This is a genomic window from Streptomyces sp. NPDC051907, assembly GCF_040681075.1.
In the GTDB taxonomy this organism is placed as follows: domain Bacteria; phylum Actinomycetota; class Actinomycetes; order Streptomycetales; family Streptomycetaceae; genus Streptomyces.
Map to the genome: position 1 here is coordinate 56801 of NZ_JBFAYB010000015.1, position 55939 is coordinate 112739.

General features: G+C 70.4%; 50 protein-coding genes and 3 pseudogenes (2 of these 53 cut by a window edge). 16 read left to right on the plus strand and 37 right to left on the minus strand.

Going from position 1 to position 55939, the window contains the following annotated elements; translation table 11 throughout:
* The 7 genes from kdpA to AB0M39_RS11935 form a co-directional block, all read right to left on the minus strand.
* Nucleotides 1–713, minus strand: partial view of a potassium-transporting ATPase subunit KdpA gene (gene kdpA / locus AB0M39_RS11905; RefSeq protein ID WP_365362903.1) — the start only. 937 nt of this gene lie to the left of the window's left edge; only the first 713 of its 1650 coding nucleotides appear in the window; it begins with the start codon at nt 711–713; the stop codon falls past the left edge of the window.
* Nucleotides 714–715: 2 nt separating this feature from the next.
* Nucleotides 716–1585, minus strand: coding sequence for a potassium-transporting ATPase subunit C (locus AB0M39_RS11910; protein WP_365362905.1), 870 nt, complete (start codon nt 1583–1585; stop codon nt 716–718).
* A gap of 2 nt (nt 1586–1587) precedes the next feature.
* Entirely contained in the window at nt 1588–3675 is a 2088-nt protein-coding gene (gene kdpB / locus AB0M39_RS11915; protein ID WP_365363009.1) for a potassium-transporting ATPase subunit KdpB, read from the minus strand.
* Between the two features lie 86 nt (nt 3676–3761).
* On the minus strand, nt 3762–3851 hold the full coding sequence (gene kdpF, locus AB0M39_RS11920) for a K(+)-transporting ATPase subunit F (protein ID WP_365362907.1): 90 nt from the start codon (nt 3849–3851) through the stop codon (nt 3762–3764).
* A gap of 164 nt (nt 3852–4015) precedes the next feature.
* Nucleotides 4016–5344, minus strand: a complete 1329-nt coding sequence (gene lysA, locus AB0M39_RS11925; protein WP_365363011.1) for a diaminopimelate decarboxylase — start codon at nt 5342–5344, stop codon at nt 4016–4018.
* A 45-nt stretch (nt 5345–5389) separates the two neighbouring features.
* Complete coding sequence (locus tag AB0M39_RS11930; RefSeq protein ID WP_365362909.1) at nt 5390–5794, minus strand: SAV_915 family protein; 405 nt, start codon at nt 5792–5794, stop codon at nt 5390–5392.
* Nucleotides 5795–5980: 186 nt separating this feature from the next.
* The gene (locus tag AB0M39_RS11935; RefSeq protein ID WP_365362911.1) at nt 5981–6514 is read right to left on the minus strand and encodes a universal stress protein; all 534 of its coding nucleotides are present in this window, start codon (nt 6512–6514) and stop codon (nt 5981–5983) included.
* A 360-nt stretch (nt 6515–6874) separates the two neighbouring features.
* Here AB0M39_RS11935 and AB0M39_RS11940 point away from each other — a divergent pair, with 360 nt between their 5' ends.
* Both AB0M39_RS11940 and AB0M39_RS11945 read left to right on the plus strand, forming a co-directional pair.
* Complete coding sequence (locus AB0M39_RS11940; protein WP_365362913.1) at nt 6875–7402, plus strand: peptidoglycan DD-metalloendopeptidase family protein; 528 nt, start codon at nt 6875–6877, stop codon at nt 7400–7402.
* Between the two features lie 186 nt (nt 7403–7588).
* Nucleotides 7589–7906: a hypothetical protein gene (locus AB0M39_RS11945; RefSeq protein WP_365362915.1), complete on the plus strand. Its 318-nt coding sequence runs from the start codon at nt 7589–7591 to the stop codon at nt 7904–7906.
* A 180-nt stretch (nt 7907–8086) separates the two neighbouring features.
* On the opposite strand, the gene AB0M39_RS11950 is transcribed toward AB0M39_RS11945, so the two are convergent.
* Complete coding sequence (locus AB0M39_RS11950) at nt 8087–8680, minus strand: NAD(P)H-dependent oxidoreductase (protein WP_365362917.1); 594 nt, start codon at nt 8678–8680, stop codon at nt 8087–8089.
* Nucleotides 8681–9001: 321 nt separating this feature from the next.
* On the opposite strand from AB0M39_RS11950, the gene AB0M39_RS11955 reads away from it, so the two are divergent.
* Nucleotides 9002–10255 carry a hypothetical protein gene (locus AB0M39_RS11955; protein WP_365362919.1) on the plus strand — a complete coding sequence of 418 codons (1254 nt, stop codon included), beginning with the start codon at nt 9002–9004 and terminating at the stop codon, nt 10253–10255.
* A gap of 50 nt (nt 10256–10305) precedes the next feature.
* On the opposite strand, the gene AB0M39_RS11960 is transcribed toward AB0M39_RS11955, so the two are convergent.
* The gene (locus AB0M39_RS11960) at nt 10306–12258 is read right to left on the minus strand and encodes a transglycosylase domain-containing protein (RefSeq protein WP_365363013.1); all 1953 of its coding nucleotides are present in this window, start codon (nt 12256–12258) and stop codon (nt 10306–10308) included.
* A 427-nt stretch (nt 12259–12685) separates the two neighbouring features.
* Between AB0M39_RS11960 and AB0M39_RS11965 the strand changes: the two genes are divergently transcribed.
* The 3 genes and pseudogenes from AB0M39_RS11965 to AB0M39_RS11975 all read left to right on the plus strand — a co-directional run.
* A complete protein-coding gene (locus AB0M39_RS11965) occupies nt 12686–12910 on the plus strand; it encodes a helix-turn-helix domain-containing protein (protein ID WP_365362921.1) in 225 nt (74 codons plus the stop codon).
* A gap of 138 nt (nt 12911–13048) precedes the next feature.
* A complete protein-coding gene (locus tag AB0M39_RS11970; protein ID WP_365362923.1) occupies nt 13049–14611 on the plus strand; it encodes a carbohydrate-binding protein in 1563 nt (520 codons plus the stop codon).
* A gap of 429 nt (nt 14612–15040) precedes the next feature.
* Nucleotides 15041–15427, plus strand: a pseudogene (locus tag AB0M39_RS11975) (glutamine synthetase); the annotation flags it as partial.
* A gap of 92 nt (nt 15428–15519) precedes the next feature.
* On the opposite strand, the gene AB0M39_RS11980 reads toward AB0M39_RS11975, so the two are convergent.
* From AB0M39_RS11980 to AB0M39_RS12000, 5 genes are all read right to left on the minus strand, one after another.
* Nucleotides 15520–15957 carry a hypothetical protein gene (locus AB0M39_RS11980; RefSeq protein ID WP_365362925.1) on the minus strand — a complete coding sequence of 146 codons (438 nt, stop codon included), beginning with the start codon at nt 15955–15957 and terminating at the stop codon, nt 15520–15522.
* Nucleotides 15954–16388 carry a MarR family transcriptional regulator gene (locus tag AB0M39_RS11985; RefSeq protein WP_365362927.1) on the minus strand — a complete coding sequence of 145 codons (435 nt, stop codon included), beginning with the start codon at nt 16386–16388 and terminating at the stop codon, nt 15954–15956. The genes AB0M39_RS11980 and AB0M39_RS11985 overlap by 4 nt, the downstream gene beginning before the upstream one ends.
* A 174-nt stretch (nt 16389–16562) precedes the next feature.
* Nucleotides 16563–17642 carry a lytic polysaccharide monooxygenase gene (locus AB0M39_RS11990; RefSeq protein ID WP_365362929.1) on the minus strand — a complete coding sequence of 360 codons (1080 nt, stop codon included), beginning with the start codon at nt 17640–17642 and terminating at the stop codon, nt 16563–16565.
* A gap of 233 nt (nt 17643–17875) precedes the next feature.
* Nucleotides 17876–18040 (minus strand): hypothetical protein, encoded by a 165-nt coding sequence (locus AB0M39_RS11995; protein WP_365362931.1) that lies wholly within the window; start codon nt 18038–18040, stop codon nt 17876–17878.
* A 189-nt stretch (nt 18041–18229) separates the two neighbouring features.
* Complete coding sequence (locus tag AB0M39_RS12000) at nt 18230–19351, minus strand: glycoside hydrolase family 6 protein (protein WP_365363015.1); 1122 nt, start codon at nt 19349–19351, stop codon at nt 18230–18232.
* A gap of 789 nt (nt 19352–20140) precedes the next feature.
* Between AB0M39_RS12000 and AB0M39_RS12005 the strand changes: the two genes are divergently transcribed.
* On the plus strand, nt 20141–21493 hold the full coding sequence (locus AB0M39_RS12005) for an alpha/beta hydrolase-fold protein (RefSeq protein WP_365362933.1): 1353 nt from the start codon (nt 20141–20143) through the stop codon (nt 21491–21493).
* Between the two features lie 321 nt (nt 21494–21814).
* Nucleotides 21815–23167: an aromatic acid/H+ symport family MFS transporter gene (locus AB0M39_RS12010; protein ID WP_365362935.1), complete on the plus strand. Its 1353-nt coding sequence runs from the start codon at nt 21815–21817 to the stop codon at nt 23165–23167.
* Nucleotides 23168–23242: 75 nt separating this feature from the next.
* Here the strand turns inward: AB0M39_RS12010 and AB0M39_RS12015 are convergent, their stop codons facing one another.
* The 5 genes from AB0M39_RS12015 to AB0M39_RS12035 form a co-directional block, all read right to left on the minus strand.
* Nucleotides 23243–24730, minus strand: a complete 1488-nt coding sequence (locus tag AB0M39_RS12015; RefSeq protein ID WP_365362937.1) for a UDP-N-acetylmuramoyl-L-alanyl-D-glutamate--2,6-diaminopimelate ligase — start codon at nt 24728–24730, stop codon at nt 23243–23245.
* A gap of 594 nt (nt 24731–25324) precedes the next feature.
* Complete coding sequence (locus tag AB0M39_RS12020) at nt 25325–26392, minus strand: WD40 repeat domain-containing protein (protein WP_365362939.1); 1068 nt, start codon at nt 26390–26392, stop codon at nt 25325–25327.
* Between the two features lie 360 nt (nt 26393–26752).
* Complete coding sequence (locus AB0M39_RS12025; protein WP_365363017.1) at nt 26753–28117, minus strand: PepSY domain-containing protein; 1365 nt, start codon at nt 28115–28117, stop codon at nt 26753–26755.
* A gap of 474 nt (nt 28118–28591) precedes the next feature.
* Nucleotides 28592–29266 (minus strand): hypothetical protein, encoded by a 675-nt coding sequence (locus AB0M39_RS12030; protein ID WP_365362941.1) that lies wholly within the window; start codon nt 29264–29266, stop codon nt 28592–28594.
* A 168-nt stretch (nt 29267–29434) separates the two neighbouring features.
* Nucleotides 29435–30685, minus strand: coding sequence for a serine hydrolase domain-containing protein (locus AB0M39_RS12035; protein ID WP_365362943.1), 1251 nt, complete (start codon nt 30683–30685; stop codon nt 29435–29437).
* Nucleotides 30686–30796: 111 nt separating this feature from the next.
* Between AB0M39_RS12035 and AB0M39_RS12040 the strand changes: the two genes are divergently transcribed.
* Together AB0M39_RS12040 and AB0M39_RS12045 are read left to right on the plus strand one after the other, a co-directional pair.
* Nucleotides 30797–31900, plus strand: a complete 1104-nt coding sequence (locus tag AB0M39_RS12040) for a sensor histidine kinase (RefSeq protein WP_365362945.1) — start codon at nt 30797–30799, stop codon at nt 31898–31900.
* The gene (locus tag AB0M39_RS12045) at nt 31888–32535 is read left to right on the plus strand and encodes a response regulator transcription factor (protein WP_365362947.1); all 648 of its coding nucleotides are present in this window, start codon (nt 31888–31890) and stop codon (nt 32533–32535) included. Before AB0M39_RS12040 ends, AB0M39_RS12045 begins: the two co-directional genes overlap by 13 nt.
* Before the next feature lie 31 nt (nt 32536–32566).
* Here the strand turns inward: AB0M39_RS12045 and AB0M39_RS12050 are convergent, their stop codons facing one another.
* A complete protein-coding gene (locus tag AB0M39_RS12050; protein WP_365362949.1) occupies nt 32567–33097 on the minus strand; it encodes an ankyrin repeat domain-containing protein in 531 nt (176 codons plus the stop codon).
* 191 nt (nt 33098–33288) lie between these two features.
* Complete coding sequence (locus AB0M39_RS12055) at nt 33289–33933, minus strand: SRPBCC family protein (RefSeq protein ID WP_365362951.1); 645 nt, start codon at nt 33931–33933, stop codon at nt 33289–33291.
* 191 nt (nt 33934–34124) lie between these two features.
* Here AB0M39_RS12055 and AB0M39_RS12060 point away from each other — a divergent pair, with 191 nt between their 5' ends.
* Complete coding sequence (locus AB0M39_RS12060; RefSeq protein ID WP_365362953.1) at nt 34125–34778, plus strand: TetR/AcrR family transcriptional regulator; 654 nt, start codon at nt 34125–34127, stop codon at nt 34776–34778.
* Nucleotides 34779–34900: 122 nt separating this feature from the next.
* On the opposite strand, the gene AB0M39_RS12065 is transcribed toward AB0M39_RS12060, so the two are convergent.
* The 6 genes from AB0M39_RS12065 to AB0M39_RS12090 form a co-directional block, all read right to left on the minus strand.
* A complete protein-coding gene (locus AB0M39_RS12065; protein WP_365362955.1) occupies nt 34901–35560 on the minus strand; it encodes an MSMEG_1061 family FMN-dependent PPOX-type flavoprotein in 660 nt (219 codons plus the stop codon).
* A gap of 75 nt (nt 35561–35635) precedes the next feature.
* Nucleotides 35636–36292, minus strand: coding sequence for a hypothetical protein (locus tag AB0M39_RS12070; protein WP_365362957.1), 657 nt, complete (start codon nt 36290–36292; stop codon nt 35636–35638).
* Between the two features lie 74 nt (nt 36293–36366).
* Nucleotides 36367–37134, minus strand: a complete 768-nt coding sequence (locus tag AB0M39_RS12075) for an MBL fold metallo-hydrolase (protein ID WP_365362959.1) — start codon at nt 37132–37134, stop codon at nt 36367–36369.
* Nucleotides 37135–37231: 97 nt separating this feature from the next.
* Complete coding sequence (locus AB0M39_RS12080) at nt 37232–37753, minus strand: RICIN domain-containing protein (protein WP_365362961.1); 522 nt, start codon at nt 37751–37753, stop codon at nt 37232–37234.
* Between the two features lie 333 nt (nt 37754–38086).
* Nucleotides 38087–40600, minus strand: a complete 2514-nt coding sequence (locus tag AB0M39_RS12085) for a SpoIIE family protein phosphatase (protein WP_365362963.1) — start codon at nt 40598–40600, stop codon at nt 38087–38089.
* A gap of 534 nt (nt 40601–41134) precedes the next feature.
* Nucleotides 41135–42085, minus strand: a complete 951-nt coding sequence (locus AB0M39_RS12090) for an SGNH/GDSL hydrolase family protein (protein WP_365362965.1) — start codon at nt 42083–42085, stop codon at nt 41135–41137.
* A 495-nt stretch (nt 42086–42580) separates the two neighbouring features.
* Here AB0M39_RS12090 and AB0M39_RS12095 point away from each other — a divergent pair, with 495 nt between their 5' ends.
* Nucleotides 42581–44791, plus strand: a complete 2211-nt coding sequence (locus AB0M39_RS12095) for a serine/threonine-protein kinase (RefSeq protein WP_365362967.1) — start codon at nt 42581–42583, stop codon at nt 44789–44791.
* Nucleotides 44792–44950: 159 nt separating this feature from the next.
* Here the strand turns inward: AB0M39_RS12095 and AB0M39_RS12100 are convergent.
* Nucleotides 44951–45115, minus strand: a pseudogene (locus AB0M39_RS12100) (dehydrogenase); the annotation flags it as partial.
* Between the two features lie 95 nt (nt 45116–45210).
* Nucleotides 45211–45600: a hypothetical protein gene (locus AB0M39_RS12105; RefSeq protein WP_365362969.1), complete on the minus strand. Its 390-nt coding sequence runs from the start codon at nt 45598–45600 to the stop codon at nt 45211–45213.
* Between the two features lie 220 nt (nt 45601–45820).
* Here AB0M39_RS12105 and AB0M39_RS12110 point away from each other — a divergent pair, with 220 nt between their 5' ends.
* Nucleotides 45821–45994: a hypothetical protein gene (locus AB0M39_RS12110; protein WP_365362971.1), complete on the plus strand. Its 174-nt coding sequence runs from the start codon at nt 45821–45823 to the stop codon at nt 45992–45994.
* Nucleotides 45995–46388: 394 nt separating this feature from the next.
* A complete protein-coding gene (locus tag AB0M39_RS12115) occupies nt 46389–47219 on the plus strand; it encodes a class I SAM-dependent methyltransferase (RefSeq protein WP_365362973.1) in 831 nt (276 codons plus the stop codon).
* 102 nt (nt 47220–47321) lie between these two features.
* Here the strand turns inward: AB0M39_RS12115 and AB0M39_RS12120 are convergent, their stop codons facing one another.
* Entirely contained in the window at nt 47322–47906 is a 585-nt protein-coding gene (locus AB0M39_RS12120; protein WP_365362975.1) for an SUKH-4 family immunity protein, read from the minus strand.
* 120 nt (nt 47907–48026) lie between these two features.
* Complete coding sequence (locus AB0M39_RS12125; protein ID WP_365362977.1) at nt 48027–48854, minus strand: MOSC N-terminal beta barrel domain-containing protein; 828 nt, start codon at nt 48852–48854, stop codon at nt 48027–48029.
* Nucleotides 48855–49213: 359 nt separating this feature from the next.
* On the opposite strand from AB0M39_RS12125, the gene AB0M39_RS12130 reads away from it, so the two are divergent.
* Nucleotides 49214–49492 carry a hypothetical protein gene (locus AB0M39_RS12130; RefSeq protein WP_365362979.1) on the plus strand — a complete coding sequence of 93 codons (279 nt, stop codon included), beginning with the start codon at nt 49214–49216 and terminating at the stop codon, nt 49490–49492.
* Between the two features lie 88 nt (nt 49493–49580).
* Here the strand turns inward: AB0M39_RS12130 and AB0M39_RS12135 are convergent, their stop codons facing one another.
* The 3 genes from AB0M39_RS12135 to AB0M39_RS12145 form a co-directional block, all read right to left on the minus strand.
* A complete protein-coding gene (locus tag AB0M39_RS12135) occupies nt 49581–50753 on the minus strand; it encodes a hypothetical protein (RefSeq protein ID WP_365362981.1) in 1173 nt (390 codons plus the stop codon).
* 147 nt (nt 50754–50900) lie between these two features.
* Nucleotides 50901–52076, minus strand: a complete 1176-nt coding sequence (locus tag AB0M39_RS12140; protein ID WP_365362983.1) for an epoxide hydrolase family protein — start codon at nt 52074–52076, stop codon at nt 50901–50903.
* Between the two features lie 94 nt (nt 52077–52170).
* Nucleotides 52171–52794 (minus strand): helix-turn-helix domain-containing protein, encoded by a 624-nt coding sequence (locus AB0M39_RS12145; protein WP_365362985.1) that lies wholly within the window; start codon nt 52792–52794, stop codon nt 52171–52173.
* A 139-nt stretch (nt 52795–52933) separates the two neighbouring features.
* On the opposite strand from AB0M39_RS12145, the gene AB0M39_RS12150 reads away from it, so the two are divergent.
* Entirely contained in the window at nt 52934–54385 is a 1452-nt protein-coding gene (locus AB0M39_RS12150; RefSeq protein WP_365362987.1) for an amidase, read from the plus strand.
* 87 nt (nt 54386–54472) lie between these two features.
* Here AB0M39_RS12150 and AB0M39_RS12155 read toward each other — a convergent pair.
* The 3 genes and pseudogenes from AB0M39_RS12155 to AB0M39_RS12165 form a co-directional block, all read right to left on the minus strand.
* Nucleotides 54473–54779, minus strand: a pseudogene (locus AB0M39_RS12155) (hypothetical protein); the annotation flags it as partial.
* Nucleotides 54776–55249: a carboxymuconolactone decarboxylase family protein gene (locus AB0M39_RS12160; RefSeq protein WP_365362989.1), complete on the minus strand. Its 474-nt coding sequence runs from the start codon at nt 55247–55249 to the stop codon at nt 54776–54778. The gene AB0M39_RS12160 and the pseudogene AB0M39_RS12155, both read right to left, overlap by 4 nt.
* Before the next feature lie 128 nt (nt 55250–55377).
* A protein-coding gene (locus tag AB0M39_RS12165) for a helix-turn-helix domain-containing protein (RefSeq protein ID WP_365362991.1) crosses the window boundary here: on the minus strand, nt 55378–55939 show its 3' portion. Its footprint extends 473 nt past the window's final position; the window shows 562 of its 1035 coding nt (coding positions 474–1035); the start codon falls outside the window, past its right edge; the stop codon is at nt 55378–55380.

Sequence of the window (55939 nt, forward strand, 5' to 3'; positions counted from 1 at the left end):
GGGTGCGCGCTGTTGGCGTTGAAGACGCCGCCGCCGTCGCCCGAGAACAGCTTGAGCGCCTCCCACGAGGCGGCGGGTCCGCCGAGCAGGGTCTGCTGTCCGCCCGCGACCGTGTCGACGCTCTGTCCGCCGCCCAGGCTCTGGACCACACCGCCGGCCATCAGAACCAGGCCGCCGAGCACCGCGATCGGCAGCAGGACGCGGAAGATCGTGCGGGACAGGTCGACCCAGAAGTTGCCGAGGCCGTCCGTCGAGCGCCGGACGAGGCCCCGGACGAGGACGAGGGCCACGCAGATGCCAACCGCCGCGGACGCGAACGCCTGGACGCCGAGGCCGGCCATGACGGCGAGGTGCCCGGCAGTGGACTCGCCCGCGTAGTTCTGCCAGCTGGTGTTGGTGGTGAAGGAGACCGCGGTGTGCAGCGCGAGCCGCCACGGCATGCCCTCGTGGCCCGTGGACCAGGGCAGCTTGTCCTGGAGGGTGAAGAGGGCGAAGAGCGCCGCGACGCTCATGACGGTGAAGGCGAGCAGGGCGGTGAGGTAGTGCCGCCAGGTCTGCTCCCGGTTCGGGTCGACGCCGCAGACCCGGTACAGCGCCTTCTCCGGTCGGCTGTGTCTGCCGCCGTCGAGGACGCGCGCCATGTAGTCGCCGAGCGGGACGTGCAGTCCCACGACCACGGCGAGGATGATCGATGCCGGGATCCAGGCCGCCATGATCAGGCTCCCTGCTTCGGGTAGGTGCGGTCGAGCGCGATGTTCAGCTCGACGACGTTGACGACGGGCTCGCCGAGCACGCCCAGCGTGCGGCCGGTGGTGTACTTCTCGATCAGCTTGCGGACCTCGCCCTCACCGGTGGACCGCTCGCGTGCGACGCGCGGCGCCTGCAGGGCGGCGTAGGCCGGGCTGATGTGCGGGTCGAGGCCGCTGGCGCTCGCGGTCACCGCGTCGCCGGGGACCTTCGGCTCGGCCGGAGCGTCGCCGCGGACGGGAACGGCCATGGCGTGGCTGTAGTCCTCGCCCTCCTTGGCGCATTCGACCTGGACTCCTTCGTACTCGGCGCGGAACGGCTTCGCCGGGCACGCCTGGTTGAGGCTGACGACCCGGGTGACGCGGCCGCTGGTGCCCCCGTCGCGGAAGACGCCGAGGACCGCGCCGACACCGTCGTCCGTGCAGTACGGACGCGCGCCGTCGACTCCTTCGAGGTCGCCGACCGCCTTGCTGCGCCCGCACACCACAGTGAGCAGGCTCGGCTTGTCCTCGGTGTCCACGATGGACTCGGGGCCCTGGTTTCCGGCGCCCGAGGCCGTGGCGTCGTAGCCCGTGCCTGCGTTGGACGGCCGGGACTGGAAGTAGTGCTCGATCGGGTTGCCCTTGGCGTCGGCGAAGGACTGGCCGATCAGGGACGAGCCGGCCGTCCTGCCGTCGGCGCCCTTGACCGTGGACCCCTCCGCCTTGGACTTCAGGCCTGGGACGTGCGCGGCGGCCGTCAGGGCCAGGGGGTAGAGCAGGCCGGTGAGAAGGGTGAGGACGAGGACCACCCGGAGAGCGGCGACGTGCTGGGCGAGCCAGTGCGGGATGCGTGTCATGGTCAGATCCCCGGAATGAACTGGACGAGGGCGAAGTCGATGAACTTGATGGCCAGGAACGGGGCGACGACGCCGCCGAGTCCGTAGATCCACAGGTTGCGGGTGAGCAGCGCGGACGCTGACGAGGGCCGGTAGCGCACTCCGCGCAGCGCGAGCGGGATCAGGGCGACGATGACCACCGCGTTGAAGACGACCGCGGACAGGATCGCGGACAGCGGCGAGTGCAGGTCCATGATGTTGAGCCTGCCGAGGCCCGGGTACACGGCGGCGAACATCGCGGGCAGGATCGCGAAGTACTTGGCGATGTCGTTGGCGATCGAGAAGGTGGTCAACGCCCCTCGTGTGATGAGGAGTTGCTTGCCGATCTCGACGATCTCGATGATCTTCGTGGGGTCGGAGTCGAGGTCGACCATGTTGCCGGCCTCCTTCGCGGCCGATGTGCCCGTGTTCATCGCCACGCCGACGTCCGCCTGCGCGAGGGCGGGTGCGTCGTTGGTGCCGTCGCCGGTCATCGCGATGAGCTTGCCGTCGGCCTGCTCCCGCTTGATCAGGGCGAGCTTGTCCTCGGGGGTGGCCTCGGCGAGGAAGTCGTCGACGCCGGCCTCCTCGGCGATGGCCTTGGCGGTCACCGGGTTGTCGCCGGTGATCATCACCGTGCGGATGCCCATCCGGCGCAGCTCGTCGAAGCGCTCCCGCAGTCCGGGTTTGACGACGTCCTTGAGGTGGACGACGCCGAGCACGACGGCCGTGCCGTCGCCCGTCGACTCCGCGACGGCGAGCGGCGTGCCGCCCGACGCGGAGACCCGCTCCACCGTCGCCTCCAGCTCGGCCGGCACATCGCCGCCCTGCTCGCGCACCCAGGCCGCGACCGCGGCGGCCGCTCCCTTGCGCAGCAGCCCGCCTCCGCCGGCCTCCGGCAGGTCGACCCCGGACATCCGGGTGGCGGCGGTGAACGGCGCCCACACGGCGCCGTCGACGACCCGCTCGGTCAACTGGTGCTTCTCGTAGGCGTACTCGACGATGGACCGGCCCTCGGGCGTCTCGTCGGCCAGCGAGGACAGGAGCGCGGCCCGGGCGAGCCGCTCCACCGGCACGTCGCCGACCGGCAGGAACGCGCTCGCCCGGCGGTTGCCGAAGGTGATGGTTCCGGTCTTGTCGAGCAGCAGCGTGTTGACGTCGCCGGCGGCTTCGACCGCCCTTCCGGACATGGCCAGGACATTGCGCTGGACGAGGCGGTCCATACCCGCGATGCCGATCGCCGACAGGAGCGCGCCGATCGTGGTCGGGATCAGACAGACCAGCAGCGAGACGAGGACGATGCCGGTGACGCCGTCCGCGGTGAGGGCGGCGGTGTCCTGCGCGGCCGCCATAGCGTCCTTGGAGAAGATCGCCATCGGCTGCAGGGTCACCACCGCGACCAGGAAGACGAAGGTCAGCATGACCAGAAGCAGGTTGAGGGCCAGCTCGTTGGGGGTCTTCTGCCGGTTGGCGCCCTCGACCAGGGAGATCATCCGGTCGAGGAAGCTCGCTCCGGGCTCCTGGGTGATCCGTACGACGAGCCGGTCGGACAGCACCCGGGTGCCGCCGGTGACCGCGCTGCGGTCGCCTCCGGACTCACGGATCACCGGCGCGGACTCGCCGGTGATCGCGGACTCGTCGACGCTCGCCGCGCCCTCGATGACGTCGCCGTCGCCGGGAATCAGCTCGCCGGCGGGCACGGAGACGATGTCGCCGCGTCTCAGCTCCGAGGCGGCGACCTCTTCCTCCACCCAGGCGCCGTCCGCGGCTCCGGGCTCCCAGCCGGCGAGTCGGCGTGCGACGGTCTGCTGACGGGTCCTGCGCAGCGAGTCCGCCTGGGCCTTGCCGCGGCTCTCGGCGACGGCTTCGGCGAGGTTGGCGAAGACGACCGTCAGCCACAGCCAGCCGGTGATCAGCCAGCCGAAGCCGGTGGGGTTGAACAGCGCGATGCCGGTGGTGAGCGCGGCGCCGACTTCCGTCACGAACATGACCGGGTTGCGGACCAGGGTCACCGGGTTCAGTTTGCGCAGGGCCTGCGGCAGGGCGCGCCACAGCTGCTTGGGGTCGAGCATTCCGGCGCCGACCCGGCGCGGACGCTCCGGTCCGGACGGCTGGTGGTCGGCCACGGGGGCGGGCCGTTCCCGCACAGGAGCGGACATCAGAATCGCTCCGGCTTGATCAGGGCTGCCACAAGGTAGCCGAGCAGCGCGACGGCCACGATCAGGCCGACGATGTTTTCCACGGTCATCGAGAAGACCTCGTACTCAGACAGGAAGAGGGGGGACGAAGGGGGTTGTTCTGTGAACTTCTGGGCTGCTCACGGCAACGGTGAGCAGCCCTCCGCCGAGGGGAGCCCGGCGGAGGACTGTGGGGGTGGCGCGGGCCCGGTCATGGGCGCCCGATGTCTCGGCCCTAGAGGCCGATGTCTCGGCGGTTCATGTCGTCGAGGGACTCCCGGCGTACGAGAGTGCGGGCGGCGCCGTCCTTCACGGCGACGACGGGCGGGCGGCCGACCAGGTTGTAGCCGGAGGCCATGGACAGGTGGTACGCGCCGGCCACCGGGACGGCGAGCAGGTCGCCGGGGCGGACGTCCTCGGGCAAGGGGACCTCGTTCGCCAGGACGTCTCCGGCCTCGCAGTGGCGGCCGACGACGGTGACGAGGCGGGGCGCGGCCGTGGAGTGCCGGCCGATCAGACGGGGCGAGTAGCGCACCCCGTAGAGCGCGGGCCGGGGGTTGTCGCTCATGCCGCCGTCGACGGCGACGAAGGTGTGCGACCCGGTCCGCTTGACCGCGAGGACTCGGTACACGCAGACGCCGGCGGGCCCGACGACCGCCCGACCCGGCTCGATGGTGAGCCGTGGCACGGCCAGCTTCACCTTGCCGCAGCCGTCCTCCAGCTCGGCCCGGACGCGGCCCGCGAGCACGGACACGTTGAGGCTCTCCTCGCCGGGCCGATAGGCGATGCCGTGTCCGCCGCCGATGTTCAGCTGCGGCAGCTCCACACCGTGCTGCTCCCTGATCCGCGCCATCAGGCCGATCATGCGCCGTACGGCGGCTATGTAGGGCTTGACGGCGGTGATCTGCGAGCCGATGTGGCAGTGCAGTCCGACGAGTTCCAGGCGCGGCTGGTCGAGCACCCTGGCGACCGCGTGCTGCGCGGAGCCGTCCGTGATGGACACGCCGAACTTCTGGTCCTCCGTGCCGGTCCGCACCTTGGCGTGCCCGCCGGCCGCGATGCCGGGCACGGCGCGCAGCATGACCTGCTGACGAGAGTCCTCCGGCACGATCGCGGCAAGGCGCGCGATCTCCGAGGTGCTGTCGACGACGATGCGCCCGACGCCCAGCCGCACGGCGGTGTCGAGGTCCTCGGGGCTCTTGGCGTTGCCGTGCAGCACGATCTTCTCCGGCGGGAAGCCGGTGGCGACGGCGAGCGTCAGCTCCCCGGCCGAGCACACATCCAGGCCGAGTCCTTCTTCCTGGACCCAGTGGGCCATGGCCCGGCACAGGAACGCCTTGGCGGCGTAGACGACGTCGGCTTCGGGGAACGCCGTGCGATACGTGCGGCAGCGCTCCCTGACCTCGTCCTCGTCCAGTACGTAGACGGGGGTGCCGAAGCGGCCCGCCGTCTCGGCGAGCGACACACCTCCGACGCTGACGTCCCCGCGGCGCTCGGCACGGGTGGAACGCGGCCAGATCGACAGGTCGTCGGTGTCGCTACGCGATGCGGGCGAGGGCACCAGGGGTGAGGTGAGGGATGACGTAAGGGATACGGACACGACGCCTCCTCAGCCGATCAAGAGGTGGAGACACGAGACGAGGGCGGCGGCGCCCGTCACTCGCAGGGCGCCCACGTGCTTCGGGTCCCGCTTCTGCCGGGAGCTCTCGTCGCCGCGGGCCTTCGAGACGCCGGGGGCGGAGAACTGCGGGTCGACGGTGAGGGAGGCGACGCCGAGGGGCGCGACGAGGGAGCGCAGCGCGGGCTCGGAGAGCCTGATGCAGGCGTGGTCCGGGCCGAGCGTGGCGGCGAGTCTGGCCTCGGAGGTGAATCCGACGGCTGTGCGGTCACCCAGAGGAGTACGGAAGAGACGGGCGCTGCAGCCCGCGGGTCCCGACCGGACGGGGACGAGGAGAGGTCCGGCCGGGACGCGTTCAGAAGGCTCGGGGTCCTCGGAGTGTTCGACTTCAGACATGGCAGTGCCCCTCGAAGAAGGTGAAGAGGATGTAGTCGCCCGGCCGGTCGGCCGTGCGTGCTCCGGAATGAAGCTATGCCCGCAGGGATGGGATTCGGCCACCTCGCTGACGGGCGCTTGACGGTATTCCCCGGACCCGTAACGCGCTCCTGACGCACAGCGGGCGGAAGAAGGCGGGGGGCTCGGTCAGGGCGTGCCCTCCGTCAGCCGGCGTGCGTCGAAAGGCAGCCACCGACTGAGCCGACGGTGCGCGGACACGAGGTCGCTCAGCAGGGGCGAGGGCGGTACGGCGAGGACCGGGCAGGCGGCATGAGCGACGCAGTACCGGACCACCGACGGAAAGATCAGCCGGCGCAGCCCGCTGCGCCGCCCGGCGCCGATCACCAGGAGATCACCGGCACGGTCCGCGGATGCCACCAGCGCGGGGCCAGGGCGGCCGCGCGCGATCACACCCTGCCAGGGTGCCGCGGGGCCGGCGCTGCCGAACGCGTCGTCGATGGTCTCGAGCAGCCGGGCCGCCGCCGCCCGGCGGAAGTCGATCGCCGGAGGAGACACCGGGCACCGCCGAGCCAGCTCACCGTCCGGTGGCAGCCAGGCCAGTACGGCCACCAGCTCGGCCCGGGTACGACGCGCCTCGTCCACGGCCCGGTGCAGCGCTGTCAGGCTGCCCATCGAACCGCTCACCCCGACCACGACGCGCCGGCCCTCGCCACCGCTCATCGCTCCATCACCTCTCGGCGTACGCACATACGGACATCGGCTCCCTGCATACGCCCGTGGACGGCGGCAGGCCATGGCGTCCATGTGCGCCTGTGACTTCTCTTACGCCGGGAGCCGAACGCCCCATCGCACTCCTCGTGCCGCAAGCACGGGCCCAGAACACCTGGTGCGAGACCTGCTGGGCGCCTACGCCGGTTCTGGCGGCATCCGGGGCGCGGCGGGCGGCGTCCGGGGCGCGGCGGGCGGCCCGGCATGCGCGGGCGAGGATCACCCGTACGGCTCGTGGGTTTCCCCTGCTTTCCCGGAAGGCTTCACTGTGTCGCGCGCCAGAGAGCGCTCGTTCCGCCGAAAGGGACCGCCGTGGCCGCATTCACCATCGATATGTCCAGCCCCCTGCGCGCCTCGGCTTTCACCAGTGACCTGGGCGGCCCGGGCGGGGGCACCCATGGGCCGGGTGAGTGGTACAACCATTTCGGCATGGACCTGGGAGCGCCCGCCGGCAGCGAGGTCCGCGCCGCGTTCGACGGCCACATCACACGGCTCAACCCGCACATCCCGTCCACCGACACCAGCGGGTCGTACGGCGCCGAGGTCTTCGTACGGGCGCACAACGACAGGATGGGCGGCTTCTACACGCACATCACCAACGTGCCGTCCGCTCTGGCCATCGGATCGACGGTGAGCAGGGGTGACCGGCTCGGCGATGTCATGGCCTTCCCCGGAGTCCCCACGCACGTCCACTGGGCCCTGGTCGAGATCATCGGCGGCCTTCCCGGCGGCACCTACAAGGGCGTGAACCTGCACGGGAGCTTCGTGGCGGCGACCCGATCGGACAGCACGCTGGCGGTGACGTTCCACCAGAACGGGTCGGCCCCGGCCGCCATCTGACCACGCTGCCCACTCGGCACGGGCGAGCCAGGACGGCCCCGCCTCAAAGTGACACCGCGACGCGTGGGCGTCCCTCGAGGATGCCGGCGCCCGCCGCCGCAGGGAGCCGCGCAGTGAGTACGACAGCGGTGCCGTCTGAGTACGTGGGCCCTCCTCACGCCCCTGCCGCCCTGATGTGATCGGCGCATGACGACGAACGAGACCACGCTCCCCCAGCCCGAATCCGCGTACGCCCCGCGTCTTGTCGCCGTCGGCGGCCTGGTGCTCCTGGCGCCCCTCGTCTTCGTCGTCGGCGCGATCGTCCTCGACGACTCCCTCTTCGGCGACGGCAGCATCGGCCTGGCCTCCGAGGCCTCCGGCCTCGCCCTGGCCCTCTCCGCGCTGACCGGACTCCTCGCCGCCGCCCTTCCGCGCGCCACGCTCGGACGACAGCTCCGAACCAAGGCCGTCATGGTGCAGTACGCCCTGGCTCTCATCGCCCCCCTCATCGCGGCGATGGACTAGGGCCTGCTGGGAGAGTGGGGTACGAACTCCCCGGTGGCCACGACCCGTCTCATCGCCGCCACGGGTCGATGCCGCCGAGTGCCGGGCCTGACACGGAAGTTGAGGAGCCGCAGAATGCTCCGACCCTCCGGGTAACAAGGAGTTGGCCCGGTCCTGAGCGGCCCGGATCCGCAGAGGCCGTCAGGCCAGCAGAGCGGCGGCTTCCTCACGCGCGTGGCGGAGCCAGGACGCGCGTGCCTCGTCGGTCGAGTCGGTGACCGTACGGAAGACGACCCGGCGCACGTCGGTAACCCCCACGTACGGCAGGACGCATGCCGACCAGATCCTGTCCAGCGGGTCCCCGAACTCGATCTCCTCGCGGTCGGCGGGAGTGTCCGAGGTGTTCAGGACGAGCGCCCGGCTGACCGTCAGAAGCCCCTCAGGCTCGCCGTCCGCCGTGCCGAGCTTGTAGGCGACGCCGGGCGCGAGCACGCGCTGCACCCAGCCGGTGAGGATCGCGGGCGGCATGCCCCACCAGTTCGGATGGACGAACACCAAGGCGTCGAGCTCGGCCAGCTCCTGACGGTGCATCGCCACCTGCGAGTCGACGGCAGCCGCGGCCGACTGGACCGTCTCCGTCTCGTCAGCGGCCAGTACCGGGGCGAATCCCTCGGCGCACAGGTCGTGCGCGAGCACCGTGCACCCGCGGCCGTGCAGTTCGTCCACGACGGCGTCGAAGACAGCGTGATTGAAGCTGCCCGGCCGTGGGTGTGCGAGGTAGACCCCTACGCGCATTGCTCATCCCCCGTAAACGTCGATCGCCGTCGGCCGACGATCTACGGGGAGCCTACGCACCCGAGAGGACCGGCCGCCACCCGGTTGACTCTCCGTCGAACTGCGGCTGCCACGCCGCCCGTTCAGGGACAGGAACGGGCTGTCGGCGACGAGCAGTTGGGCGAGGCGGAACTCGACGGTCCAGAAACCCGTTCTAACATTCACTTCGTCATGTCGTGCGAAAGTACGCCTTCCTTCCCTCCGAGAGACTCTGCGTCGATGACCCGAAGTGCCCGCAACCGTGCCCGGAAGAGGGCGCGCACACGCGAGCGCCCCCGCCGCATGGCCTTAATCGCTGCCTGCGCCGTGGTGCTCGCCTCGATCGCGCTCCTGCTGGGGGGCCTCATGAGAGACGACGACCCTCCGACGGCGGGCAGCGGTCGCGGCTCCGACGGCTCCGGGGGGAGCGGCGACCAGAAGGACTCACAGCCAGGAGAGGACCGCCGGGAGAAGGAGGAGCCCTGGGACGGCAAGGTGAAGGTGCTGGGCGACGGCTCGACGTCGTACACCGGACCACAGCCGGGCCAGCTCAAGGCCGAGCGCCTCAAACCCGGCGAGAAGCCACCGCAGTTCGTGGTGTTCTCCTGGGACGGCGCGCTGGAGGGCGACGACCGCCTCTTCTCCCACTTCCGACAGGTCGCGAAGGAGAGCGACGCCCATATGACGTTCTTCCTGACGGGCATCTACCTGCTGCCGTCCGCAAAGAAGAGCGTGTACGAACCGCCGCAGCACGGCCGCGGGTCCGCTGCCATCTCGTACCCCACGGAGGGGCACATCCGGACCACGCTGGCGCAGCTCGGCGGCGCGTGGAAGGACGGCCACGAGATCGGCTCCCACTTCAACGGTCACTTCTGCGGCAAGAAGGGCGGCGAGGACTGGAGTTCCGAGGAGTGGAAGAGCGAGATCCAGCAGACGTACGACATGGTCAAGAAGTGGAAGACGCATACGGGTTTCACGGATCTGCCGGCGCTGCCCTTCGACCCGGACCGTGAGTTCGCCGGGGGCCGCGCGCCGTGCCTGGAAGGCCAGAAGACTCTTCTGCCGGCCGCCAAGCAGTTCGGGTGGCGCTACGACGCCAGCTCGCCTGGCGACTTCCAGATATGGCCGCGCAAGAAGGACGGGATCTGGGACTTCCCACTGCAGATGCTGCCGTATCCCGACAAGGAGATCCAGGTGCTCTCCATGGACTTCAACTTCCTCTACAACCAGTCCAAGGGCCAGACCGAGGGAGATCCCGGGCAGTACCCCGCGTGGGCGGAGGCCACCCGCAAGGCATATATGAACGGCTTCAACCGGGTCTACAACGGCAGCAGGGCGCCGCTGTTCATCGGCAACCACTTCGAACAGTGGAACGGCGGCATCTATATGGACGCCGTGGAACACGTCATGCGGCAGGTCTGCCCGCGCAAGGACGTGAAGTGCGTGTCCTTCCGGGAGCTCGCCGACTGGATGGACGCCCAGGACCCGAGGGTGCTGGAGCAGCTCCGCTCCCTCGATCCGGGACAGGCGCCGGACTGGAAGGCCGTCGTCAAGTGACGGAGTGACCCAGAAGCCGGTATGACGGCCGCGGCTGCGGCACGCTCCCCTCAGGGGCGTGCCGCGACCGCCTTCGTGTAGTCGCGCCAGATGTCGACCGGCATCGCATGGCCGGGGTCCCCGCTCTTGGAGCTGGCGACGCCGTCGAGGGGCAGCAGATCGAGCTTGCGAAGGTCCATCCGGTAGAGGACGACCGCCGTGGCCTGCTTCCCTGTGTAGCCGACGAACCAGGCCGACTTGTTGTCCTGGCTCGTCCCGGTCTTCCCGGCCGACCGGACCCCGGGCACCTTCGCCGCCTTGCCGGTGCCTTCGTCCACGACCCCTTCGAGCGCTTCGGTCACCTTCTGGGAGACGTCAGCGGAGAACGCTCGCTGCGTGCGGGGCTTGGGCAGTTCGATCGACGAGCCGTTGCGGGTGACGCGGAGCACCGAGTACGGCTCGGAACGGACGCCCTCCGCGGCGAACGTGCCGTACGCCGTGGCCATCCGGATGGCGCTCGGCGTCGAGTTGCCGAGCGCGAAACCCGGAACCTGCGGGCCGAAGCTGGACGGCAGCAGCCCGGCATCCTGGGCGTGCTTGCGCACCCGGTCCAGTCCGACGTCCATGCCGAGCTGCAGGAAGGTGGAGTTGACGGAGTTGACCATGGCGGTGCGCAGCGTGATGCTGGAGCCCCAGTCGGTCTCGCCGTCGTTCTTCCCCTTCACCACCTTGCCGTTGCGGTCCCAGTAGGGACCCTCGGGGGTCATCAGAGACGCGTTGTGCTGACCGTTGTACGTGGTCGAAAGAGTGACGGGCCGGCGCGGCGCGTCCCGTTCGGATACGACCCCGTCGCTGAGGGCGGCGGCGTAGACGAAGGGGGCGAAGGAGGATCCCGCAGGCACGGTCACGGCGTTGGACTCGTTGAAGCCCTGTTTGAGGAATCCCGGCCCACCGTAGATCGCGAGTATCCGGCCGTCGGACGAGACGGTCGCAGCGCCGGTCCTCACATACTGATCGGATGGGCGCTTCTTCGGGTCGAGCTTGCCGCGGGCGTCGCGCACCGCCTTCTCCAGGGCGCCCGTTCTCGACCTGTCGAAGGTGGTGTAGATCTGATACCCGCCGAGGTCGAAGTCCTTCTCCGAGATCTTTCCGGTTCGCGTGGCGTACGACTTCGCGAGCTCCACGAGGTAGCCCTGCTGGCCGCTCAGGTCGGTGCGTCCGCCGGTCGCCTCGTTGGGCTCGGGAAAGTCGGTGAACTTGGCCCTCTCCTCCGGAGAGAGCTTCCCGATGGCGACCATACGGTCGAGGGTCCACCGCCAGCGTTCGACCGCGCGCTCGCGGTTCTGGGGGCCGAGCGTCGGGTCGTACAGCCCCGCTCCCTTCAGGAGAGACGCGAGGAACGCGCCCTCGCTCGCGTTGAGCTGCGAGACGTCCTTGCCGTAGTACGCCTGGGAGGCCCGCTGAATTCCGTATGTTCCGCGACCGAACCAGCTGGTGTTGAGATACGCCTCGAAGATCTCGTCCTTGGTGAACGCGTTCTCCATCTTCACGGAGAGCAGCATCTCCGTGAATTTGCGCGACAGCGTCTGGTCCTGGCTCAGGTACGCGTTCTTGACGTACTGCTGCGTGATCGTGGAGCCGCCCTGGGTCTCGCCTCCGCCGACCATGCGCGACAACGCGCGCACGATCCCGGAGGGAGACACACCGGGGTCGGAGTAGAAGCTCGCGTTCTCTGCCGCGAGAACCGCCCACCGGACGTCCTCGGGCACCTTGTCCAACGGCATCTCCTGCCGGCTGACCCAGCCGGTCGTGGCCATCTCGGTGCCGTCGGCCCAGTAGTAGACGTTGTCCTGCTGCATGGCGAACGAATTCGGGTTCTCCGGGATCTCCGTCCGCCAGTACGCGATCGCCACCACGAGCGCCAGCAGCCCGCCGCAGGTCAGGAAGGCGCCCAGGGTCTGGCGCCACGAGGGTATCCAGCGTCGGTAGCCGACCCGGCCCGGCCGCGGGTACTTGGGCCGCATGCGCTGGATGCGCCGCAGCAGCGGCAGCACCCGGGCCAGCGGGCTGTCGCGCGGGGCGCGCCGCGAACCGTTGCCCCTGGTCGCCTGGGTCGCCTTGGTCGCACGGGCTGCCTTGGTCGCCCGCCTGCCGCGCTGAGCAGGCTGGCCGCGCCTACCCACGCGCTGTCACCGCGACCCCGACAGCGCGTGAAGAAGCGATGTTTAACATGAAACCCCCCAGTGGTGCACAGTTCCGAGACTTCGCCCCGTCTCGATGACCACCCTAGGCAGGGACCGGTGCGGCCGCTTCCACCGCCCCCACTCTCAGGGCATGTCTCTTACAACCGTGCGTGCGGCATATGACGCCTGATCGCGCGTCACGGTTCCGCCCGCAGGCGGCAGTCACCGAAGCGCACCGTCGAAGCGCGCGGCGCCCTCCCCGGATGCGGTGCGACTGCGGGCCCAGTCGCCTCTCGCGGGGGTCGCCCCCAGTCGGGTCACAAGGGAAGGCTGGCTCGAGCACGGCGGCAACACCCCTGCGGCGGCCGCGAGCCTGCAGGTGCACGCCCAGACCGTCCGCTACCGGATGAAGCAGGTCGAGGCTCTGTTCGGCACCGCGCTGCACGACCGGCGTGACCGACGGAGGCAGGACGCGAGGCCCCGCGATCGGTAAAGGGATCGCAAAGCGGCGGGATGGAACCGGCGCGCCTTCCTCTTTGGGGTGCTCCGTGTCTCCGTGAAGAAGGGTGTTCAGATGTCGCGCGCCGTGCTCTCCCCGCCGACCCCTTCCGATGCATCGCTCGTCCGCACTGTGCGAAAGGGGCAGGCCGCTGCGCTGCGTCCCCTCTATCAGCGGCACTACGCGGCGGTCCACGCCTACGCGTCCAGCTGCACGCCCGCGCCGATGGACGCGCACGAGCTCACCTGCCGGGCCTTCGCTCAACTGCTGCAACGGCTGCTCGCCGGGGAGTTCTTCGCCGAGCGGCGTCATCCGGGCTGTGTGCGCAGGCAATTGCACGACATGGTGCGCGCGGGGGCGGTCGCCCGGGTGGCGAGCGATCCCGACTCGCTCTCTGCCGGCTTCCGTGCCTGGGTGGCCCATGGGTCGTCCTGGCCCATGGAGGAGGACGGCCAGCTGGCGCTGGCGTTCTCGTTCCTTCCCGCTCCCTCGCAGTGCCTTCTGTGGCACACGGTCGTGGAGCAGGACGACGCCGCCGACGTCTCACGGATCACCGGGATCGAGCTGGAGGATCTGAGCACGGTCCGCTCGCAGGCGATGGTCCTGCTCCGCCAGGCGCGCGCGGGTCTGTACCTGGACAGGCTGGGCATGCAGCAGTGCAGTGACATCCTCAGAGCCCTGGCCGCCGACCCGGAGGCCGAGTTGGACGCGGCCGGGGCCGACCACCTCCGTGTGTGCGCAGGCTGCCAGGGCGTCTATCGCGACCTGGCGCAGCTGGACTCGCGGCTGGACGCCCAGCTGCCCGGCCACCTGCTGGGGTGGTGGCCCGGCCAGGCCTATCTGCGTGCGAAGGAGTCCACGTCCACCCCGCTGGCAGACCCGCCGTTCCTCGCGCAGGCCGTGCAGCGGGCCGAGAGCGCCATGGGCTCGCCGCAGCCGGCCAAGCCCTTCGTGTCGAGGCCGAGCGGAAGGCGTCGGGCGCCCGGCCGCTTCAGGCTCCCGCCCGCTCCGACGGCCGCGACCGTCCTCGGCCTCCTCCTGAGCGGCGTCGCGGCGTTCTCGCTGGTGCGCTCCGGAGCCGACGACGACGCTTCCCCGAGCCGGCCGGACCCGTCCAGCCCTGTCGTCGTATCCCCGTCTCCCGATCCCTCCTCCAAACCCGAGCCCTCTCCCTCCCCCACCGTGCCTCCTGCCCTGTCCGCGCGGGCAGGCGTCGCCGCGACGGCCTATTCGTATGCGCAGGGCACCGTCCTCGAAGGCGCGGCGCCCGGCTCCCTGCGGCTGAGCTCCTCCTCCAAGCTCCGCTTCGACCACGTCGACTTCTCAGATCGGGCAGCTGCCTCGGCCGTGTTCCGGTTGGCCGCGGGGACGTCGTCCTACTCCGGCATGATCCTGATGCGACTGGACTCCCCGGATGCGACGCCGTTCGCATGGGTGAGCGCGCCGTCGACGAGCACGGCGGAGGACGTCTCCACGGCCGTCATTCCCGTCCGCGGGGTTCACACCGTCTACATCACCACGTCGTGCCCCGACGAGGAGCCCTGCCTCGAGTTCCACGAGTTCTCCGTCGTGGACGACGAGGCCGACAAAGACAACAAGGACGACAAGGGCGACGAGGCGCCGGACTCGCCCGGGGGCGAGGACCAGAGCCCGACGACCACCATCGTCGACGCCGTGAGGCGGAGCGGCCGATGACGAACACTTCGCAGGCCCGCAGTCCCCGTGATCCCCTCGCGCCCCTGCGGGAGGAACTCCCCTTGCTGATGGACGAGATGATCCGGGCTCTCGAGGACAGAGCCGCACTCACGACGGCCCACTGGTACGGACACCAGGGCCGCGGGGTGCGCGAGGAGATGACGCGCGCGCTGATACAGGCCGTCGACCGGGCGTTCCCCCCAAGGTCCGCGCACGCGCCCCGCGCACAAGCAGAGGCCGAAGCGCCTGGGGCCCCTCTGGACCTTCGCCGGTCGCGCCGGCAGCTCTTCGCCGCCCTCGTCGACGCCAGGGAGGCTGTCCCGGCGGCGGGGCTGAGCGAGCTGGCGCTGCGGGCACGGTGGCCGCTGCCCCGCACGACGCCAGGAGGCACCCGGGGCAGAACGAACGCCCCCTCTCACGGTCGACAGACTGCGCTCGCTCGTGAGCTCCGGAGAGATCGACACCGTCGTCCTGGTGATCACCGACATGCAGGGAAGGCTCCAGGGCAAGCGATTCGCCGCGCGCCACTTCCTCGACGAGGTGCTCGGCCACGGCACGGGGGGCTGCAACTCCCTCCTCGCCGTCGACACCGACATGAACACGGTCGACGGCTACGCCATGTCCTCGTGGGAGACCGGCTACGGCGACTTCGCCATGCACGGCGACACCAGCACCCTGCGCCGCGTCCCCTGGCACCCGGGGACGGCGATGATCACGGCAGGTCTGGCCTGGCCGATCGGGGCCCCGGTGGCAGCGTCCCCCCGACAGATCCTCAAGCGGCAGCTGGACCGCCTCGCCGACCGCGGCCTGACTGCGCTCAACATCGACAGCGGTAGCCAGACGGCCGAGAGCAGCGACAGCAGCAGTCCTGAGCCCTCATCCTGCTTCTCGCGCACCTGCCCGTGACCTCACTCGCCGGCGCGCCGCCAGGGGAACGGGGCGAGGTCAGGCTCGACCCAGCCGGTCCGGGCCGACGCACTCGCCAGTGTCGCGGGGCGGTAGAAACGGGTGAGCAGACGCTTGTCGAGCAGGGGAGGGTGGTGCTCGGCGAAGGCGGAGAAGGTCTGGGCGTCGTCCTCGGCCACATGGTGCCCCACGAGTTCCACCCAGGCCCGACTGACGGTCGCGTTGTACTTCTGGGGCGCTCCCGCGTAGCGCGCGGTGCGCTGGATGCCTTCGCTGACCATGCGGACCGCCGCGGGAACGCCGTGCCTCCGCACCGTCAGCCAAGTCAGGTGGATGTGCTGTCGGTGGCCGAAATGCTCGGCGGACGCCATCACCTCGGCCATCAGGTCGTCGAAAGCCGCTGTGCCCTTCCCGTGGGGCCCGGGGCTGGTCCGGTTCATTTGGACACCTCCGTCAGTGCCCGCAGAACCGCGTGGAAACCGGCGACGGCTTCGGCGGGAAGCCCGCCGAGTGCGCGGTGCTCCAGGTCGGTCAGGGTCTTTTGAATCGTGTCGGCCGCCAGGCGGCCGGTGGGCGTCAGCTCGATGAGCACGGCTCGGCGGTCGCCGGCGCGGGCGCCGCGAGTGATGTGACCGCGTCTCTCCAGCCGGTCCAGCACGCTGGTCAACGTGGTCGGCCGCGTGCCAGCGGCGGCGCCGAGTTCGGAGACTCGGCGGGGGCGGCCGTCGGCGAGGTTGGCCAGGGCATTGATCTCGGAGGCGGTCAGGTCCAGGTCGACGAGTTCTGCGGCGAGCACTTGCAGGGTGGCGTGGGTGGCCCGCTGCAAGGCAAGCAGGGCCGACCCCTCAGGTGGTACGTATTCGGACTTCATGTTTTCGGACTATACGATTTCGTAGTAGATGAGGCAAGGGCCAGCACCGACAGCCCGGCGCGCGGGCCCGGAACCACGAGGTCCCGCCCGATCGAAGTGATCGGACGGGACATCGTCGACCGCTCCCGAGCCGGCTCAGGAAACAGCCGGCCTCAGGCGGCAGCGCCCTTCAGGTCAGCGCAGCAGCACGTCGCAGGTCGATGCGAAGAACTCGCCCGTCTTGCCGCCGTTGCCGCCGTCCGGGGTGTCAGGGCCGCCGTGCCCGCCCCAGATGTGCACGACCGCTGCCCGGCCGGTCCGCCGGGGGAAGGTCGCGAACTCCCAGTTGTCGGACTCTTCTTCGCTGTGCGAGCCCTGGACCTCGACCAGGAAGGGGGTCGGCTCCAGGTCCTCCCAGCTCAGACCCCCGGTGGGAGCCCAGCCCTCGCGGGTGACGAACCAGCGGTGAGACCAGGACTCCGACGTGTGGTACGCCGTGTAGTCGTAGGTGAAGGTCTGGCTGGGGGCGGAGGTGTCCAGCTCCGTCAGGGGCCACTCCCCCAGCGTGGAGTCCGGGGCCAGGTCCAGTCCCCGGAAGGCCGAGTTGCCCGTGGACGGGACGGTGTCGCCCTGGAAGAACTTGCGGTACTCCAGGTACTTCAGGGCGTTGTTCCACGGGTAGTCGGCGAGCATCCGGTCGGCGCCGGGCACTACCTCCTGCCAGACGGTGCTGATGTTCAGGTTGCGGGCTTCGACGCAGATCTTCGCGGGATCCTCGTCCCGGATGGCGGCGGCCGCGCGGCTGCGCGGGTGGTTGACGGTGCCGTGCTGCGGTGCCGCATCCCTGCCCTTGGGAGCCTGCCGCGGCTCTTGCGGGGACGACCAGGGCCGGGAACTCGCCGAGCGCACGGTCACCTCATTGGTGAACGGCGTGAAATGGCCGTCCACCTTGGCGCGGATCTTCACCGTGTACTCGCTGTTCGGCTCCTCGCCCAGGTCCACCCAGTGGGAGTTGGACGGCGCCCAGTCCCAACTCGGCCAGTAGAGGAAGACGGTCTGCCGGGCCTCGCCGTCGATCCACACCTCGTAGACGTGCGGGTAGGGCGCCTCGCCGTTGTCCCAGTCCTCCGGGGGAGGCCATGTGCCGTGCTCGGGGCTGTTGCCGCCGATCTGCCACCGCAGGCTGATGCCGTGCATCGTGTGCGGGCCGTCAGCGCGGTGCCTGACGTCGGCGCGAAGGTCGGATGGGGCCGGGCTCTGGAGGCGGCCGCTCATGATGTCCCTACTTCCTGGAGAATGCGTCCCACGGGATATCACCGCGAGACGTGCATATGACGCACAGTTACATATTTCCAGATGTCGAACCGCCCGACGCTAGCGCCACGTTCGCCCATTCGTGTGACACTCTGTCGCCAACTCGCCTGCCTGGCAGGGCACCCGGTCTGCGAGGGGCCGCCTGGCAGGCCGCTCTCTTGCCGGCGGCCTCCCGAGGGCGACCTCGGAGGTGTTCATCCAGGGATGAGCGCTATGCCGTCGGCGTAGGCATCGCTGTCTCCGCCCGTGACGCGTGTGAACGCGAGGGTCAGGGCGACCGTCCGGGCGCCCGCCGGCACGAAGCCGGTGGCCGTCTCCTTGAGGAAGCCGGTGGCGCCTCCGCGACGCTCGGGGGACAAGGCGGGCAGTCGGGGCCGGGGGCCCTGATCGGCGAGATCCCGTGGGCGCCACGAGGGAGGCGGCGGCGGAGCGGGGTGCCGCCGGGAGCCCTGCGGCTGCGGGGGTGCCTCGCCGCCGGGCAGCCGCTCCCCCACGGCTTCGGGGCCCGCCCCACAGACCCGTGGCTGCGCGTGCGCTCGGGCTGCCGGTCAGCGCTGGGCGAGTTCGTAGGCGTACGAGGGTGTGAACGTGCCCGGCGCGCCCTTGCAGCCGTCGGACTCGCCCGGCAGCTTGACCCACAGATAGGCGTCGATCCGCGCCTGTTGGGTGGACGTGGTCGGAGGCTGCCCCAGGGCCCGCCCTGCCGGGTCGCACCACTGTCCCGCCGCCGGTGCGCCGTTTCCGTTCCTGCCGGTGTCGATGACCGCGCCGAGGCGGGCCGGACCGCCGAGCGCGTCCAGGACCCGGCGTGCGTAGGCGGCCTCGTCGGCGGTCCGATGGAAGTTGGCGACGTTGGTGAAGATGCCGTCACCGCTCGACGCGGCGCCGGCCTGGCGCAGTGCGGCCGCCTGTTCGGCGGCCGGGTGCCAGTTGGAGTGCCCTGCGTCGAAGTAGACCTTGGCCTGGGGGTTCGCCGCGTGCATGGCGCGGGCGGCGCGGGACAGCGAAGCGAACCGGCCGGCCCTCGTCTGCGCCGAGAGGCAGTCGGCGAGCGCGATCGAGTCGGGCTCCAGGATGACGATGACCGGGCGACTGCCGAGGCCGGCTGCGAAGCCGCGGATCCAGGCGTCGTACGCCGCGAGGTCGGGTGCGCCGCCCTGCGAGGCTCCGCCGCAGTCCCGGTCCGGGATGGCGTAGGGCACGAGCACGGGAATCCGGCCCGCTGCCGCGGCGCCGGAGGTCACGGCGCGCACGTCGCCGGTTATGGCGCCGGGGTTGTACTGGGGGAACCACACGGCTGCGGGCTGCGAGGCGATGCTCGACTCGATGAGCGGGCGGCGCGAATCGCCGCGATTGGCGGCCACCCATTCCAGAACCTGCGACTGCGGGTGCCTGTAGAGCTTTCCTGCGGCGGGTCCTGCCGGGGATCGCCGCGCCGGGGAGGCAGACGCCGTCTTCGGGGAAGCCGACCGCTTGGCGGACGCGGACGCAGAAGGGGACGCGGTGGCGGTCGGGGCGGACTTGGAGGCGCTGGGCTGGACGGGCAGAGGCAGTCGCAGGGTGGTGTGGCTGGTGTCCGGCCGTGCGGTGTCGCGTTCGCCGGCGCCCCCGGCGCCCGTCATCGCGGTGGCCGCGCCGACCGCGACCACCGCTGTGGCCACGGCAGTCATGCCGGCATGCCGCATGAGGCGGCGCCGCTCGGCGCTGCGGGCGCGCAGCTGCTCGCGTACGTGTGACATCCGGCTCGCTCCTGTCCGACGCCCGCCCGTTCCCGATGTACAGGAAAGGCCGGGCCCCATGCCGACACGCGAAGCGTAGCGCTCGCGATGACGACTCCCCCGGGGAGTCCGCCCGTCGGACTCTTCACACCAGGCGGGATGTATCGGCTCATTCGCGGCTGCCGTCGTGGGTCGGTCAGCTCAGCGGACGGATGCCCATGGCTGAGGGCGTCCCGTCGCCGAGGCAGTCGGACAGGGAGGTAGAACGGAACAACGCCCTACGGGACAACGTCCTGGGCGCCTGTACGGCCGCCCGCAGCCCAGGGCTGGGTGTCCTGGGCTGCGGGCGGTCGAGCCGCGTCAGGGGCGGCTGGCTCAGTGGCCGTAGTCCACCTGGTCGGGTATCACGGGGCCGTCGCCTCGCTGCACGGGTTAGGGCGTGCCGTCGGCGCCTGTTTAGCCCGTGGTCGAGCAGGGGTACGGGCTGGTCTTGGCCGCCTTGGGCTGGATGAGCATCGGGTTCACGAGCCACCGGCTGTCGTCGTTGTCGTAGGCCCGACACGCCACATCCACTCCCGCTCCGCCCACAGCCGGAGCAGCACCGTCGACGTCAGGGCTCGAGCCCCGAAAGCCCGACAGTCGGCGGCCCGATCGGGAACCTCAGCGATCGTCTCGTCATCTTCCCGGCGGAAGGAAACGTCTTCTCTGTATCGAACGCACCAAGAAGCGGAGTTTCACGGCATGTCGTACGAACCCGACGGGCACTACCCGTCACACCGGGGGTCGTATCCGCCCCAGGGCGGCGACGGACAGCACCAGGGGCACCCGCCCGAGGGATCTGGCGGGCACCACCAGCAGTACCCCCAGCAGCCGCAGCCGTACGGCCGACAGTCTCAGCACGGGCACAGCCCCTACGGAGCTCCGCCACAGGCGCCGTCGTACGACACCCCCCGCCATGACGGCAGACCGTACGACGAGTACGAGCAGACCCGCACCTATGAGCGCGACTACCAGCCCGCTTCTCCGCCCCAGCGGCCCCGCCGCCCGTCCCGGGCCCGCCGATGGATCATCGCCGGCGCCTCGGTGCTCGCGCTCGCCGGCATCGGCGCCGGGGTGATGGCGCACTACGAGATCCCGCCCTTCACGGACAAGGGCAAGGACGTCTCCTTCGACACCCCCACGGGCGACAGCCGGCCCAGCGGCCAGAAGCAGAGCAAGAGCTCCAAGGTCCTGATGCCGACCGGCCCGAAGGCCTCCTTCAAGAACGCCAAGACCCTGGACGACGGCACCCATATCGCCGTCACGACCCTCGAGGGCGGGAAGTCGGGCTTCAAGGGCAAGGTGTGGGTATGGGCGCCCAAGCAGTACTTCGAGTCGGAGTACGCGAACAGCGGCTTCCCCGTCATGATCGCCTTGCCCGGCGGCCCGGGATACCCGACCAACTACTGGATGGGCGCGGACCTCGGCCTGCAGACGAGCATCGCCGAATGGTCCAAGCAGGGGAAGAGCAAGCCGTTCATCCTGGCCATGCCCGTGCTCAACCCCGGCCCGGACGACGGCGGGCTCTACTGGGACGGCTCGGACATACCCGGCCAGCCCAAGATGGGCACGTGGCTGACCGAGGACGTCCCCAACCTGATCAAGGCCAACTTCCGCACCATCAAGTCCCGCGACGGATGGGCCTTCATGGGCTCCTCGACCGGCGGCTTCGCCAGCCTGAAGGCCGTGTTGAAGCACCCCGACAAGTTCAAGGCCGCGATCGCCTCCGGCCCGGACATCGTGCCGGACTCCCGGCTGTGGAAGGGGCATGAGAAGGAGAAGGCCCAGAACAACCCCAAAGTCCTGGCGAAGGAGCTCATAGCCAAGGGCGGCCCGGACGTCTATCTCGCCTTCCAGGTGGGAACGGCCGAGAGCAATGCCAACACCCTGCCAGACGTCAAGAGTTTCATCGCCGCCTACGGCAAGGGCCCCATACACACCAGCCTCCTCGAAATACAAGGCGGCAAGCACAGCGCCAGAACCTACGTCCCCAACATGGGCAAGGGCCCCATCCAGTTCATCAGCGAAGTGATGGAAGGCCCGGTATCGGACTGACCTCGATAGCGAACTCCGCCGCACCTGCCCAGTCGCCGCGCGCCTCCCCCGGGCACCCCTGTCCAGACGAGCGGGCTGCGGCTGGGCTGCGGCTGTCCGCGGTAGGTTGCACCACGGAGCAGGACTACTTCTCCCGCCCAGCAAGCGCCTCCTTCACCGCGTGCCTACTGGAGATTCCGAGCTTCCGGAGAACGTCAGCGACATGGTGTTCAGACTCTCTCGGTGGCGATATGAGCCAGAGCTAGAGCGGCGCGGGTACGGTGCTCGGGTCGTCAGAGTACCGCCGCGCCCAACGCTGAGCCCGCCCCGGCGACAAGGATCGTGGCTGGACTCGCCGGACTGCGGTGCGGCAACTACGGGCGTAGAGTTGTCTCCCGAAATCCGGAGGAGGCTTCATGGGAAAAGCGAAGCGTATCCGGCTGCGTCGGGCTGAAGGGCGGGCCTCAGTTATTGCCCTATGCTTTCGCAGCGATCGTATTCGACGGCTACGACGTCATAGTCTACGGGTCGGCCGTACCAGCGCTGCTTAAATTTCGCGACTGGGACCTCACCCCTGGCGAGGTCGGCGCGATAGGAAGCTACGCACTCCTCGGCATGTTCGTCGGAGCGCTGGCGGCCGGAGTCCTGGGCGACCTCATCGGGCGTCGCAGGATGATCATCGGGTGCGTGTCGTGGTTCTCGGCGGCCATGCTGCTCGTAGCAATGGCGCCCAATCCGGAGCTGCTGGGTCTCTCCCGATTCATCGCGGGACTCGGCTTCGGGGGCGTGATTCCAGCGACGATCGCGCTGATCATAGAGTGCGCACCGACCCGGCGCCGGAATCTGAATACCGCCTTGGCGCTCATTGGATTCCCGGTCGGCGGTATTCTCGCCGCAGTGCTTGCCATAGCACTGCTGAAAGACCACGGCTTTCGGATTCTTTTCGCCTTCGGCGGCCTGCCGCTGGTCACCCTCGTTCCGCTGCTCGTCATACTGCTGCCGGAGTCACCCGCCTACTTGGCGAACCGGGCGGCACGCACTGAGCTCCGAGCGCGTCGCGCCGAACAGGCAGACAAGGCCCGTCCGGGCGTCCGGCTGTCCGGACGCAATGCTGTCGCGGCGGTACTGCTGGCGTGCGCGACCTACTGCAGCCTGCTCCTCGTGTACGCCCTGAACACCTGGTTGCCGCAGATCATGCGCTCTGCCGGGTACGAGCTCGGCCCGGCACTGGCTTTCCTGTTGGTCCTGAACGTCGGAGCGATTGTCGGCGGTGTCACCGGTTCGTTGATCGCCGACCGAGTCGGCAACCGGCGGGTGAGTACGACCGCCTTCCTTATCGCCACAGCCTGCATCGCGCTTCTCGGCCTGCCTTTGCCCAGCGTCGCGTTGTTCATCTTGGTCGGGCTGACCGGGGCGGTCACTGTCGGTGCCCAGATCATGATGTTCGGCTATGTGGGAACGTACTTTCCATCGGACATACGCGCCAGAGCCCTCGGGTTCACCTCGGGCGTCGGCAGGCTAGGGGGCGTGACCGGCCCACTACTCGGCGGCTATCTCGCGGCATCGCATGTCAGCATCGCCTGGAACTTCTGGGTCTTCGCGGTGGTCGCGTTCGTCGGCGCTTTTTTCGCCTTCGTGACACCCCGCTTGACCGGAGACGCAAACGGGGAGGGGGAACGCTTGGGGGGCGGCTGACGGCGATCGCGAGGCCGCCCGACGCAGCTCTGACACCGGTATGAGCCGTTCCAGGCCAGCTGGTGCTGACAGCGGCTAGACAGCGGCGGCCAGTTCGCGCGCCACGGCCATGTCGCTGAATGCCAGCAACTGGTCGCCGACGATCTGGTACGGCTCGCTGCCCTTCCCCGCGATGAGGACGACGTCGTTCGGCCCGGCAGCGGAGAGAGCCAGGGCGATGGCCCGGCGGCGGTCCGCGCACCGCTCGAAACGGGTCCCGGTCGACTGCAGACCGGGCGTGATCTGGTCCAGGATGGCCTCGGGGTCCTCGCTCCGCGGGTTGTCGGAGGTCAGGACCACCAGGTCGGACAGGGTCCCGGCGATCTCTCCCATCCGTGCGCGCTTGGTGGTGTCCCTGTCGCCGCCGCAGCCGAAGACGGTGATCACCTGTCCTGCGGCGAACTCCCCGATGGCGGCGAGGACCTTCTCCAGCGAGTCGGGAGAGTGGGCGTAGTCCACGATCACGGACGTGCCGCGGGCGGTCTGGAACCGCTCGAACCGCCCCGGGACCGGGGGCATGCGCTCGAGCGCGGCGACCAGCCCGGCCAGGTCGTGCCCCAACAGGTGGCAGGCGGCCAACGTGGCGAGGGCGTTGGACACCGAGAACCGGCCCGGCACCGGGATCGCGGCCGGGTGCTTGCGCCCGGCGTGCTCGAGGGTGAAGCGGGTGCCGAAGGCGTCCATGGCCAGGTCGACGGCCCGGTAGTCGGCGTCGGCGTCCAGGGCGTAGGTCGTCGCCGCGCCGGGCATCATCGCGGCGATCTCCGCGCCGACGGGGTCGTCGGCGTTGACGACCGCCCGCCGGCACAGGCCCTGGAACAGCCGCAGCTTGGCATCCCGGTAGTCGTCCATGGTTCCGTGGTCGTCCAGGTGGTCCTGGGTGAGGTTGGTGAACACACCGACGTCGATGAAGGCGTGGTCCACGCGGTGGTTCAGCAGGCCCATCGACGTGGCCTCCAGGACGACGGTGCCCGCCTCGTGGTCGCGCATATGTCCCAGCAGGTACTGGAAGTCCGGCGCCTCCGGCGTGGTGAGCACGGATCGAGGCATGGGGATCAGATCGTCGCCGACACGACTGCCGGCGGTCCCGATCACCCCCACCCGTGCGCCCTCGGCGAGACGCAGCACGGACTCCACCATGTACGACACCGACGTCTTGCCGTTGGTGCCGGTGACGGCCACCATGTCCATCTCGCGTCCGGGCTCGCCGTAGTAGCGGGAGGCGACGACCGCGGCTGCTTTGCGTGCGCTCGCCACCCGGACCACGCAGACTCCGCTTCCGGCGGCCCCCACCGCCGCCGGGAGGTCCGGTCCCTGGGCGTCGACGAGCACCGCGACGGCGCCGCGCGCCAACGCCGAGCCGACGGCCTCGGGACCGCCCTCGCGATGGCCGGGCACCGCGATGAACACGGACCCGGGCAGGACACGGTCCACGTCGAAGCACGGCCCCGCCGTGACGGACGTCTCCGGATCCCCCAGAAGGACCTCGTGATCGTGCCCGACCAGCAATTCGCTCAGCTTCACAGAGTCGTCCTCTCAGGGCGCGGTCACAGACGGCCGCCGCCGACAGCGGCGACGGCACGCCGAGCAGCCACGCGAACATTGCAGGCATACGGGGGGGTGCAGAGATGCGTGGGGTGCGGGGTGTGGCGGGAGTGCGGGACGTACGGGACGCGCACAGGACGGACAGTCACAAGAAAAGCGACTATCCGGACAGAAGAAGGGGGGCGGCCGCCGCAGCCCGTGCGGACAAGCTCAGCAGAGAAGACCGAGGTACGAGCCCAGGCCCGTCAGATAACCGCTAGCCGTGACCGTGCAGCGGCCGGCAACCGCTCCGGAGCGCAGCGAGGCACAGAACGTGCGGAGCCTTTCGCAGGCCCTCTCCCATCGCATGCGTGCAACCCATACGCGGAGTGTACGCCCCACAGACACGCCCCGATCCCACCCAAGAGCCCGCAAGGGCACGGGCCGAAGCCGACCCGGCCCTCACCGACCACGAAAGCCGACCACGAAAGCCGAAGGCCGCCGACAGCCGCGCGTCACGCCTGCCGGCGCAGACCGGTCGAGGCCGCAGAGAGCGCTGAGCGAGTCAGCGCTGTCGTGCGGGTCAATTCCGCCTCACCCCTGGCCGAGTTCGCCGTTGTCGATCAACAGCGCGCGGCCGAAGCAGCCGACCCCCAGCCAGCGGCCGTCGGGGCTGAACTCCATCGCCAGCACTTCGTCGGTGCTCACCGCGTAGTGCTCCTTGCCGTCCATGTCGAACAGACGGACCACGTTGTCGATGCAGGCGCTGGCCGCGACCTTGCCGTTCGGGCCGAACGCCACGTGCGTGACGGCCCCCGGCTCGGGGGCGTCGGGAGCCAGATTCGGCGCCACCCCCGTCTCCTTCCCGGACGCCGCTTCCAGCACCCGGGCGAACCCGTCCGAGCCGCCGACCACGACGCAGAGGCCCTTCGGGTCGAACGCCAGGCAGTTCGGGGCGGTGACCGTTTCGTCGACCGCGCCTGCGGCCGGCCACACCTGCGTCCCGGGCTCCGCCTCGAACATCCGGGTGGTGTCGTCGGCGGCGCAGCACAGCACCCGTTTCGCGTCCGGGCTGAACGCGACCGCGAGCACGGCGTCGCCCGGGTCCAGTCGCCCGATCTCCTCGCCGGTGGCCAGGTCCAGCACCCGTGCGGACCCGGCGCGCTGATGGTCGCCGCCGTGGCGGTGGTCGATGGCCAGCGCGACCCTGGCGCCGTCCCGGCTGAGGTCGACATCGGCGATCAGCGGCTTGTCGACGGTGATCTGCCGGGTGGCCGTCCCCGTCGCCCCGTCGAGTACGGCGACCAGCGCGTCCGTGGTCGCGACCAGCCGCCCGTCGGGGGTGAACCGCACGGTGTTGACCGAGTTGCCCGGGGCAAGCGGTTCTTGCCAGACGACCGAGCCGGTCGAGGTGGACCGCAGGACCACCTGTTCGAAGTCGGCGACCGCGAACTGGGCGCCGTCCGGGCTGAAGGCGATGTCGACCACGGACCCGTCGACGGAGGCGTCCGGCGGATCACTGCCGCCGACCGTGCTGCGCACGCGCAGCACGGAGTCGCTGCCGCCGCTGGCGAAGAGGGTGCTGTCCGGGCTGAAAGCGACCGCCTGGACCGAGCCGCCGTCGTGTTCGACGGTCAGCGCCACGGTGCCTGGCTGACTCATGACCAGATCCTCCCTGTGCTGTGCCCAACCAATCGGCAGCAGTAGACCTGTCGACCAAGACCCGAGGCTGACGTGCTGCACGACGAGGACGTGTTGCACAACCAGAGGGAAATAAGCGCGCCTTGAGAAGCCAGCCCGGAAAGCCGGTGGGACAGGAGACGCGCCAGGACCCTTTTCCATGGCCGTGACCACGCCCGCCCACGCAGACCCGACAGCGACGATGCCGACGAGTTCTGGACGATGTCGAAGCAATTGTCCAGTTCCTCCAGGATATCCCGAACGGCTCCCCTCCACCCGTTGCTCGGCCGGCCACCGGCGCTCGACGTGCGCCGGTGGCTCCGCTCGGCAGCGAGGCGCGCGTCAGGTGAGCGCGGCGCCTCTTGTGGCGCGATACCGGTGGCGCAGGGCGAGCAGGCCGTCCAGGATCAGGAAGGCGAGCAGGGACCAGCCCAGCAGGGGGAAGGCCCAGCCGATGAAGAGCACGAGGGGCACGGCCACGGCCAGAGCCGCCCAGGGCAGACGCCGCCAGGCGCCGCGCGCGGGCGGGCGGCCGGCCAGGGCTCGGCGGCCGGACCGGGTGGGCCTGCGCTGCCACCACGCGCGGTAGCCGAGCACGATGCCCGCGCTCAGGCCGAGGGCGATGACCGCCAGCACGATCTGGTTGGCCAGCCCGAAGAGGGTTCCCATGTGGGCGCGCACGCCGAGTTTGGACAGCTTGGCGAGCACAGGGTAGTCCGCCCAGTCGACGCGCGAGGTGATCTCGCCGCTGTGGGGGTCGATGGCCGCCTGGTCCATGCGGACCGGCCACTGGTCGTCGGTCTGGAGGACGGTCCAAGTGCTTTTGTCGTCGGCGGGGATGCCGATCTCGACGGGGCCGTCGAGGCCTGCGTCCCGGCCCTTCGCAAGGATCTGGTCGATCGTCAGCCCGTCCGGCGTTCCCGCCGCTGCGGCGCCCTGGCCGGCGTGGTGGCCGCTCTCCTCGTCTGTGGTCGACGAGCCGCCCGCTGCGGTGTCGAGTTCGGGGGGAAAGGCGCTGAGCGAGGTGCGCAGGTCGGTGAAGCGTTCGCCGGCGTACTCGGACCAGGTCAGACCCGTGGCGCTGAGGACGAGCAGGCCGAGCGAGATCCACACGCCGGTGACGGCGTGCAGGCTGCGGCTACGGCGTACGCCTCGGGCGCCGCGTTCGGGGAGCACGGTGTTGCGCGCCGACGCCCCGGCGTAGGTGCGACGGCGTCCGAACCACATCACGAGGCCGCCGAGGACGAGGACCCACAGCCAGCTCGCCGCGAGCTCGGAGTAGAGGCGGCCCGTCTCGCCGAGGTGGAGGTTGCGGTGCAGGTCGTCCAGCCAGGTGGTCAGCGGTGTGGAGCCCCACCAGGTGGTCAGCTCTCCGCGGAGCTCGGCGGTGTACGGGTCGACGTAGACGGTGCGCTGCTTGTCCTGGTCGGCGAGTTCGGGCACCGAGAGCACCACTTTGGTGGTGTGGTCCGGCTCGACGGGCGGGACGACCGAGGAGAGGCTGCCCTCGGGGTGGGCCTTACGCACGGCGGCTATCTGCTCGGCCAGCGGTTTCGGTTTCTCGCCGACTCGCTCGACGCGCAGCTGGTCGCCGTAGACGAGCTGGTCCAGCTGCGGGACCGCGGTGTATGCGAGGCCCGTCAGGGCGGCGACCAGCAGGAACGGGGCGATCAGGACGCCCGCGTAGAAGTGCAGCCGGGTCAGCAGGGGCCACCAGCCCGAGCGGGTACGGGCGTTCCCGCCTCTGCGTTCCTCGGCGGGCGGCGGTGCTGCGGCAGTGGCCTCCGCTTCGGCGGGCCCCGGTTCGGCGGGCCCCGGTTCGGCGTCGACGACCGTCTCAGAGGCGTCCGCCTGCACATCGGTCAGGGCGTCGCCAACGCTCTCAGTCTCGGTCTCAGTCTCTGCCGCCGACACAGGAGATGGGGTCTCCTCGGGGGAGGTTGCGGACGTAGTGCTCAAGGGAAAGGCTCCTGGATCTCGGCGCGGGCCCGCAGGGCGGGGCGAGCGCTGGGTCACACGCTGGACGGGCACGGGCCGCCTGCCAGTGGAGACCGGTAGGTGGCCGGCCCCGGCTGAAGAGGCGTACGCGTGAGGGCCATGGCGGGCAGCCGGCTGACGACCGGGGCACGCATGGCGGGACACCGCAGCCCCGGAAGGTGCGCAAGCACCCCGGGACGCGGATCAGCGAGTGAACACAGCGGGCGGGCCCCGCCGGGCGAGGCTGTGCTCCAGCACCCGAGCCCGGTCCGACACCCTTTCCACACCGGCGATGACCGGCAGACGTCGGCACGGGAGCCGGCTCTCGCCTTGCAGCCACCACCGCAGCAGCGCCACGGCTCGCAGCGTCGCCGACACCCGCGCGCCCAGCAGGCGGCCCAGCCGCCACACCAGGGCCTCGCCCCGGCGCAGCCACCAAGCGGCCCCGAGCCCGGCGACCAGGTGGGCGAGCAGCATGGACGGATCGCTGTGAGCCATGAGCGCGCCCAGCGGCTCCTCTGCTCCGCCCCACGGCGCCGGTGAGTCCCCCGTGACCAGGGAGGTCTGAATTCCGGTGTGCTCCCCGTTCCCCGCATGCCCCCGATGGGATGGCGGGACGGGCAGGGCGGGGCCGGCGAACGCGAACAGCAGGTGCAGCGCGCCCTGGGCCAGGGTGACCGCGCCGCCTATCTCGGCGAGCGTGCGCTCGCGACACGCGAACCGCCCCACCGTGGCCGCAACGGCCATGCCGCCTACCGCCAGCAGCGCTGGCGGCGGTAGGTGTCCGGCGGCCATGCCGTGCCCGGAAGCGGCGAGCAGCACACACACCAATGTGAACACCGCGACGCGAACGGTGCGCAGCAGGCCCTGGTCAGCCACCGCTCCTCCTCGCGCGCTCACCGGCGTTTCAGCCATCGCCGGGTACTACGTTCACAGCCTCGACATCGCTCAATCCTCTCGACGAATACCCCGCAGCTCGTCGGCGACTGCGGGGACGTACAGACTCAAACCGCCGTATCCCATGACGACCTAGCCGCTCGGCTCTGCTTACGCGGTGGGGCGGAGCGAGGTGGGGCGGGGTGGGCGCAGCGCGTCGGTGACCACCTTGTCGGCGGCGCGCTGTTGGGAGAGCATGTCGGACGTGCTCCCGTCGAGCGCGAAGTTCATGGAGACCACCGCCCCTCGTCGGCCGTCTTCGGTGACGCCGACGGTCACGATGGATCCGGAGTCGCCGCCGTCGTGTCCCCAGTAGCGGCCGCCGCCGGGCAGCGGTCGGGAGACCAGTCCGAGGCCGTATCGGCCGTCGGGCCAGATCGGCTCGATCGCGGGGCTGACCGGTCGGGTGGTCTTCATCGCGGTCAGTTCGGCGGGGCGCAGAAGGCGTCCGCCGAGGAGTGCCCGGAAGAAGACGTCGAGATCGCGGGTGGTGGAGACGATGCCGCCCGCCGCGTACGCGGGGATCTGAGAGGTGACGTCGACGAGTTCGCCGTCGAAGCGCTGGTACTGCTTGGCGTGCGGAAGCCGGATCTGAGGCGAGGCTCCGGGCCAGTAGGTGTGCCGCATGCCCAGCGGCCGGAAGATGCGTCGGTCGAACTCGCGGTGCCACGGCTGCCCGGTGACGCGCTCGACGAGCAGTTCGGCGATCATGTAGCCGGTGTTGGCGTAGGCCCAGCCCTCGCCGGGCTCGAAGAGCTGCGGCAGGGCGACCGAGCGTGCCACCAAGTCTTCTGTGGAGTGCGGCCGATAGCGCATCTCCAGGTACTCCGCCTTCGTATTCCAGGTCGGGATGGCGTCCTGCAGGCCCGCGGTGTGCTGGAGCAGTTGGCGGACCGTGATCGGGCGGCCGGCCACGATCCCGGGCAGCCATCGTTCGACCCGGTCGTCGAGCTCCAGGCGTCCCTCGCCGACGAGTTGCAGGATCACGGTCGCGGTGAAGGCCTTGGACGTGCTGGCGATCCGGAACGCGCCGTCGGCGGGGATCGCACGTCCGGTGCGCACATCGGCGACGCCGACGCGTGCGGCGCAGGTGGCGTGCCGCGTCGTCGCCCTCGCCTGAACAGCGGGGATTCCCAGGGCAGACACTGCCGTTGCATTGCGGTGCAGCTGCGTGTAGTCGGGTACGTCGATGGTCTTGCCGGAGTTGTGCGCTCCTGTGCCGCCGATGGCTGTGTGGCCGATGGCGGTCGCGGAGCACGGTGGCGTCGCCCCCGTGCCCACGGCAGGCGGAGCGATCAGAACGGCGGCTGCGGTGGCGCTCAGCGCCAGCGTCAGCGGAACGGCGTGAAGGCGGCTTCTCATGCAGGAAAAGCTAGGCAGGGCCGAGCCGGCCGCCGATACCGCCAGCTGGAGGCATTCAGGTACAGCCAGCTGTAGTGCCGGGGCCGTACCCCTGATCGCATACTGATCGTCATGTATGGAGCGAACGCCTTGCGTGCCAGCGCCTACCTGATCGGCAACCTGTTCGCCGCAGTCGGGGGTCTCGTCTTCCTCCCCCGCCCGGGGGCGGTGGGCAGCTGGGCGGACCGTCGGCGCTCCGCCGCCCGGCGGTGGCTCGGCACACCGAGCGACTCGTCGCCGTCGCCGACCACGCGCCGCTGGCTGGCGGTCAACGCGTTGACAGGCGTCCCGGCGGGTCTCCTGGCGCTGCTCGTCGTCGGCAACATCATCGTCGGCGTGGTCGGCATGACCGCCTGGTGGGCGTTTCAGCCCGTGAACCGCCCACGGTTGTGGATCGACGTGCCGATCGACGGCTGGGGCGACGCACTGTCCCTCGGCGCCGTCCAGGTCGTCGGCCTCGGCGCTGTGGCGTGCTTCGTGCTGCCGCCGCTCGCGCGTGCGCAGACTCGTCTCCTGGCGCCGTCGCAGAAGGAGCGGCTGGCGTCTCGCATGGCGATGTTGACGCGGAGCCGAGCCGACGTCCTCGACGCGCACGGCGCGGAACTGCGAAGGATCGAGCGGGACTTGCACGACGGCACACAGGGCAGGCTCGTCGCGATGACGATGCACCTCGCGCTGGCGCGGCAGGCCGTGCGCGAGGAACCGGACACGGCCGAGGAACTGATCGAACGCGCGCATGCGGGCGCCGAGGCCACGCTGGCCGAGCTCCGGGACGTGATGCGCACGATCTATCCGCCGATCCTCGCCGACCGGGGGCTGTCCGGGGCGTTGACGTCGGTCGCCGCGCGTTCGGGCGTGCCTGCCCGGCTCGATGTGGGCGAGCTGGGCCCCATACCCGCCGCGGTCGAGACGGTGGCCTACTTCACGGTCGTCGAGGCGCTGACCAATGCGGCCAAGCACAGCAGGGCGTCCGCGGCCACGGTCGTCGTCGAACGCGAGGACGGCTGCCTGCGGATTCGTATCACGGACGACGGGACAGGCGGGGCCGACGAGGCGCGGGGCACCGGGCTGGCCGGGATACGCCGTCGCGCGACGGCGCTCGACGGCGAGGTCACGGTGGACAGCCCGGCCGGCGGCCCCACGGCCATCACGGTGGAGTTGCCGTGCGCCTGGTGATCGCCGAGGACAACGTGCTACTCGCGGAGGGTCTGCAGCTCATCCTCGCCAAGCACGGCTTCGAGGTCGCCCACGTCGCCGAGACGGCCGACGGCCTGCTCGCGGCGGTGGAGGAACACGAACCACAGGCGGCCATCGTCGACATACGCCTGCCGCCGTCGTACCGCGACGAGGGCCTGCAGGCGGCGATCGCGCTACGGCGACGGCGCCCGGACTTCCCCATTCTGGTGTTGTCGCAGTACATCGAGCAGACGTACGCGACCGAGCTGCTGTCCACCGGCCACCACGGCGTCGGCTACCTGCTCAAGGACCGGGTCGGCCGGGTGGCCGAGTTCGTCGACGCCCTGCGCAAGGTCGCAGCGGGCGGGATGGCGCTCGACGCGGAAGTCATCGCGCAGGTCGTCCGCCGTCAGGACGATCCTCTGACGACGCTGACCACACGCGAACGGCAAGTCCTCGGCTTGATGGCCGAGGGCCTCGACAACACGACCATCGCCGCGCGCCTTCGGGTGTCGGACAACGCGGTGCACAAGCACATCGGGAACATCTTCGCCAAGCTGGGCCTGGCCGCCACCGACGCCGGTCACCGCCGAGTGCTCGCCGTCCTCACCTACTTGGACGCGTCGCCGCACTGAGGGCTGTATGCAACCGGCCTCCTGAGGTGCGTCACCACGATCCGGCGGCTGGCCCTGCGCCGTGGTCTTGGAGCAGCCGCACTACTTCCATGCGGCCGCCCCCTGCCGCCCACTCCAGCACCGTCTTGCCCCTCCCCTTCAGCTCGATGCCGGCGCCATGGTCCAACAGCAGCCGCACGATCTCCGTACGGCCCTCGACGGCGGCGATCATCAGCGGCGTCGCCCGGGTCGCCGCCAGTCGGTGGTCGGGATCGACGCCCGCGTCCAGCAGGAGGCGGACGACTCCCGTCATCCCCTGGCCCGCGGCGAAGCGAAGCGGTGTGTCCTCGGAGTACTCGCCGATGCTCTGCCGCGGGTCGGCGCCGGCGCCCACGAGCAGCCGGACCACGTCCGTGTGCCCTGCCCACAGGGCGACGTCGAGTGCAGTGCGGTGCTGCGAGTTCACCGCGTCGACGGGGACACCCATGTCCAGCAGGCCTGCCACCCGCTCCTCGTCGCCGTCCGCTGCCGCTCGCACCATCTGCTCCACCGTGTCCACGCCCTGCATCCTGGCGCGTGACATGGGGTCATCACCAGCGCTTTACCGGGCCGTGCAGGCCGAGCACGTCCCTTCGGTCGCCGAGTCGCCCACCGCGGAAAGACGCGCCGCGATGACGAATCTTCATCGCGATGCCGGGTCGGACTCCAGCCTCTAGCAGTAGCCTTGGCGCGTCAACGACCGAGGAGCAGGCGGGCGCGGGCCCGGTTCGCTGGTTAGTACGGCCCGTTGTGGGCGTGTGCTTCGGCGGCGGACTTCAGGTCGTGCAGCCATGCTTCGAGGCCCTCGCGGAGGAGCTTGGTCGCGGTGGGAACGTCCGCTTCGACCTGGGTGCCGGTGTGGGTCTCCTCGGTGGTCACGCGGACGCCGCCCTCGACCTCGGTGAACTTCCATACGTGGACGCCGTCGATGCGCAGCCCTTCGCCGATCGCGGGGCCGGTCCAGCGGATGCACGAGCGGTGCTTGATCTGCTGGACGGTCGAGGTGATCTCCAGGCTGGTGGCGGGAGTCGCCGGGTTCGGGGGCACCGGGAGCACCCACCGGAATGCCGAGCCCTTGCGGAGGACACCGTGGTCGAGGCGTTCCACGGTCTCGACGGGGGTCTGCCAGGACGGCCAGCGCTCCACGTCGGTCTGCAGCTTCCAGACAGTGCGCAGCGGGGCGTTGATCACGATCTCGGTCCGGTGCCGGACGAGGGCGTCCGGGTCGACGCCCTTCCCGCGGCAGGTGACGTTCTCGCCGGGGTGGGAGGCGTGGGAGCCGACGGCCCCGACGGGTCCGGCGGCGGCGCCGAGGAGGCCGAGGGCGAGCGGGATGGCCAACAGTGCAGCGCGGGGGCCGGTGTTGCGGATGCCGAGCATGAAGTCTCCCTATGTCGGTTGGGGGTTGAGCGCTGGCTGTCGGAGCAGACTGCGCGACCCCTCTGGGGATAGATAGCATCGCGTTCGTTAGAAGTTATAACGCCAGCGAGACCGGCCGGTCAAGAGGTTGCGTGATACCTTCTAACCAAGCCTTGAGGGTGTATCCAGATCGACGGGAACGGCGGCAGACCATGGCGGCGACAGGCGCGAACACCCCACGGGAGCGCTATCGGACCCAGGTGCGGGCGGAGATCACGGAACGCGCCTGGGAGCAGATCGCCACGGCGGGGGCGTCCGCGCTCTCCCTCAACGCGATCGCCAAGCAGATGGGCATGAGCGGACCGGCGCTCTACCGCTACTTCGCCAGCCGCGACGAACTGATCACCGAACTCGTCCGGGAGGCGTACCGAAGCCTCTCCGAGACCCTCCGCACGGCGTCCGCCTCCGGCGCCGACCTGGGCGGGCTGGGACACGCCCTGCGCGGCTGGGCCTTGGCGGACCCCCAGCGATACTTCCTCGTCTACGGCACTCCCATCCCCGGCTATCACGCCCCCGAGGACACCACCGCCATCTCATCCGAGATCATGACGACCCTGCTCGAGGCGTGCACGGCGCTCGCTCCGGACGGCGCCGCGACGCCCCTCGGGGCCTACCTGGAGGACCACCGGGACTGGGCCGCCGGCCACCCCGCCCCGCCCGAGGTCCTCCACCGGTTCCTGACCTTCTGGACCCGCCTGCATGGCGTCCTGTCCCTGGAACTCGCCGGCCACTTCGCCGGCATGGACCTCGACCCTGCTCTGCTCTTCGCGGCCGAACTGGACAGCGTGCTGGCCCCCCGGACCTGACGTCGTACGCGGCGCAACTCCCCCGATCCTGCGAACTCGGCATCTTCCAACTGCCCCCTGATCGGGGCGGCGCCCGCGGATGCCTTGGCGGGCTGGTGGTTCAGCAATCGCTGGTCGGCCCGTTACTCGTACCGGTACTTCAGCGATTCCGCCTCCGCCTGCTCGATGTCAGCGATCGTCAGCTCCGGCATCCGCAGCTGGGCCAGCGTCACCTCGGCCGAGGTCGGCTGGGCGTCCGCCGGCAGCCACTGCTCCGGCTTCCAGGCCCCACTGCGCAGGAGCGACTTGGGGCAGTGCGGGTAGACCTCCTCGATCCCCAGCACCAGCGCGCTGACCGGCGGCTTGCCCACGGCGGTCAGCTGCGACAGCAGCTCGGGGCGGGTGGAGACGCAGGCCCGCCCGTTCACCCTGAGCGTCGTGGTGCGCCCCGGGATGACGAACAGCAGCCCGGCCCGTCCGGTGGCGACGACGTTCCGCAGGGTGTCCAGACGCTTGTTGCCTGTCGCGTCCGGTATCGCCACCGTCCGTGCGTCCAGTACGGTCACGAACCCGGCGGGGCCGCCGCGCGGGGAGACGTCACAGTTGCCCTCGGCGTCCACGCTGGCGACCAGGACCAACGATGAGCAGCCGATCAACCGCCGCGTCTGCTCGGTGAGTTCGGTCATCTGCTTCCGCATGGCCGTGTCCTTGGGAGATTCGTAGACGCGGCACAACGTGTCCTGGTCGGGTACGGCGTCGAGGCGGAGCGAGTCGAAGGCACTGCCGGCAAGGGGTGTCGTCATGCTCCCGACCCTAATAGGCCGACCTGCGACGGATCTTGATGGGTTGCGCCCCACGATCAATCGTGGGTCCACCTGTCAGTGCTGCTCGGCGAAGTGGGCGTGGACGGCGTCGAGGAGGAGGCGGACGCGTGCGTGAGTCACGTAAGGCATGACGGCGGCGAAGGCCGCGTCGAACTCGGCGGGCGTACGGAACAGGTACAGGATGCGCTGCAACTCCCCGGCGAGGTTGCCCAGTCGCTCATGGCAGTCCGGATGCTCGCTGGTCAGGATCTCGTCCAAGGCCTCGTCCACGCTGTCGTACTCCCCCGAGACCATCGACGAGACGAAGGCCGAGGTCAGCGAGAAGCGTTCGCTCGCCTCCCAGTCGGACATCGGCAGCTCCGCCAGGTCCGGATAGAAGAGGAACTGCCGATCGCGGACGATTTCGGCCAGCGAGCGCAGGAAGTCCGCCGGCGCCTCGTCGCCGGCCGCCCGCGCCAGCCGCTCGCGGTACACGGCGGGCCTGGTCTCGAACACCTCCGTGCCGACCTCGTCGGCCAGGAGGTCGAGCAGCGAGGCCAGCGCCGCAGGCGGCATCGCCCCGGACGTCGCCCTGGAATCCTGCAGGAAGCGGGACAGCCGCAGGAGTTCGTCCTCGAGCGGTGCGGCCCCCGGGGTGCGCGACGCGACGGCGATGCGCAGGAGGAGCCCCACCGCGCCCTCAGTGAGGAACTCGTCGTTGTTCGTGGTCACTTGGCGCATGCTACGGCGGGTCGGGGAGGCGGTCCGGACGTAAATCGTCACCGACGGAGGATTCCGTCACGACCTCAACCGATCGAGAAGGCAGCACCCGGGGCGGCATAGTCGACGGGGCCGTCGAACCGGACCGCGGCACGGGCCACTGCCTGCTGCGGTGTGAGGAAACGGCCTACATGCGTGACGATCAACCGGCCCGCGCGGGCCGCGCTGGCCGTGTCGCCGGCGTCTTCGGGCGTGTGGTGGACCTGTTCGCCCTCGGCCGGCGGCTGTGCGCTCTCGGCCTCACACAGCAGTACGTCGCACCCCTCCGCCAGACTCGTGAGGCTGGCGCACGGCGCCGTGTCCCCGGAGTAGACCAACGACCTGTCCCCGGCCTCGACACGCAGGGCGAAGGCCGGGATGCCGTGCGCCACAGCCCGGCTGCTCAGCGTGAGCGCACCGACGCGCACCTGATGCCCGTCGTGCAGTTCATGAACGTCGAAGGCCGATTCGATCGGGCTGCGGGTCGACGTGTTGGTGAGGAAATGAGCCAGCCGGTCAGCGATGCCCCGCGGTCCGTACAAGGGGATCGGCGCGGCGAGCCGCACGTCCGCGAAGATCGCGCCGTAGTAGGCGGTCAGCAGGTCCGCGCTGTGATCGGCGTGCAGATGCGAGATCCAGATCGCGTCCAGCTCATCCAGCCGGACGTGCCGTTGCAGCTGCGCCAGCGTCCCGGTGCCCGCATCCACCCACACCCGGGTATCGCCGCCGGAAACCAGGTAGCCAGAGCACGGATTGTCCACGCTCGGATAGGGCGTCGCGCAACCCAGGACGGTGAGACGGAGATCGCTGGTCATCCAGGGAGTCTAGAACGCTTGATCCACCGTTAAGGACGGCTTCTCGACAACGAAGGGTCCCCCGTGGCGCGAACGCCACGGGGGACCTTTTATGTCTCTACGCCATGTGCTGCACCCAGAGCTGGTTGTCGCCGCGGTTCGGCTCCCACATGATGGGCCGAGCACCCCACGTGCCGGTGCCTCCCGGGACGTCGACCACCTGGTTGAGCGGGGTGTTCACGATGGAACCAGTTCCTCCGCCAAAGGCGAAGACCTGGTTCCAGGTGTTGTTGCAGTGCCAGAGGATCAGCTGGGAGCCCATCCTGGTGTCGTCATGCCGGTCCAGGCACAGGTTGTTCCTCAAGTTGACGATCCTCGGGCGTCCCTTGGAGTCCCAGGCCGTGTACCAGGACTGGTTCGAACCCCCGTTGCACTCCCACTGGATCACAGCGGCGCCAGGACCGGCGCCGCCACTGCCGTCCAGGCAGAGATCGGTCTGGTAGTTCCACAGCGACCCCTGGAAAGAGGCTGCGGAGGCGGGCTGTGCCACCACCAGGCTGCCGCCGACCATTGCCATGCCTGCCGTGGCCACCGCCATCAGACGCTTGACGGCTCTGCTCGACTTGATCTTTGAGATCATGATCCCCCCTCAAGGAATCAGGCCGTGCCCCCCTGGCACGGCTTCCTATCCAAGATCGATAGTAGGCCATTTCGGGGTGCACAACCTCTCTCTGGGAGCAGCCGTTTCACCGTCCGGACTGTCTCAACTCCCTTGCTGGCTAAGCGGAATGCTTGCGAGTGGCCTTCGTCGCCACGAGCGGCTACGCGTCGCCTTGGTGCGTACTCGGGACACCGGCGACCGTTCCCGGCACCGGTGTGCGGATGCGGAACCGCGGCCGTTGCTGTGGACGCTGATCAGGCCGCGGGCACGTTCGGCGTTGGCCTCAGCGTTGTGCCGAGTCGGGGAGGCGAGTCAGCGAGACGAGTCGGCGAGAGTGACACCGTGATCGGGTGTCACCTCGGCGCCGTGAACGGAGCCGTACTCGGTGAGCAGCAGGGCGATGTCGTCGGCTCGGTAGGCGGAGCCCCGGGCGTTGCGCAGGAGCCGGTCGGCGAGTTCGTCCGGTGACTCCGCGGGGGCGTGGGCCAGGGATGCCCGCAGGCGGTCGATTCCCACGTTGATGTCGGCGCCGGGCTCCTCGACCAGTCCGTCGGTGTAGAGGGCGAGGAGGGACCCTGGCGGGAGGTCGATCCGGGTTGCCGGATAGACGCTTGCGCGGTCCACGCCGAGGAGCGGGCCGGTGTCCAGTTCAAGGGCGTCGGTGCTCGCGTCGGGACGGCGGAGCAGGGGTGGGGGGTGGCCGGCGGTGACGGCGTAGGCGTGGTGGCCGTGGGGTTCGAGGTGGATGTAGCAGCAGCTGGCCAGCAGCCCGGGGTCGAGGTCGAAGAGGGTTCGGTTGACGCCCGCCATCACATCGCCGGGTGTGTGGCCTACTGCTGCGAAGGCCCGTACGGCGCTGCGCAACTGGGCCATGGTGGCCGCGGCGGCGATGCTGTGCCCCTCCACGTCTCCGATGACGAGAGAGACTCCACCACCGGTGGGGATGACGTCGTACCAGTCGCCGCCGATGTCCATTCCGCTGGTGCCGGGCAGATAGCGCGCGACGGTGTGGATTCCCGGGACCGCCGGCAGCCGGTGCGGCAGCAGCGCCTGCTGAAGGCCGCGCGCGAGGGCGAACTCCGAGTCGTAGAGCCGTGCTCGCTCCAGGGCTTGGGCGATCAGCCCGGCGAGTGCGGTGAGGACGCCGCGGTCCTTCTCCGTGAACCGGTGGATCTCGTCGAAGCCGAGGACACAGGTGCCGACGGGGTGGTTGGAGGCGATCAGCGGCAGATACGCCCAGGAGCTCACCTCGCCCGTGGGGATGCCCGGGTAGCCCTGGGAGAGGTCCTGCTGCGACTCGATGAAGAGCGGAGCGCCGGAGGTCAGGGTCTCCGTGCCGGGCAGGCGCGCATGCAGCGGTACGCCCTCCAGCCAGTCGAGGAAGTCTTCGTGGTGGCCGGTGTGGAAGAGCAGGTGCATCTTTCCGTCACGGACCACGTAGATCGCCAGCTGCTGCCCCCCGAAGGCCGGCAGGAGCTGGTCGGAGATGACTTCGCAGACTTCGCGGGCGGTGACCGCCTCGGTCAGCGCGCTGCCCAGTTGCAGGACGTGGTACATGACGCCCATGCGCGCGGGTGTGGAAGGGGTTGCCGTCTCGGCCGAGGAGGCGGACGGCGTAGCGGGCGAGGGCGGACCTCTGAAGGTCTCCACCCGGCCGGTCACTCCGTCCGCTTCCGGATGGAGGGAGAAGGCGAGCCACCGGTCGGGCGGTCGGCAGGCGACGAAGGAGACGGGCGCCTGCGAGATCATCGCGGACCGGTGCCGGTACTCGACGTCGGGATCGGACAGCCACGGCAGTGCGTCCGAGAGGAACTGGCCCAGCAGTTCCTCGCCGCGCACGCCCAACAGCTGCCGGGCGCTGTGGTTGGCGTAGGTGACCCGCCCGTCGGGGGCGAGGGAGAACAGCCCGTCCCGCAGCCGTTCGACCGCTGCGACGGCCGCGCTGCCGGCCTGCGCGTCGACGACCGTGCCGACCAGGTGGGTGGGCGCCCGCGCGTCGTCGGCCTCCGGTGCGCGGCCCCACAACTCGACCGTGCGGTACCCCTCGGCGCCGTCCCTGCGATCGCGTATGCGCAGGCACCGCGCGTTGATCCGGCCCTCGGCGGCCGCCGCGCGGGCGGTCGCCCGAAGGGCGGCGCGGTCGCCGGGATGCAGGCAGGCGACAAGCGTCTCGGCTCGTCCGTCGAAGGCACGGGGGTCGAGACCGAAGATCGCGCAGAGCTCGTCGTCCACCGTGAAGACGCCGGTGACGAGGTCCCAGTCGAACAGACCGGCCCGCACGGCCGGCGCCGAGGGAGCGGGGTTCTCGACGGGAATCGCCTGCGGGTCGCACTCGACGGGATCGCCGGTACGCGCACGGAGATCGGCGAGGGCGGCGCCGAGGCGGTTGGCGATGGTCCGCATGTGGCGGCGCTGCGCCTTGGACAGCCCCTCGCCGCCGGGCGACGCCGCCCAGACGATCGCCAGCGCCCCGAAGGTCTCCTCGCCTGCGCCCACCGGCACGGAGCAGGAGCCGAAGGCGTACGGCAGAGCTACCGCGAGCTGGGGATACCGGCGCATCGTCTCGTCGGCGTCGGCCAGGTGAACCGTGCGCCTGGAGCTGAAGGCTGCGGCGACCGGGATGGGACTGCTCACCGGGATGAGATGCCAGCCGCCGAGCAGAGAAGGCGGCACCCCGCACGTCGCGGCGAGCACGATCGACCGACGGTCGCGGGAGCGGAGGAAGACGCTCCCGGCGTACGCACCGGTTCCTTCGACGGCCTCGACGACGGCTGCAGCGAGCAGATCCTCACGCTCCGCCGTCGCGCCGACGACCATGTCGCTCATAGTTCCAGTGTGTGCCCAGGTCCGCCCACCGGCATGAAGGCCCTGGGCTGCCGCCCAGGTACCGGCTAGGAGGGTCTCTGACCTGGGAGCATTTACGTCCAGGCACCCGGCGAGTGCCCTGAGGGGCAAGCCAGCCCAGCCCTCGATGTGGACGTCCCCGATCAGGAGCCTCAGGAGATCCGCGAGATCGCCCAGGAGCGCGGCATGACGCTCAGGCGCCGAGGTGTTCCGGCGCGTGTTCAACGACCCCGCGCTCGCCGACGCCATCGCCGAGGCCGGGATCGACGACGGCCCGGCCGGGCGCCACGCAGGCCGGGCCGCCTGACCGATGCCGCCCATCCCGCACATCGACGTTCGCATTCCAAGCATCCGCGCCTATCAGCACGCGCCACTGATACGGCACGAGACCGCCCCGTCGGGGAGTAGCCCGACCAGCCCCGCAAATCCCACCCGTCCCCTGGACGCGGAGCTGCCTCCGGCCCAAACGGCCGGAGGCAGCTCGTCGCCGGGTCGCGGATGGGATCCGCGGGCCGGTCAGGCCACGTCGATGCTGTTCAGGATCGCCGCTGTGACGTGATCGGCGGCGTTCCTGTGGCCCTTGGCATTGGGGTGCACGAGGGCCACCTCGGTAGAGCCGCTGGCGAGGACGCCCTCGACCCACTTGCCCGCGTCGCAGACGCTGTGGTTCCGGGAGGAGTCGTAGAGGTCGACGAAGCTGGCGGCCTCGTGCGCGGAGGCCGACTTCTCGATGGCCTTGTTGAGGGGTTCCAGGACGTCCTCGCGCAGCCAGTCCAGGTCGCCTTGGGTGATCGGCCCGAACTGTTCCAGGTCGTTGTACCGGCACTTGGCCGTGTCCTTGGGGATGACCGTGGGGTAGCCGACGGCCAGGATCTTGGCGTGCGCGGCGCGCTCGTGGAGCACGGCGAGCATCTCGTCGTAGTCCTTGCCCACCTTGGTCAGCCGGGCGGGGATGCCGTCGGCCAGGTCGTCCCTGCACGGGGTGCCGACGCCGCCGCTGCCCGAGCCCAACTCCAGGCAGGTGCGCAGAATGTCGGCGAACCCGAGGGTGTTGCCGCCCACCCCGACCGTGACCACGTCGGTGCCGGTCTCCACCGCCGAGGACTGAGGGGGCACCGGGGGGAACGGGTAGTCCGGGTCCTCGGAGAAGGGCGGTAGGTGACGGCCGATCGGCTCCTGGGCGCTGAAGGTGACGTTCTCGATCGTGGCGGCGCCGCAGCTGACGTTGGTCAGATCGATCAGCCCGCCGAGGTCGCGGTCGATGACCTGAGGGTAGGACTGGTCGGTGCGCTCGCAGCCGTCGCGGGGGATCTCGAAGACGTCGCCCGCGGCAGGGATGACCCCGGCGGTGTACGAGTCGCCCAGGGCGACCCATTGGTAGGTCGCCGCAGCGGAGGCGGGTTGCGCCCCGGCGAGTTGCGCGGGAGCGAGTGCGCCCGCGGCGAGTGCCACGGCCGAGCTCAGCATGACCAGACGAGTACGGAAAGAGCGTGCCACGAATCCTCCAGAGATACGCGGTTGGCGTCGCTCTGACCGTACGGCGTCCATTACTCAACGCACTAGATCCAATACGGACAGTCACAGCCCGTGGTGTTCCAGGGGCCGCACGGACCACGATGGACAGGTTCTGAATGGGTGGTTCGGCATGCCGCCCAAGTTCGGCCGTCGCTCGACGAAGTCTGAACGGCATTTGAGCAGCAGGAGGAGCACCCTGGCCGATCCACGCCATCACGGTCGGTGGCGCTGCCCCGAGGAGCTGTCCTATTCGCCATCACCCGTGATCTCGGGCATCGGCCCGTCCGAGACCTCCAGGATCCATGTCGTCAGCTGCTGCAGAAGAGCTGGCCAGCGAGCGCCGGATTCGACGAGGACGTGGGCCTGGTACGCGAAGTGTCCGACAGCTGAGAGATGATGAGGCACTTTCACGGCGGCGGGGGCCGCAGAGGTTCGCTGGGGGTGGAGATGGATCAGGATACGAGTCAGGGTTCGTTCGAGGCGCTGGCCGACGGGGATCCGGCGACGGTCGGGCCGTACCGGATCGTCGCACGGCTGGGCGCCGGGGGCATGGGGCGCGTCTACCTGGGCCGGTCGCGCAGCGGCCGTGCCGTGGCCGTGAAGGTGGTACGTCCGGAACTCGCCGAGGACGGTGAGTTCCGTCGCCGGTTCGCCCGGGAGGTCGGCGCCGCGAGACGGGTCAACGGGTTCTTCACCGCAGGGGTCGTCGACGCCGACCCCGAGGGATCACCAGCATGGCTGGCGACGGCGTACGTGCCGGGGGTACCGCTGAGCGAAGCCGTCATGGCCAACGGCCCGTGGCCGCAGGACGCCACGCTGGCACTGGGCGCGGGCCTGGCCGAGGCGCTGGAGTCCATCCACGCCTCGGGGGTGGTCCACCGGGACCTGAAGCCGTCGAACGTCCTGCTCGCGGCCGACGGGCCGCGTGTGATCGACTTCGGGATCTCCGCCGCTGCCGACGTCAGCGTGCTCACGCAGACGGGAACGGTCATCGGCACACCCGGGTACATGGCTCCCGAGCAGCTCAGGGGACAGACCGTGGGGCCGGCCTGCGACGTCTTCGCGCTGGGTGCGGTGCTGACGTACACGGCGACAGGCACCGGGCCGTTCGGTGCGGGATCCGCGCACTCCCTGAACTTCCGGGCCGTCTACGAGCAACCGGACCTGGACGGCCTCCCGACCGGGCTGCGCGACCTGGTGGCCGGCTGTCTGGCCAAGGACGCGGGGCAGCGTCCTACCGTCGCCGCCCTGCTGGACCGTCTCGGCGATCACGGCAACGCGCCAGAAGCCCACGAGGCTCAGCACACGGCCAGTTGGCTTCCCGAAACGGTCGCGGCGACCGTCCTCGCTCGTGCCGCCGCTCCTCAGCCGGCCACCCCGACGCCCTCGACCGTGCCGGCAACGGCGCCGTCCGACAGCCCGCCGCCGCAACCCCCGAACCCGGCCGGCGCCCCCGTCACTTCAACCCCGGCCCCGGACTCAGCCCAGACCGGCGCCGCTCCGCCCGGACCCGCCCCCGCCCTGCAAGACGCTCGGGACAGGACCACCGGCGGGCCGGGACCGCACACGCCGGCGCCAGCCGGCCGACCGGGAGCGCGGAGTCTCGGGCTGTCCCGAAGACAGGCCCTGCTCGGACTGGCAGGGGTTGGTGTCGCCGGCGCCGGCTTCACCGCGTGGAAGGTGTTCGACGACCGCGACACGCCACCGGGTCAGCAGCTGTGGGCCTTTCCCACCAGCAAGACCATCACTTCGACGCCGGCGTTCGCGGACGGAGTCGTGTACGTCGGCAGCACCAAGGGCACCCTCCACGCCGTCGACGCCGACACGGGCAAGGGCCGCTGGGTCTTCCGTACCCGCGACAGGGTCGAGTCGTCGCCCGCCGTGGTGGACGGAGTCGTCTACGTGGGAAGCGGCGACGGCTATCTGTACGCGGTCGACGCCGACACCGGCGAACAACGCTGGGCCTACCAGACCGGCCCCAACTACACATCTCCCGCTGTGGTAGACGGAGTCGTCTACACCGGCAGCAGCAATGGTGTGCACGCGGTCGACGCCGCCAACGGCAAACGGCGCTGGGCGTCTCTCACCGACGGGTGGGCGTCGTCGCCGACGGTGGCAGACGGCGCCGTCTTCGTCGGGAGCGGCAACGGCCTGATCTCGCTGGAGGCGGCAAGCGGGAACACGCGTTGGAGGGCGCTCCAGGAAAGGATCGTGCACTGCACGCCGAGTGTGACCGACGGCCTCGTCCACGCCGCCTGCAACGACGGCCTGCGCGCCGTCAAGGCCGATACCGGTAGCGAGCGGGAGGACTTCCCCGAAGGCGGCCCCGGCCGCACGTCTTCCCCGACGGTGGTGGACCAGATCGTCTACTACGGCAGCACGGACGGCAGTCTGTACGGGGTCCATGCCACCGACGCCCAGCAGCGGTTCAAGTTCCCCACGGCCGACAGCGTGGACTCCAAACCGGCGGTGGTGGACGGCGTCGCCTACTTCGGAAGCGACGACGGGCACCTGTATGCCGTGGACACGGCCACCAGCAAGGAGCGCTGGCGACTGACCGCCAAGGACACCTTCTTCACAGAGTCGTCGCCCAAGGTGGCCCGGGGAGTCCTCTACATCGGCACGTACGCAGGCGAGCTGCTCGCGATCTCCGTGTAGCCAGGCTCCGGGCGGGGTCGCCGTCGTCCGCTATGGGCCGTAACCGGTGCCCAGCGACCGACGCATGGCGGTCGTCATGAGCCCGGGGCCGCACGGGCCCCGGGCACGATTGGGTGACTGTCGTCGTCTGCCCGGGCGCGACGGCCCCGCATCAGAGAATCACCATGGCACGACTCCGTCGTCGTCGAACAGCTGGCCGGTAGGGCCGTCGTCGGGAAGAGCCGCCAACCGGACGGCGATCGCCGCGCCCTGCTCCGGGGTCCGAGTACCGCTGAAACCGTTGAGGTCGGTGGCCACGTAGCCGGGACAGGCGTTGTTGATCAAGCAGGCGGCGAGCGGCTTCTCACAGGCAGGGCGCCCCGCGCCTGGGGGAGCAGGCGCGGGGCACTGGATGGGCCGGAGGGGCTGGGGTCCCTTGGTCAGGGAGTGGTGCAGACGGCGTAGGCCCGGATGGACTCGTCCATGGTGTTGGTGTTCGTGCCGCGCACGACCCAGGAGTTGCCGCTGGGGAAGGAGTCGGTGAAATAGGTCCGGATGGCGCTGGTCGTGCCGCCGCCCCCGGTGGGCACCTGACCGGACGGGCAGGCCACGCTGGCGATCCGGTTCTGGCCCGGCGGGACGGTGACGAGCGGGCCGGAGACCTGCGGGTGCGCGGCCAGCAGACCGGCGTCGGCTGTCGTCGGCTTCTCGGGCGCGACCAGGCCGGGCTTCTCGTCGCCTCCTTCGTTGGCGGCTGCCATCACGGCGCCGCCGACGAGGACGCCTACAGCTGCGAGAGCGCTCAGAGCAAGGGTGACGGTGCGGGCCATCGTGACCTCCTGATGTATATGGAACTCCGCCGTCCAATGGGAGGCGGATACTCCAACTCCGAGACTACTCAGCGGAGTTGATCCACTACATGGAGTGCAAACGTGTGATGGGGGCGTGCAGGCGCGGCCGTTCAGCGCCCATCGGTCATGCGCGGGTGGCACACGCCGCACAGGCCGGAGCGACCAGCGTTCGCCCGGCGCTTCGTCAACGCGGAAGCGGGTGGCGAAGATCGCCCGTCACGCCGGCCATTCGAGCCGTGTGACAGCCGTTGCCACCACGGTTGTCGACGGGCGACCGGTCGCCGTGACCGGCGGCTGGGACAAGTCGGTACGGGTGTGGGATCTCACCACCGGCCACCAGATCGGCAAGACACCTTGCGGTTCCTCGACCTGACGACAGGGCGCCGAGCCGCCCCCGACTACCTGCTCCCGCTGCCCGTGCACGCGCTCACTGCCACCCCGCATGGGCGCCTCGCGGTCGGGTTCGGCCCCGAAGTGGCGGTCCTACGGCTCCTGGCCTCCGGCGCCGTCGAAGCCGACCAGAGTGGCGGCGCCCCGAGCGGACTCATAAGCCCATGAGGGCCGGCGGGCCCGTCGGCCACGGGCTCAGCGGCGGACTCGCTGACACCGAGGTCAGGCGCGGCGCGCCTCCGCCGTGCGGGCGGCCGCCGGTGGAGGATCGGTGGGGAGGCGGCCTCGGACCGCCGCCCGGCGCCGCCCCACCACATGAGAGATCCGGCCATGACAATGTTCGACGACGACACCCTCGGCACCGCACCGGCGGCGGCGTGAGCACCCCTCCGCGCGGGGACGCGCCGGACGGCGGCCGCTACGGCGAGGCCGTCTTCCGTCCCGAACAGGCGGGCGAAGGCGAGCGCATCGACTTCGGCGCCCTCGCCTACGACGACATCACCATGGCGCGGCTGCGGACACTCGGGGTCGGCCCGGGGTGGCGCTGCCTCGACGTGGGCGCCGGCACGGGTACGGTCTCCCGCCGGCTGCTGGACGAGGCCGGGGTGGCGAGCGTCCTCGCCGTGGACCGCGACGTACGCTTCCTCGACGCGCAGCCCGTGCCCGGGCTCGACGTGCTCGAGGCCGACGTCACCGCCTCCGACTTCGCCCCCGGCCGCTTCCAGCTCGTCCACGCGCGCTTCGTGCTGATGCACCTGCCCGAGCACGACCGCCTGATCACGAAACTGGCCGAACTCGTCGCGCCCGGCGGTGTGCTGGTACTCAGCGACGCGGTCGACCTGACGAGCGACCGGACGCCCAGCACGCCGTACACCATGGTGATGCGGGCGATGTGGCAGGGGCTGCGGGCCACCATCGGCACCGATGTCTCCTGGGTGCCGTCGTACCCCCATCTGCTGCGCGGGGCGGGGCTCGTGCCCGTCGCCGCCGAGATCCATGTGCCGCCGCTGCTGCCCGGCAGTCCCATCAGCCGCTTCTGGGCGGACACATGGGAGCGGAGCAGAGCGGCGATGCTCGCCACCGGCCTGGTCGACGACACGTCCGTCGACGCGGCGGTCCGCTACCTGGGCTCCGACGAGTGCGCCGCGTTGTCGGCTGGCATGCTCACTGTCTGGGGATGGAAATCCGGGGAGGCTGCCCTGCGCTGACCCGCCGCCCGACCGCGCTGTCGACGGCCCTGAGCAGTGTCGCCACTCGGAGGCGGGCCCCTTGGGCGGAGGCCACGGCGCCTGGCGTCACCAACCCCGCTCTCACTCCAGACACTCGAAGATCTCGTCCCAGAACGCAGACTCGCTCACATAGGAGTCCTGGCCGATCATGCGCTCACGCAGATCGGAGACGGCGGCCGCCCGTACAGCTTCGTCGGCCGATTCCAGGGCGTCGCTCGACTCGGCGATCAGCCCGAGGAGCACGGCCAGCCGAGGAAGGGAATCGGCGGCCGGTCCCTGCCACCCGTCCCCGTGGTCCCACCCGTTGGGGTCGTAGTGAGTGATGCCGCCGTCCGCCGCTTCGAGCATCAGGTGCTGGTCGCCGCAGACGGCGACGGCGAAGGAGAAGTTCTTGGGCGGGGAGTCGTCGTCGGGATAGCGGTGCCCGTAGATTTCGTCGGCATCGAGCGGTTCCAGGCCGTCCTCGTCCCGCACATGCCTCGTGTCGATTCCCACGACGTCGAGGTGGACGGCGGGAAAGCCGACCGTGAGCAGGAACTCCCTCGACTGGGCATCGGTCAGCTCGGCCGGCAGACCGGCCTCGTCCGGCCGCCAGAGCGAGCCTTCGCCCAGCCGTTCCTCCAGCCACACCGCGTCCGGTATCAGCGGAGTGTCGTTGCTCTTCACTGCCTGCCCCCATGGGTTCCGCGTCGTTCGGTCATCGGCGGCCCAGTCAATCGCAAGCCCGCGCGCCGACCTCGAGCCGGGGGGTCCGCGTGGATGGCTCCCGAGGTCGCGCTCAAGCGCCTAGAACTCCGATCGGCCCCACTCCGTCACGGTCACCTCGTCGCCGACGGACATCTTTCCGGGGCGCAGGACGGCGAACTTCGCACCGAACGCGATGCCGCCTTCGGCCGCCCGCCGGTAGGTGGCCAGTGTGCGCAGGGGTTCCGGGCCGGCTCTTGTGCCCGACTCCTGGTCGACCATGGTGACGGCGCAGCGGATCGCCAGCTTGGCGTAGCCGAGTTCGGCCGCACCGATGGTGAGGCGGTGGGCGCGGTCCTCGGTGTGCGGATCGTCCCAGCCGTCGACGACGACGTTGGCGCGAAAGCGGTCGGCAGGGACAGGCGGGGCGCCGCGGTCGGCCAGTCTCGAGTCGAGCTGGTCCAAGGTGGCACGGGAGACGACGTGGAGGGGGCAGCTGTCGGCGTAGCCAGAGGTCCCCGGAGTCCGGCCGTCTGTCACGCGGTCGTGTTCCGGAGGTACGCGCACAAGGCGGCTGGGCGCGCGGAGTACGTCCGAGAGCCACGCGGCCGCAAGGTCGCCCTGGTCGATGCCCTGGTACGGGTCGCCGAACAGGTCCACCGCCCGGCGGACGCCCGACGTGTCCACGTCGATGGTGAGCGGCTCGGCGCCGGGGGCGTGGAGGGTGAGCCGCTGGCCGTACGGGTCGACGGCGGGCCGGATCACGGCCAGGCGGGGATCGCGGCGCTGGGTGCGGAACACGCCCTGCTCGCTGACGACCATGAAGCTGCGGTCGTGGGCGAGGCCGGCGGGCGTCAGCAGGGCCTCGGGCACCGACGTACCGGCGCAGCCCTTGACGGGGAAGTACGACAACTCAACGACACGGGCCATCGGTCGGGTCCCCGTCAGTCCGTGACAAGGGCGAGGCAGTCGTCGACCACTGTCCGGATGAGTAAAGTCACAGTGGGTTTCCTTTCAATACTTACTACTTTCCGAAGGAAACCTACTACGGGCTCACGGTGGGCAGTCAACGGCTTTCTGGCAGCGGGACGATGGGGCTGACGAGCGCAGCGGCGTCGAGGTCCGTGGGTCCGGCCCTTCGTATCCCGGCGGGTGCGGACCAGTAGGGTCAGGCATCCACTCACAGGGGGAGGCTCTGCATGTCCGTCCGGGCTGCTGTGCGGCGAGGTGCACGGTTGGGGGCGGCAATAGGGGCGTGGCCGGCGGGAGTCCTCGGCACGCTGTGTCTCGTGGTCGCCGTCGTCTTCCTCGCCGGGAGCCATGGCGGGACCGTGTGGGCGCTGGTCCGTCTGGGCGCCCTCGTCGTAGTGGCCAGCCTGGCAGTGGGGGTGGCACTGGGCGCCCTGATCGGGGCCGTCCTGGCGATCGCGCCCCGGCGGCTGGTGGCCCGCTCCTCTCTGCGGGGGCTGCTCGCGGCACTCACCGCGGGGCTGCCGCTGGCGACGGCCGCCGTCGCCCTCCTGACGTCAGGTCAGGACACGCTCGCCAGTGGCGGCACGCAGCGGTGACGTCGCCTGCGGCACGGAAGGGTCCCAGGCCGCCAGCCATTGCTGACCGGGCCACCTCACAGAAAGGCGCACGACCCGCTCCTGCCGCTCACATGGACAGGCTGTGGGAGTCGCCCCCGGACATCCTGCTCATGCCTGCCAGCACGCCCAGGACGGTGATGACCGTGACAGGGCGGCTGCTGCTGGTGTTGGTGCCGTCGCCCAGCTGTCCAGCCTGGTTGAGGCCCCACGTCAGCAGCACATGGCCGTCGGCTATGAGGGCCAGGGTGTGACCGGCGCCGGCGGCTATGCGGATCACGCCTGAGATGTCGGCGAAGACGGGTGTCGAGCTGTCGTCGTTGGTGCCGTCGCCCAGCTGACCGTCGGTGTTGGCTCCCCACGTCTGTACGTTGCCGTTGTCCAGCAGCGCCACACTGTGGTCGCCCTGGCAACCGGCGGCGACGGCGGTCACGCTGCCGCCCAGACCGGACACCGACACCGGTATCGGGCTGTCGTTGTTGGTGCCGTCCCCCAGCTGACCGAACTTGTTCCAGCCCCACGCCTGGACCGTCGCCTCGGTGGTGACGGCCAGACTGTGCAGGCCGCCGGCCGCGATGCCGATCGCGCCGGAGAGCCCGGAGACAGTGACGGGGACAGGGCTGCCGCTGCCCGAGCCGTCTCCCAGCTGGCCCTGCGAATTGAGCCCCCAGGCCCGGACGGTGCCGTCTGTCAGAAGAGCGAGACTGTGGCTGCTTCCCGCGGCGACGGCGATCACGGAGCTGAGCCGCTCGACCGCGACGGGCGTCAGCCTGTCCTGGAACGTGTTGTCACCCAGCTGGCCGGAACTGTTGGCTCCCCACGCCATGACGGTGCCGTCCCTCAGCAGCGCCAGACTGTGCTCGCCGCCGGCTGCGATGGCGTCCACATCGCTGAGATTGCTCACGAAGCCCGGGGCGTTGCTGTCGCTCGTCGTGTTGTCTCCGAGCTGACCACGGCCGTTCAGCCCCCAGGCGAGGACCGTGTGGTTGTCGAGCACGGCCAGGCTGTGGGCCCCGCCGGCGGATACGGCGATGACGGGGTCATTGAGAGGAACCAAGGTGGGGATGGAACTGTCATTGTTGGTCCCGTCCCCCAACTGACCTGCGCCGTTGGCACCCCACGCTTCCATGGCGATCTCCTGGTTCTCGGCTGGATCTTCTCTTTCCTCGGCGGACAGGTCCGCCGAGGAAGGGCAGGGTGAACGGCGCGGCGGGACCCGAGAACCGAGCTCGATGGAGGCCATGGACGCCACCCGACACCCGGCGACGACAGCATGGCTGCACCTCCAGCGTCGCGCGGCTGCGACAGGCCCGCAACTGCGCCCCTGTGCAGCTCGTGCGGGCTGGGGACCCAGCTGCGTCAACTGCCGCCCACGAGCCTCACGGCCTTCTCACCGCAGCCCCCTGAAGAACAGCCGGACGTCCTCGATCAGCAGGCCGGGTGTCTCCAAGGCGGCGAAGTGGCCGCCGCTGGCGAAGTCGCTCCAGTGGGCGATGGTGTTGGTCTCCTCGGCGTAGCTCCTGATGGCCACGTCCTCGGCGAAGTTGGCGACGCCGGTGGGGACGCTGGAGCGCGTGGTGGGGAACCAGTCGCCGGTGTGGGCGTTCTCGTAGTACATCCGGGCCGCCGATCCAGCGGTGCCGGTCAGCCAGTAGAGCATCACATTGGTGAGCAGCCGGTCCCGGTCGACCGCGTCGTGGGGCAGTTCCGCGGATGCGTTCGTCCACTCCTTGAACTTCTCTGTGATCCAGGCGAGTTGGCCGACCGGCGAGTCCGTCAGGCCGTACGCGAGGGTCTGCGGGCGCGTCGACTGGATGGCGTTGAACCCGAAGCCGTCCCCCATGAACGCGGCGATGGCGCTCAGCCGCTTCTTCTCGATGTCGGTGAGTCCGGCCACGACGTCGTCGGGAACGGGGCCGAGCGGGATGAACCCCACGGACGCCGCGTTCACATGGATGCCGACCACCGCGTCGGGTGCGACTCGGCCGAGCGCGGGAGAGATGATGGCGCCGAGGTCTCCGCCCTGGGCGCCGTAGCGCTCGTAGCCGAGTCGGCGCATCAGCTCCGACCAGGCCCGGGCGACCCGGCCGGCATTCCAGCCGGCCTCGCGGGTGGGGCCGGAGAAGCCGAAGCCGGGGATGGAGGGAACGACCACATGGAACGCGTCGGCGGGGTCGCCGCCGTGGGCGCGGGGATCGCTGAGCGGTCCGATGACATCGAGGAACTCCGCGATCGAGCCCGGCCAGCCGTGCGTGAGGACGAGCGGCAGGGCGTCCGGCTCGGGCGAGCGGACGTGCAGGAAGTGCACCTGCGCGCCGTCGATCTCGGTGAGGAACTGCGGGTGCTCGTTCAGCCGCGCCTCGTGCTCACGCCAGTCGTAGGCGGTGCGCCAGTAGTCGGCGAGGTCACGGATGTACGGAAGGGAGGCCCCGTACGCCCAGCCGGCGCCCGGCAGTTCGTCGGGCCAGCGGGTCGCGGCGAGTCGGTCGCGCAGATCGTCGAGCTGCGTCTGGGCGGTCTCGATCCGGAACGGCCGGATCTCCTGGTTCGCGCTGTTGTCTGCCATGTCCCTCACGGTACGCAGACTTGCGGACAGCTTGTGTCCGCAACGACCGGCGGATGGAGCGGATGGAGGAGTGCGTCGGCGACCGTCTTGCGGTTCAGCCGGGCGCGTCGGCTCTGCCCGCCGCCGGCCGGTCCAGTACGGCGGCGACGATCGTCCTCAGTCGTTCGTCGGCCCGTTCGACGCTTCCGTTCTGTGCGCTGATCTGGGCGCCTTCCAGGAGGAACGTGATTTCCGCGGCGGCCTCTTCGGGGTCGGGGAGCCCCGCACGTGAGCACATGCCCTCGAGGCGGCGCAGCTGGCCGGCCTTGTGGGCCTCGATCAGGCGGCGTGCGGGATGGGTGCGGTCGGGCAGCGCGGCGATGGAGGTGACGAAGGGGCAGCCCCGATGGGAGATGCCGGGCAGCTCGTCCGCGACGAACGAGGCGACGTCGAGGATCTGCGCGCGGGGATCGTCCGGATGGGCGGCTTCGGCGGCGTCGAACGCGGCCGTGTAGCCGGCCGCGACGATCCGCAGCCACTCCTCGATCAGGACGTCCTTGGTGGCGAAGTGCCGGTACAGGGCCATCTTCGTGGTCTCGGCCCGGTCGGCGATGGCCTGGACGCTCACGGTCCTGATGCCCTCGCGGGAGAACAGGTCCTCCGCCGCGTCCAGGATCCGTTCGCGAGGCGGCAGTCGGGCGACTCGTGTGCCTCGCCCGGGCCTGGGTGCACTGGTCATGCCTGCCTCGCCTCATATCCGCGCCACATCCGCGCCGTGGCTCTCCGCACCCATGCTACGTTACCGTTCATTCCCGAACGATACCGCTCGGTATCGTTCGGGAACCACCGGTATTGCTGTGTCGCGAGAACGGATGACGATGAAGCTCTGCGAATACACCCGCTTCGACGCGGTCGCCCTGGCCTCCCTCGTGGCCCGAGGGGAGGTCACCCCCGCCGAGCTGGCGGCCACCGCCCAACAAGCCGTCGCCGCGGTCGACCCCGCGATAGGCGCCGTCGTGGAGAGCTGGCCCGCCGAGGACCAGCCGGCCCCGGGAAGCACGCCGCTGGCCGGCGCCCCCTTCCTCATCAAGGACATCGCCGTGACCATGGCCGGCAAGAGAGTCGAGTTCGGCAGCCGCCTGGCCGAAGGGAACACGGCCCGGGCGGACTCCTTCCTGATGCGGCGCTTCCGGCGAGCGGGCCTGGTCACCCTGGGGCGCACCGCCACCCCCGAGTTCGCCTACAGCACCACCACGGAGCCGCTCTTCTACGGCGCCAGCCGCAACCCCTGGGACCTCTCGCGGACCCCCGGCGGCTCCAGCGGGGGCTCCGCCGCGGCGGTGGCCTCCGGCATGGTCCCGCTCGCGCACGCCACCGACGCCGCAGGCTCCATCCGCGTTCCGGCCGCGAGCACCGGACTGTTCGGTCTCAAGCCCACCCGGGGCCGGGTCTCCATGGGGCCCGACGCCGACGAGGTGTTCAACGGTCTTGCCGTCCACGGAGCGCTCAGCCGCTCCGTACGGGACAGCGCGACGCTGCTCGACCTCGTCAGCGGCCCGGAGACCGGCGATCCCTATGTCGCGCAGGCGCCGACGCGCCCCTACGCGGAAGAGGTCGACCGCGACCCCGGCCGGCTGCGCATAGGCCTGCTCACCACCCCGTGGGGCGGCCGCGACGTGGACCCGGCCGTCACCACGGCCACCGAGCAGGCCGCCCTGCTCGCCGCATCGCTCGGCCACCGGGTGGACGTCGTCGAGCTGAGCCTGGGGGTGGCCTGGGAGGAGTTCGTCCTGGCCAACGCCCGGTTGTGGAACGCCAATCTGGTGGCCTGGATCGACGGACTCGCCGCGGCCTGCGGCCGTCCGATCGACGCCTCCACCGTCGAGCCGCAGACGCTGGCCGCCTACGCGTGGGGACAGAGGGTCAGCGGGCCGCAGTTCGTGCAGGCGCTGGAGGTGCGCAACCGGGTGGCGCGGGCTGTCGGCGCCTACTTCGCCCACCACGATCTGCTGATGACGCCGACCCTGCCCGAGCTGCCGGTACACCTCGGCACGTACGCGGACGGGGCGCCGGGCGCCGACGGTCTGGGGTGGGTGGCGCAGCTGTTCCATCGCTCGCCGTTCACCGCGGCCTTCAATGTCGCGGGCACTCCGGCCATGTCCGTTCCTCTTGCCTCGGACCCTGCGACCGGCCTGCCCATCGGCATCCAGTTCGCCGCCGGGTACGGCCGCGAGGACGTCCTGTTCCGCCTCGCCGGCCAACTGGAGAGGGCTGCACCCTGGGTCCAGCGCACACCAGGGGTGTGGGCGGGGGCCGCCGCGACGGCCTGAACCGGCGCGTACACCTACTGCTCGTACACCTACGGCTCACAGCGGCGCGCCGCGGCTTGGAGCCGTTGACGCATCGCTCGACCGTTCTCAACTCCGCTGCCGCCGGGCCTGCTTCACCTCCCGCGCGAACGCCCAGGGGTCCGCTACCGGGCCCACGTGCCCGAGCTTCTCCGGATTGAGCACCGAGCGGATCGCTAGGATCCGCCCGTCGAGCACGTCGAGCACGTCGAGCACCATGATGCTGAGAACCCTGCCGTCCCGGTCGCGCAGGATCGCGCCCGCCGAACACCGCCCGTTCCAGCGGGCTGAGCCGCTCCAGGAGCAGCAGCGCAGCCATCGACACCGAGTCGGCGAGCTCCACCGACCGCGCCGGATCCTGGTACGGCGGCGTCAGTGGAACTGTCCGGGTACGTAGTCGCCGGCCGGCTGCTGGGCGATGACGTTCAGCCGGTTCGCCATGTTCATGAAGGAGACCAGGACCGCCAGGGAGGCGAGCTGCTCCTCGTCGTAGTGCTTGGCGGCCCGCGCCCACACCTCGTCGCTGACCCCGCCGGCCGCGTCCGCGACCCGGGTCCCCTCCTCCGCGAACTCCAGCGCGGCTCGCTCCGCCTCGGTGAAGACCGTGGCCTCGCGCCACGCGGCGACCAGGTTCAGCCGCACCGAGGTCTCGCCGGCAGCGGCGGCGTCCTTGGTGTGCATGTCGACGCAGACCGCGCAGCCGTTGATCTGGCTCACGCGCAGCGCCACCAGCTCCTGCGTCGCGGCCGGGACCGGCGAGTCCTTGAGTCCCTTGCCCACCGACATGAGGGACTTGAGGGTCTTGGCGGCGGCGGGGCTGGCGAAGTAGTTCAGTCGGGCGTCCATGGTGTGCTCCTCCGTGGTCGTCAGTGGCTACACACCCTGAGACGGGGCAGCCTGATTCCCTGTGACATGGACGGATGTGACCTGCGTCTCCCCGCCTCCGGCGGGTGTCGTACGACGAAGTGACGTCCTCAGTCGTCGAGCAGCCGCCACGCGGTGAGGGCGAGAGCGGCACGTATCAGTCCGGGGGGCTCGGTGAGTTCGATGCCCAGGGTCTTGGCGATCTGGTCGACTCGGCGGGCGACGCTGCTGTGGTGCAGATGGAGAAGGCCGGCGGCCCGGCGGAGGGAGCCGGTGGCGCAGTAGGCGTCCAGCGTCTCCAGGTCTTCGGGGTTGCCGGCGACGCGGGCGATGGCGGCTATGTCGGCGTTGCCGCGGACGGTGTCCTGGGATACCTCGGCGAGCAGTGCCAGCGCGCCCAAGTCGCCGTAGCTGACCACTGGTTGGCGCGCGGTGGTGAAGCGGAGGGCGGTACGGGCCTGCTGCCAGGACTGGTCGGGGCTCTCCGCGCCGCCGAGGCCCGCGCGTACGCCTTCCGGAAGCCGGTCGAGGTCGACGGTGGTGGTCAGGATGACGCCCACGTCGGCGACGGACGCCGCCTTCACCGGGCGGGCGGGGCAGAGCAGCGAGCCGATCTGGTCGAGCGGGAGCTGCGAGCGTACGGCGACGACGCGGACCGGAAGGTCGGCGGTG

What these genes read in the sequence shown, in the direction of transcription:
- AB0M39_RS12125 (WP_365362977.1), bottom strand. Translation starts at nt 48,854, where the DNA reads ATGGCCCGTGTCGTTGAGTTGTCGTACTTCCCCGTCAAGGGCTGCGCC.
- AB0M39_RS12095 (WP_365362967.1), top strand. Translation starts at nt 42,581, where the DNA reads ATGGATCAGGATACGAGTCAGGGTTCGTTCGAGGCGCTGGCCGACGGG.
- AB0M39_RS12160 (WP_365362989.1), bottom strand. Translation starts at nt 55,249, where the DNA reads ATGGACGCCCGACTGAACTACTTCGCCAGCCCCGCCGCCGCCAAGACC.
- AB0M39_RS11985 (WP_365362927.1), bottom strand. Translation starts at nt 16,388, where the DNA reads ATGAAGTCCGAATACGTACCACCTGAGGGGTCGGCCCTGCTTGCCTTG.
- AB0M39_RS12135 (WP_365362981.1), bottom strand. Translation starts at nt 50,753, where the DNA reads ATGGCCTCCATCGAGCTCGGTTCTCGGGTCCCGCCGCGCCGTTCACCC.
- AB0M39_RS12040 (WP_365362945.1), top strand. Translation starts at nt 30,797, where the DNA reads ATGTATGGAGCGAACGCCTTGCGTGCCAGCGCCTACCTGATCGGCAAC.
- kdpF (WP_365362907.1), bottom strand. Translation starts at nt 3,851, where the DNA reads ATGACCGTGGAAAACATCGTCGGCCTGATCGTGGCCGTCGCGCTGCTC.
- AB0M39_RS12050 (WP_365362949.1), bottom strand. Translation starts at nt 33,097, where the DNA reads ATGTCACGCGCCAGGATGCAGGGCGTGGACACGGTGGAGCAGATGGTG.
- AB0M39_RS12085 (WP_365362963.1), bottom strand. Translation starts at nt 40,600, where the DNA reads ATGAGCGACATGGTCGTCGGCGCGACGGCGGAGCGTGAGGATCTGCTC.
- kdpB (WP_365363009.1), bottom strand. Translation starts at nt 3,675, where the DNA reads ATGCTCGACCCCAAGCAGCTGTGGCGCGCCCTGCCGCAGGCCCTGCGC.
- AB0M39_RS11980 (WP_365362925.1), bottom strand. Translation starts at nt 15,957, where the DNA reads ATGAACCGGACCAGCCCCGGGCCCCACGGGAAGGGCACAGCGGCTTTC.
- AB0M39_RS11960 (WP_365363013.1), bottom strand. Translation starts at nt 12,258, where the DNA reads ATGCGGCCCAAGTACCCGCGGCCGGGCCGGGTCGGCTACCGACGCTGG.
- AB0M39_RS12000 (WP_365363015.1), bottom strand. Translation starts at nt 19,351, where the DNA reads ATGACTGCCGTGGCCACAGCGGTGGTCGCGGTCGGCGCGGCCACCGCG.
- AB0M39_RS12090 (WP_365362965.1), bottom strand. Translation starts at nt 42,085, where the DNA reads ATGCTGAGCTCGGCCGTGGCACTCGCCGCGGGCGCACTCGCTCCCGCG.
- AB0M39_RS11910 (WP_365362905.1), bottom strand. Translation starts at nt 1,585, where the DNA reads ATGACACGCATCCCGCACTGGCTCGCCCAGCACGTCGCCGCTCTCCGG.
- AB0M39_RS11955 (WP_365362919.1), top strand. Translation starts at nt 9,002, where the DNA reads ATGGCCTTAATCGCTGCCTGCGCCGTGGTGCTCGCCTCGATCGCGCTC.
- AB0M39_RS12055 (WP_365362951.1), bottom strand. Translation starts at nt 33,933, where the DNA reads ATGCTCGGCATCCGCAACACCGGCCCCCGCGCTGCACTGTTGGCCATC.
- AB0M39_RS12150 (WP_365362987.1), top strand. Translation starts at nt 52,934, where the DNA reads ATGAAGCTCTGCGAATACACCCGCTTCGACGCGGTCGCCCTGGCCTCC.
- AB0M39_RS12080 (WP_365362961.1), bottom strand. Translation starts at nt 37,753, where the DNA reads ATGATCTCAAAGATCAAGTCGAGCAGAGCCGTCAAGCGTCTGATGGCG.
- AB0M39_RS11935 (WP_365362911.1), bottom strand. Translation starts at nt 6,514, where the DNA reads ATGAGCGGTGGCGAGGGCCGGCGCGTCGTGGTCGGGGTGAGCGGTTCG.
- AB0M39_RS12065 (WP_365362955.1), bottom strand. Translation starts at nt 35,560, where the DNA reads ATGACGACACCCCTTGCCGGCAGTGCCTTCGACTCGCTCCGCCTCGAC.
- AB0M39_RS12075 (WP_365362959.1), bottom strand. Translation starts at nt 37,134, where the DNA reads ATGACCAGCGATCTCCGTCTCACCGTCCTGGGTTGCGCGACGCCCTAT.
- AB0M39_RS12145 (WP_365362985.1), bottom strand. Translation starts at nt 52,794, where the DNA reads ATGACCAGTGCACCCAGGCCCGGGCGAGGCACACGAGTCGCCCGACTG.
- AB0M39_RS12060 (WP_365362953.1), top strand. Translation starts at nt 34,125, where the DNA reads ATGGCGGCGACAGGCGCGAACACCCCACGGGAGCGCTATCGGACCCAG.
- AB0M39_RS12020 (WP_365362939.1), bottom strand. Translation starts at nt 26,392, where the DNA reads ATGAGTCAGCCAGGCACCGTGGCGCTGACCGTCGAACACGACGGCGGC.
- AB0M39_RS11930 (WP_365362909.1), bottom strand. Translation starts at nt 5,794, where the DNA reads ATGTCTGAAGTCGAACACTCCGAGGACCCCGAGCCTTCTGAACGCGTC.
- AB0M39_RS11950 (WP_365362917.1), bottom strand. Translation starts at nt 8,680, where the DNA reads ATGCGCGTAGGGGTCTACCTCGCACACCCACGGCCGGGCAGCTTCAAT.
- AB0M39_RS11945 (WP_365362915.1), top strand. Translation starts at nt 7,589, where the DNA reads ATGACGACGAACGAGACCACGCTCCCCCAGCCCGAATCCGCGTACGCC.
- AB0M39_RS12140 (WP_365362983.1), bottom strand. Translation starts at nt 52,076, where the DNA reads ATGGCAGACAACAGCGCGAACCAGGAGATCCGGCCGTTCCGGATCGAG.
- AB0M39_RS12005 (WP_365362933.1), top strand. Translation starts at nt 20,141, where the DNA reads ATGTCGTACGAACCCGACGGGCACTACCCGTCACACCGGGGGTCGTAT.
- AB0M39_RS12035 (WP_365362943.1), bottom strand. Translation starts at nt 30,685, where the DNA reads ATGAGAAGCCGCCTTCACGCCGTTCCGCTGACGCTGGCGCTGAGCGCC.
- AB0M39_RS12105 (WP_365362969.1), bottom strand. Translation starts at nt 45,600, where the DNA reads ATGGCCCGCACCGTCACCCTTGCTCTGAGCGCTCTCGCAGCTGTAGGC.
- AB0M39_RS11990 (WP_365362929.1), bottom strand. Translation starts at nt 17,642, where the DNA reads ATGAGCGGCCGCCTCCAGAGCCCGGCCCCATCCGACCTTCGCGCCGAC.